Consider the following 48,259-nt stretch of genomic DNA (forward strand, 5'->3'; position numbering starts at 1 on the left):
GACGAGCTCAAGGCCTCCGACCGGCTGTACTACGCGATCGCTGCCCTCCGCGGCTGGGATGAAGCGGCGGACGAGGCTCGCGGCTACGGCGGCAGCTACGCGGTGCGGTTCGGACGGATCGTGTCGTCAATCCTGATCGCGGCAGACGACGACCGCGAGCCGGTAGCAATCACGGGAGCGCTCGACGACCAGAGGATCGGTAACCTCGCGGTCGTCTATGACCGGTTCGTCGTCGTTGTTGACATCGTTGAACTGACAGCACATAGCGGCGAGCTCACCGTCACGGTCCATGGGTTGGATGCCATCGAGGATGTCCGGGTCAGCACAACGCATAACTACTTCGAGGGGACGGACAGCAAGCCCGCGAGCACGGGATGGAGCTGCAGATCGGACTCGCCGGTCAACGGTTCACCTTCCCACCGACGAAGTGGGGGCAGAGTCCGCTGCTCCACGGTGACGCCGCTCTCAAGGCGTACACTACCATCCGCGACTATCGGACCGGCCGCTGGATGACGGAGTGTAGCAGCATCGCGTAGGGCGTTGGCATCCTCGCCCGATGCCGTCCCCGTGTAGCTGCCGCTACGAGGGGCGGTGGCCTTGCAGCAGGTCGAGCGGCTCGACGCCGAGCTGATCCGCCAGTTTCGCCAGCGGCGACGAATCCGGAGCTTTCCACCGGTTCCGCGTCAGCGGTCGTGTGCGAAACTCAAGGAGTGACGATCGTGGAACCTATGGCACCGACGGGCCCAGCCGCGCCCGAGGTATCCCGCCTGGTCTTCGGGAACAGTCACATGTTCGGCGTCATGGTCGAGATCGCTTCACTGCGCGGCCGGACGTTCTCGTCGAAGCAGATCAGTGATGCGACTCAGCTCTCACCCGGCATCGTGCACCCGCTGATTCAGAAGCTTCGTCGCGCGCGGTTCATCGAGTTCGTGGAACAGGTCCACGGGGAGCGCACCCTGCTGTATCGGGTGGTCGCCAATCACGTTTGGGAAGCTGCGAGTCGCTATGCGGACGAACGGGACGAAGCCGGCGCACGCTGGGCCTCGTAGATCCGATCAGAACGCACAACTCTGGCATCAGATTCTCGGCGCAGTGAGCCGAGAATCTCGACCGTCCACGACAAGTGGCGGAACCGCCAACTGCCCGTCATCTGCCCGTGGAAACCGCCATCCTCACGCGGAACCTACAATTACGCAAAGTCCCCACCCGGAGCCATGTCCATGAACCGCGAGTAGTGGCCCTGGAAGGCGACGGTAAGGGTCGCGGTGGGGCCGTTACGGTGCTTGGCAACGATCAGGTCGGCTTCGCCGGGGCGCACGTCCTTGTCGTAGGCGGCCTCGCGGTGCAGCAAGATGACCATGTCGGCGTCCTGCTCGATCGAGCCCGACTCACGCAGGTCGCTGATCGCGGGCTTCTTGTCTGAGCGCTGCTCGGCACCACGGTTCAGCTGCGACAGGGCGATCACCGGCACCTGAAGCTCCTTCGCAAGCAGCTTCAGCGCACGCGAAAACTCCGACACCTCCTGCTGACGAGACTCGACGCGCTTACCGCTCGTCATCAGCTGCAGATAGTCGATCACGACGAGACGCAGACCCGCGCGCTGCTTGAGCCGGCGACACTTGGCGCGAATCTCGACGAGCGTCATGTTGGGGCTGTCGTCGATGTAAAGGGGCGCATCGTTGATGCGGCCACGCGTCGCGGCGACGGTCGTCCAGTCACGCGGGTCGAGCGTTCCCTTGCGCATGTTCTGCAGCGGGATGGCTCCCTCGGCGCTGAGCAGACGCATAGCGATCTCGCTCTTGCCCATTTCGAGCGAGAAGAAGATCGACGGCTCGTTGTGGCCAATCGACGCCGCTCGCGCAAAATCCAGAGCCAGCGTCGACTTACCCATAGCGGGCCTCGCCGCGACGACGATCATCTGGCCGCCGTGCAGGCCGTTGGTGAGCTCGTCGAGTTCGCGGAACCCGGTGGGGATGCCCGTCATCGTGCCGTCGCGACCGTTCGCGGCCTCGATCTCTTCGACGGCCGCGTCGACGGCGACGGTCAGCGGCACGTAGTCTTCGGCCGCCTCGGCACCGGTGACCGAGTAGATCTCAGCCTGCGCGTTGTTGACCAGGTCGGTCGCGTCGCCCTCACCCGCGTAGCCGAGCTGCACGATGCGCGTTCCGGCGTCGACCAGACGGCGCAGGATCGACCGCTCGGCGACAATACCGGCGTAGTAACCCGCGTTGGCTGCCGTCGGCACGATCGACGTCAGCGTGTGCAGGTAGTCGGCACCGCCGGCCCGACCCAGCTCACCGGTCTTGATCAGCTCGTCGGTAACGGCGACGACGTCGGTGGGCTCACCCTGCGAGTACAGCGACAGGATCGCCTCGAAGATCAGCTCATGCTTGGGGATGTAGAAGTCGGCGCCCTTGAGCGTCTCGATCACATCGGCAACGGCGTCCTTCGACAGCAGCATGCCGCCCAGTGCGCTCTGCTCTGCCAGCAGGTCGTGCGGAGGGGTCCGCTCGGGTGCGCGCGAAGCGCCCAGTCGCTCATCTGAGATGTCTGCGATCGACACCGTTCCCCCTCCTGGCAGAGGCGGTGTGAACTGCACCGCCGACCCGCTGAACCGAATGGATGTCCGGCCGCTATCGACAGCGAAACATGAACCACAGACACCCTGGCTTCCCCCACGGTAAGAGCAGAGTTATCCCCATGCAAGCGCCCCTGTGGATAACTCTGTGGAGAGTGTGCGAACAACTCCGGAGTGTCTGTGCAGAACCCCTGTGGAAAACCCGGTGGACAGTTGTCAAGGTTGACGCCTTTATTAGCCCTGAACAGGTTTTTACAGTTTCCCCACCCTGTGGATGACAATCGGGTTCAAGCAAACGTTGAAGGTTGCCCGGGTTACGCACCGATGTGTACAACCTGGGGAAAGTCAAGTCGACGCGTCATCCCGGGTGTTGCGTTCTGGTCAAGTCCGCGCGGCTGTATGGACACGCATAACAAGTCGGGGTATCTTCACACGATCGAGTTTTTCTCGCGCGCCCGCGAGAGGCTCACCCTGGGGAGGGGCCGTGCGACTTGCGTCAGCAGATCGCCGCAGCATCGTGAAGTGGCTGTGGGCTGCGTTCGGCGTGCTCGCGTGGGTGGTTCTCGCCTCGATCTTCGGCGCCTCACAGGCATCGGCGGAGGAACCTTCGGATGCTGCCGCCTCGGCGCCCGCAACGACGAGCGCCGACGACACCCGCGGCGCAACGCCCGCCAACACGCCCGCCGTCAAGCCGAACAACGCAACGCCGAACAACGCCAAGCCGAACGCGCAGCCAGCGCCGAGCGCGAAGCCCGCAGCCGCGAAGCCCGCCGCCGCAACGTCGTCCAGCAAGCCGGACAACGCGACCACCAAGCCGAGCAAGACCACCAGCACTCCGAGCAGCTCCGCCACGCCGAACACACCGCAGCACGCGGGAAAGCCCGGCGAGAACGCCTCCTCGGCAAGCCCGGCCAAGCCCGACACCGCGGCCAAGCCCGACACCGAGGCCAAGCCCAGCACCCCGGCCAAGCCCAGCACCCCGGCCACGCCCGTTGCGCCCAAGCCGACGCCTCAGCCCGACACCCCGAAGACCACCCCGGACTGGGCAGGCGTCCCCGGGGCGTCGGCGCCGGCATCCGACGCATCGGCAGCCGAGAAGCCCAAGCCCACCAATCCCCCGGGCCACGCGAACAAGCCCGATGCATCCACGCCGCACACGCCAGGCAACACCGACCACCCCGGCAACGGCAACGGCAACGGCAACGCGTACGGCCATGACCGCATCGACGACGAAAACAGCGCGTCCGCGAGCGCCGAGGCGCGCACGTCCGTAGCATCCGCCTCGCACGGCATCCGCTTCGCACCCACTGCGCACCCGCTTGCGCGTGCCACGCACACCAGCCCTGCCGAAGTCGTACCCGAATCAGCCGCAGCCGCCCACCTCGCACCGGCCCACGCCCCGCAACCGCTCGACGTGCCGGGCATCGACGCCGCTCCGGCGACATCCGGCGCCGGAGCCTCTGGTGCCACTCCGCTTCAGGTCACCGGCGATGCCGCCGCTGGCCACTCCGCGCTCACGCGCATCCTGCTCGGCGTCCGCGCGCACGCGGATGACCGCGCCCCGTCCGGGCCCGCGGGCTCGACGGACTGCTCCCCCGACTGATCTCCGGTCCGGTCGACTCACCTCGACACGCGGGCGCGCTCACCGCGCCACCGACCCGACCTGATCAGGAGCACTCCCATGCGCATCTTCGCGCCTCTCGCCCACCCGGGCATTCACGCACCCTCCGCGTAACGACTTCCGTCGACGCCCGTCCCATCCAGCGCAGATGGTGACCGCCGTCGACGATCCAGAAGTCGATGCGGCGGGGTGATTCTCCCCGGTCTCACCTCGTCGTGTCGACCTCGCAGACACCGTTCACGGACCCCCTCTCCGTACGGTTGCTGCGCGGCGGTCGGCCCCACACCACCGCCAGGCGGGTGCCTCGACTCCCTTCACGAGGCACCCGTCACCCCGACCGCGGTCCGGAACCCCTACTTCCGGATCGTGGGCGCGGCCGGCGCGTCACCGCCGGTCGCAGAGTCCACCACCGCCCCACATGTTCAATGGCGAATCTTCGACGGTGGTGGACTCCCCCTCAGCGATCCGGTAACGTCTCGCGCAATGAGCTGAGTCGAAGGGCGATGAGGCATGAGCGTCGAGGCTTCCAGGCGCCGCGTTCCCGCGGTGATCCTCTGGGGTGGCCTCGTCGTGCTCGCCTGGGCCGCGTTAACCGTGCTGGTCGGCGGCGGCGATGCACACGCCGACGATGACGATTCCACCCCACTGTCGGGCCTGTCGTCACTGGTCACCGGTGCGGTCACCGAGGTCGTCGATCCGGTCGTTGAGAAGGCCGCCGAGGCGGTCGTCGCGGTCACCGAACCCGTGGTCGAGTCGGCGCAGCAGGTGGTCACGAAGACGGCGAAGACCGTTGCGTCAGTGCCGGTGGTCGGTTCCACCGCGTCGGATGCCCTCGGCACGGTCGGTCAGACCGTCTCATCGACCACGGATGCCGTCGCTGACGTCGTATCCGATGCGCCGGTGTCGTCGGTCGTGCGCCCCGTCACCGACACGGTGCGCGAGGTGCCGGTGGTCGGCGAGGTGCTCGACGACCTGGGCGCCACGGATCTGCTCGACGACTCCGCCGGCGCCGTTGACGGTGTGGTCGACAACCTCGCCCCAGTCGTGGACGGCACCCTGCCGCCCGTGGTCGATGCGCTCGACCCGCAGCATCCCACCGGCCCCACGCCCGACGTCGGCGAGCCCGCGCTCCCCACCGGTCCGGATGCCGTCCTTCCGCACGACACGACGGCGGATGCCACCGCAAACGCCACGCCCGCCATCACCCTCCCGACGACCGACACGCACCGCACGCCGTGGTCCGGTGGCCCGAACCCACGAGCGTCCTCCGGCGACGCCACGATTACCACCGCGGTCGGCATCGAGCATCCGAGGCAGACTTCCGCTCCACCACCGGGCCTTGTCCCGGCGAGCGCGGCAGCAGGACCGGGTGGTTCTGTCGGTGGCGGGCACGCCGCGGTGCACCTTTCGGCGTCGCATCTGCATGACTCCGGGGTCTCGGCCGGCCCACCGGCCGACTCCGCTCTTCCGCCGTCTCCGATCGGCGACACCGACGTCTCTCCTGACTGACGAGGGGCAGGCCGATGCCCGCATCGGCACGCTCGGGCGCACATCCGTGCCACCCTCACCTCGTACAGATCAGGAGAAACACTCATGCGCACTTTCGCTAAGCACGCCCTGTGGGGCGCGCTCATCGCCGGCGGCATCACGCTGCTCGGCGCATCCGCCGCCGGCGCGGCCGAGACCAACGGTGATGACAGCCTTCTCGGCGGCACCCAGATCCTGGCGCCGGTGACGGCACCGCTGCAGGTCGTCGGCAACGCCGTCTCGGTGCTCGGCACCAGCGTCGTCGAGACCGTCGTCCCCGTGACGTCGGAATCGGATGCCACCGACCCGGCGCCCGCACAGGAATCCGCCCCGGCCGAGTCCGCACCCGCTGAATCCGCCCCTGCTGACCCCACGCCGTCCGCTCAGACCAGCGGTGCGGCGGGAGTAGGTTCGGGCAGCCAAGCCGTGGTCGACGTCGACGTACCGGTGACGGTGGTCGACAACGCGGTGAGCGTGCTCGGCACGTCAACCGTGACGACCGATCCGGCGCCGCAGCCGGCACCGGCGGAGATGCCGTCGGAGCCGGCATCCGCCGTGCAGACCTCGGGGCTGGGCGGTGTGCTCTCGGGCACGCAGGCACTCGTGTCGGTGAGCGCACCGATCACCGTGTCGGGCAATGCGATCTCGGTGCTCGGCCACAGCAGCGTCACGCAGTCGCACGACTCGGCTGACATGGCGACGCCTTCCGAAACCACCGGGGATCCGGTCGCACCGGGCCTCGGAGCGGTCACGGATGGCACCGACAGCATCCTCGGCGGCACGCAGATCATCGCTCCGATCACGGCCCCGGTGACGGTGGTCGGCAATGCGATCTCGGTACTCGGCCACAGCAGCATCACCGGTGTGAGTGCGGGTCAGCCGAGCGGTACGGCACCGATCGGGGCGGTCACATCCGGACTCGGGTCGTTGCTCGGCGGTACCCAGGTGCTGTTGCCCATCACAGCGCCGATCACGATCGGCGGCAACGCCATCTCGGTGCTGGGCGAGAGCACGGTAACGGTGCCGGGAACGTCGACCGATCCGGGAACCGACCCCGGCACCGACCCCGGAACAGACCCGGGCACCGACCCCAATACGGACCCGGGAACTGACCCCGGCACCGACCCAGGAACTGACCCCGGCACCGAGCCGGGCGCCGTCGCATCCCCCGGCACGTCCCTGCCGACGGTGCTGGGCACCACGACCGGCGGCGAGACGCTGGCGGCGACGGGCGGTTCGGCCGTCGCCCCGGCCCTGGTGCTGCTGGCCCTGTCGCTGCTGCTGATGGGTAGCACCCTGATGCGCCGCGCACAGCGCGCCTGATCGCCCCTGTCGTGCGGGTTCGGGCGTTCCCCACCCGAACCCGCACGATGTGGCACCCCCAGAGATCAGACGCAGAAAGGGCGAGGTTCCGAAGAACCCCGCCCTTTCGAACAGCTGTCGCTTACTTAGCGGCGATCACCTGAAGGGTGATCACGGCGGTGACGTCGTCGTGCAGACGGACGGTCGCCTCGTGCTCACCGATGACTTTGATCGGCGCCGGGATGTGAACCTTGCGCTTGTCGATCGAGCCAAGGCCCTCAGCGGCAACGGCGTCGGCCACGTCGGCCGGCTTGACCGAACCGAACAGACGGCCCTCGCCACCGGCCTTGACGGCCAGGCGCACCTTGCCGGCCTCGAGCTTCGCCTTGAGGTGGTTCGCCTCGTCGAGGTCGTGGATCGCACGGGCCTTGCGGGCCGCCTGGATCGACTCGACCTGCTTGGCGCCGCCACGGGTCCACGCCACGGCGTAGCCCTGCGGGATGAGGTAGTTACGGGCGTACCCGTTCTTGACCTCGATGACGTCTCCGGCGCTTCCGAGCCCGGCGACCTCGTTCGTGAGAATCAGCTTTGCCATTGTCGGTACCCCTTAGCGGCCAGCGCCGGCGTAAGGCAGGAGCGCCATCTCGCGTGCGTTCTTGATCGCCTTGGCGATCAGACGCTGCTCCTGCACCGAGACACCGGTGATACGACGGGCGCGGATCTTGCCACGCTCCGAGATGAACTTGCGAAGCGTTGCGACGTCCTTGTAGTCAATGACGCCCACGCGGATCGACTTCGCGGGAGCGGTGGGCTTGCCACCCTTCCGCGGCTTGCGGCGGTCGCCGCTCGACTTTCCAGCCATGAGTTTTCCTTAAGAGATGAGAATCGGATGCCGCCCTGTGGGCCGACTATCCAGAAGTTAGAACGGGGTGTCGTCGCCGAAGCTGCCCGGAGTGCTCCACGCGTCAGCGCTCGACGAACCGGGCGTCGACCACGGCTCCTCCGAGACCTGCTGCTGCGGCTGCTGCGGACGCGACTGTCCACCGCCCGATGATGCGGCCCGCGTGACCTGTGCCGTCGCGTATCGCAGCGACGGACCGATCTCGTCAACCTCCAGCTCGATGGCCGTGCGGTTGTTGCCGTCGCGATCCTGGTAGGAACGCTGACGCAGGCGGCCCTGCGCGACAACACGCATGCCCTTCGTCAGCGAGCCCGCCACGTGCTCGGCGAAGTCGCGCCAGACCGACGCGCGGAGGAACAGCGCTTCGCCGTCCTTCCACTCGTTGGCCTGACGATCGAACGTACGCGGCGTCGAGGCGATGGTGAAGTTCGCCACCGGCAGGCCGTTCTGCGTGTAACGCAGTTCGGGGTCTGCGGTGAGGTTGCCCACCACGGTGATGACGGTTTCGCCGGCCATGAGACTTAAGCCTTCGCGACCTTGGGCTTACGGGCTGCCTTCTCGGCGGCGCGCTTGGCCTCGGCGGCGACCATGGCCTGTGCCTCTTCGGCACGCAGGACCTTGGTGCGGAACACGAGCTCGCTCAGCTTCAGCTGGCGGTCGAGCTCCTGGGTGGCCTCGCTCGTGGCGGTGAAGTTGACGACGGCGTAGATGCCCTCGTTCTTCTTGTTGATCTCGTAGGCGAAACGGCGCTTGCCCCAGACGTCGACCTTGTCAATCGAGCCACCATCGTTGGTGATGACCTTCAGGAACTTGTCGAGGTTGGGGGCAACCTGGCGCTCGTCCAGCTCAGGGGTCAGAATGACCATGAGCTCGTACTGGTGCGTCACTTACCCACCTCCTTCGGACTAGAACGGCTCCCGGGACTTTCCCGGCAGCAGGAGGGTGTGTTGCACGTCGCCCGCCCGCGCATCCCGAATGGATGCCACAAGGCAGACAACCACAACAGTCTACCGGATACGCGGCGATGCTGCCGTCCGCCGCCGGATCGGCTCCACCAGCGGGCTCGGCGCCAGCGTGACGTCATCCATGACGGCATCCGCCCCTCCCGCGCGGCGACGCCGCACCCGCGCCAGCGCGGCAAGCAACGGAGTGACGGCGATCGACGCGACCCACCCCGAGAACGTCGTGTCCTCTGCGCCGAGCACCTGGCGGCGGTGCCAGGCGGCGTGCAGAGCGCCGCCGCGCTCGGCGGGCACGACCCGGGCGGGTAAGTCTCCGCGACGGCGCTGCGCGACCAGCATCCGCACCTGCGCCCACCACCCCGAGTCGCGAGGATCGTGGAAGTAGTTCGTCGCAGCCCAGGCAGGATCCGGATGCCGGAAGCGGCGCGCCACGACGTCATCGGCGCCACCCAGCAGGCCGCTGCCGGTGAAGACGTGGTTGAGCATCGCCGGTTGCACGCCGAACTCATCGAGCGCGATCACCGGCACGCCGGCCGCCATCGCCTCGATCGCCGCGGTCGAGCTGACCGTGACCAGCCCCTCGGCGGTGTCGAGTGCCTCACGCATCGGCGCGAACGAGAAGATGAGGTTCTCGGGGGCGTTGTCGAGCAGGTCGGTGTAGCCGTCGCGCTCCTGGTGCGCCTCGACCTCACCGGGGCGGGAGCGCAGCTTGACCACGACCCGCCTGGTCGGGTCGGCGACCGCCGCCAGGCGCAGGATCTCAGCGATGCGACGACGATCCTCGCGCTGGGCGGGCACCAGCGCCTGTGCGGCGAAGACCAGATCGGTGCCGCCGCTGCGGGCATGCCTGCGCCCCGCGAACGGCAGCGTCGCCAGCGCGATCGGCACGTTCACGCCGAGCGCACGACCCAGTCGTTCGAACGCGTCAACCTCACGGTGCGAGTGCACGACCATCAGATCGCAGTGCCGGCGGTACTCCAACGCACCGCGCAACGCCGGGATCGACATGCCCGGCAGGCCCGACACGACGACCGGGCGTCGACGCAGTCGGTCGATCTCGCGACCCATCAGCCGCACGAACGGCGCCCGCCCGGCGAGCACCACCACGTCCGGTGCGTCCTTCGCGAGCCACGAGGTCACCTCGGAGAAGCGGATGCGGGTCACCGACCGCGGATGCCGCGCGAACCGGGTGCCCGCCAGCGCGGCGTCGCGCTGCGCGTCGCTGACGACCAAGGGTGTCTGCACCAGCAGAAGATGCTGGCTGATGTCATCGACCTGGTCGACGAGGTGGGCGGCCCACTTCACGAACGAGTCGGCGTCGCCGATCGCCACGACCCGCAGACGGGGCGGCGTGCTGCCGGGAAAGCTCATGCGCTGACGCGTCGCAGCTTGGCCATCGGGGCGAGCTCGCCCTGATAGACCCGCTTGACGCCGTCACCGAGTGCCTGCTCGATCACCCGAATGTCGCGCACCAGGCGTGTCAGTCCGCCCGGTTCGAGCGACGCGGCGTGGTCGGATCCCCACATCGCACGGTCGAGGGTGATGTGCCGCTCGACGGCGACCGCACCGAGCGCCACCGCGGCCAGCGAGATCTGCAGACCACGCTCGTGGCCCGAGTACCCGATCGGCACTCCGGCATAGCGGTCGCGCAGCGTCGGGATCATCTTGAGGTTCGCTTCGCCCGGCTCCATCGGGTACGTCGACGTGGCGTGCAGCAGGATGGTGCGGTCGGTCCCGAGGGTCTCCAGAGCGCGGTCGATCTGCTCGATGGTCGACATGCCGGTGGAGAGGATCACCGGCTTGCCGGTCGCACGCAGCGCCTGCAGCAGCTCGGTGTCGGTGAGGCTCGCGGACGCAACCTTGTGCGCGACGACATTGAGGTCTTCGAGAAAGCCAACGCTGGGCACATCCCAGGGCGACGCGAACCAGTGCAATCCCGACATCGTCGCGTAGTCGCCGATCTCAATGTACTGATCGCGGTCGAACTCCACCCGACGGCGGTAGTCGAGGTAGCTCATCGTGCCCCACGGCGTCTCACGCGGCACGTCGCGCATGTGCTCGGGCGTCGCGATCTCGGGGGTGCGCTTCTGGAACTTCACCGCGTCGGCACCGGCCTCGCGCGCGACATCGATCAGCCGCTTGGCGATTTCGACGTCGCCGTTGTGATTCAGTCCGATCTCGGCGATGACGTACGTGGGGTGTCCCCCACCGATCACGCGGCCCTCGATGCTCACGGTCATGACAACTCCATTCCCCCCGAGGCTGGGTGCTCCAGCCGGTTCATCCCGGTCTACGCAGGCGAGGTGAACCCGAGGCGGCGGCAGGGTGACGTTCGGCAGAAGCGTGGCGGTCGGACAGGTCGTCAGCGCGGCAGCATCCGCTCGATCACCTCGCGCACGGCACCGCGTCCGCCGCCGCGACTGAGCACGACGCGCGCCACCGCCTTCACGGCAGGGTGCGCGTCGGCGACCGCGATCGGCCAGCCGACGAGGCCCAGCGGGCCGAGGTCGTTGACGTCGTTGCCGACATAGGCGATATCGGCCAGGGCGATGCCGTTCTCGTCCGCCCACGCGGCGAGCGCCGACGCCTTGTCGTCGACGCCGTGCAGCACCGGCACCTGCAACTTCTCGGCGCGGCGTGCGACCACCGGATTCTGCTCGGTGGACAGGATGAGCATCGGGATGCCCGCGCGCCGTAGCCGCGAGACCCCCATGCCGTCCTCCCGGCTGACGCGCACGGTCTCGCGGCCCTCGCTGTCGACGAAGGCGGTGTCGTCGGTATGCACGCCGTCGAAGTCGGTCACGAGAGCGGATGCCGGAATGCGGGCAGATGCGGCGATGCCGGCAGGTGCTGGGTTTGTGGCATCCGCCCGGTATCCGGCATCCGCCCGCTCGGAATTCTGCGCAGTTTCGGAACCATCCGCCGGGATCGTTCCGAGATTGTGCAGATCTCCGATGTTGTGCGGCGCGAGTGCATCGCCCGCCGCCCGCGCGAGCGCGTCGGCAAGGGCGAGCTGCTGCTCGTCGTCGATCTCGATCGCCGTCGACGCGGGCACCTCGACGATGCCGATGCGTCCGAAGAAGCGGTGCCCAGCAGCGCGGAACCCCTCGGCGTCGAACGCGTAGAACGCCCCCGTCTCGAGGTAGTGCGGCTCGCGATCCTGTCGCCGCGGCCGGTGCGCGGCGACGTGGTTGATCGCGACCGCGTTCCCGTCGCCGTCGCGGCGCCAGAGGAACCCGTAGGTCTCGTGAGCCGAGAACACGCTGTCGAAGCGCCCGGCGGCGATGTGCGCGGCGGCCTCGGCGATCCCAGCGCTGGGAAGGAACGGCGAAGTCGCCTGCACGAACACGACCGTGGCGACGCGGATGCCGTCCGCCTCGAGCACGTCGAGGGCATGCAGCAGGGCGCTCTCCGATGATGCGGTGTCACCCGACAACTCGGCAGGGCGGGCGATCGTGCGCGCGCCGGCGGCGTGGGCGACCGCGGCGATCCGTTCATCGTCGGTGCTGACCACGACCAGATCGATACCGTCGGCGGTGGCGGCCGCACGCACGGCGCGCTCGACCAGGGGCACCCCGCCGACACGGCGCAGGTTCTTGCCCGGAACCCCCTTCGATCCGCCCCGCGCCGGGATGATCGCCACTGTGATGCCCGTCGTCGTCCCCGTCATCGTCCGCTCGCTGCCTTCCATACGCGCCCGGCGCGGCGCTTCGCGCCCACGACCGTCAGCCTCAGTTCTTCGATCCGGCCCACTCCCCCGCGCGGCAGCAGACGTTGCAGCCGCGTGCGTTCTGGCGCCCCCGGCAGGTCAAGGGTGCGCAGTCGCGCGGCGGGCACGTAACGTTCGCGCTCGCTCGGCGGCAGAGCGGCGAGCGTCCGCACAGCCCGCGGCCGCAGGTGTGCGACGATCTCGGGCTGCATGGCGTATCCGACCGCGTCGACGAGCTGTTGCAGGCGACCGTCCCACTCGGGTCGGTTCATCGCGTCGACGATGGTCGCGGGCATCCGATTGCTGTTCTCGTAGGGGGTGAGGCCGGCAAGTACCTCGGCGGTCCCGACAGCGTGCACGGCCGTGCCGGCGATCGCCCGGATTGTGGGCAACGCCGTCGAGAACCCGGCGATGACGTCGGTGGCCCCCAGCCGCAGGGCGACGAACTCGGCCGGCTGGTCTCCGGTGTACGCATCGAACCGCAGGCCGCGGGCCGTGGCTCGGGCGGCGAGGTCGCCCACCAGCGATGGTGGCGCGGAGGGGTGCGGTTTGACGACGACCCGCTCGGCTCCGGCATCCGCGGCGCGGTCGATCATCCGTGCCTGCATCTCGGCTTCCTCGGCCGGGGTGACGAGCCCGAGCGCGGCCACGTACTGGCCGATGACCAGGGCCGTGCGTTCCGACCCCGCGGCGAGCGCGTCGAGCGCCGGGTCGGACCGCGCCTCCCCCACCTCGCGTAACACGGTTCCGAAGGCGGCGGCGGGTACGGGCACGCGTCCGGCCCCGGTCTCGACGAACACCAGCGGTGAGACGCCCGCGACCACGTCGGGGTACACGACGCGCGTCACGCGTTCGGTGATCTGCCGCGGCAGCAGGCTGCGGATCGGCGCATAGGTCATCAGTCCGTCACCGATGACGCCGAGGCGGGCATCGGCGAACAAGGCCATCAGCGTGCGGGCGGGCGCCACCTGCGGCGATTGCACGAACAGTTCGACCGGGGCGTCGCCGAGGTTCCATGCGCGGCGCAGCATCCGCTCGATCATCGGCAGGTCCTGCGGGTCGGGATCCCAGGTCGTCGGATGCCGCGGATCGACCAGCGGGTTCAACGGTTCGACCGTGTCGAATCGTGCGCGCAGGCGCGCGAACCGGGGCGCGGTGGCGAGGTCGATCGCCGTCTCGGGCACGTGCGCGGTGTTCATCGGCACCAGGATGCGCCGCTCGGCGTCGCCGAGCAGGCCCGCTTCGAGCGCGGCGACGGCGGCCATCAGACCGTAGGGGCTGTGCAGGGCGAAGATCTGGATGCTGCTCATCGGGCCCCTCGCAGTGTGCGGGCGAGCACCCGTCGGCGCGGCCCGTCGAACCGGGCGATCGCGGCATCGGTCTGGTCTCGGGGCAGGCGGGCGAGCAGGTCGCCGATGCCGCGGCGCATCTCGCGGCGCACGGTGGCGGGCATCCGCCGTGACCGCACGAGGTGGTGCGCGCTGAGCGCGAGCACCGTGGTGACGGCTTTGGGCAGCATCCGCTCGGCCTCGCGATCCGACGTGACGATGTCGAGTACCTCGCCCATGGCGCGGGTGAAATGCAGCTGGCGTGCATCGGGGGCCTGAGACAGCGACTCGGGCAGGCCGCGCCGGTAGAGCAAGTGCGGGGCGTCGACGACGGCGAACCGTTGCGCGTGCAGGTGCAGCCGCCAGATCCAGGGGCGGTCCTCAGCCGTGAACAGGCCGTCGCTGAAATCGGCGAGGCCCTCGTCGATTACGCGTCGATGCAGCAGCCCCGCCCACGCGTAGGGGTAGTCGACCATGCTGCGGTCCTCGACCGGCAGCACCGCCGCGCGGGGGTCGGTGACGACGCCGCGATGGGTGATCGGCGCCCGCACCAGGCGGCGGTCGGCGCCGGTGACGGTGACGTGATCGGTGCGCACGAAGTCGCAGCCGAGGCCGTGCAGTGCGCTGGCGAGCACGGGCAGGCGGCCGGGCTGCATCCAGTCGTCGCCGTCGATGAAGCAGAAGGCGTCGCCTTCGACGTGCGCCAGCCCCTGGTTGCGGGCGGTGGCAAGGCCCCGAGGCACCTCGTTGCGAAGGACCTCGGCGTGCGCGAAGCGCTCGGCGTACTGCCGCATGATCTCGCCCGTGCGGTCGCGGGAGCCGTCGTCGATCGCGACGAGCTTGAGTGCCCGGTCGTCGTCGAACTGCCGGGTGAGCGTCTCGAGTGTCGTGCCGATCATCGCGCCGGCGTCCTTGGCCGGCACGATCACGGTCATCGACGCGCCACGCACCGCCCCATCGTGCGACGCCGTCGTTACGCGTGTGCATCCGGCGGGTGAACGGGTGGTTGAGGGGTGAGCGGCGTGCACGCCACCCGCATCTCGAGTTAGGTTAGCCTTTGCTAATTTCTCAGGTGCTGCCGTTCGCCTCGCACTACCTCGACAGGCAGCACCGATCCCGACTGAAAGGTCTCGTTGTGAAGCGATACGCCCTGCCCGCAGTCCTGTCCGTCAGCATCCTCGCACTGAGCGGGTGCGGTTCCAGCCCCGCCTCGTCGGATGCGTCCGACGAGGCCGCCGACGAGATCGTGCTGACGCATCCGACCGAGGCGGGCCTGTCGATCACGTTCGACGCGCAGCCCGAGACGCTGGTCATGGACTGCTATGCCTACAGTTCGCTGCACGAGTACGGCGTCGAGCCGGTGGCGCTGTTCGGCTACGACTGCGACAACCCGTTCGTCATGGGTGACATCGACATCAGCGACATCGAGCGCGTCGGGCAGGACGGCGAGATCGATGTCGAGAAGCTCGCCGCGCTGCGCCCCGATGCGATCCTGGGCCACGGCGGTGCCGACGGCTGGTCGTGGTTCGATGACGACGTCAACGCTCAGCTGACGCGGGTCGCGCCGTTCGTTCCGGTGCAGTACACCGACTCGGTGGATGCCGGGATCGCCGCCGTCCGCGACCTCGCCGCGTTCTTCGGCGCCGACGTCGAAGCCGATCACATCGTCGCCGCGGACGCCGACTATGAAGAGGCCAAGAAGACGTTCAGCGCCGCGGTCGCCGACAACGACCTCGGCATCATGTTCACCAGCCCCGGAAAGGAGATGCTCTACACGGCCGTGGGCTTCGCCCCGTCGGATCTGCTCGCCGAGCTGGGTGCCACGGTGATCGGACCCGACAAGCCCGAGAGCGGCAACCCGTGGGGGCAGGTCGCCTGGGAAGAGGCATCGACCCACCCCGCCGACATCATCCTCGTCGAGGGGTACTCGGACGACTTCGCGTTCACGGCCGAGCTGTGGCAGAGCCTGCCGGCGGTGTCGGCCGGCCAGCTGGGGCCCTGGGGTTCGAAGGGCGCGATGACCAGCAGTGCGTATGCCGCGTGGCTGAACGCCATGGCCGAGCTGGTCACGGCGTCCGAGGACGTCGCCTGACACGTCGGTGAGAACCACGGATGCCACGGCGCAGCCACCTGTGACCACCGCGCCGACGCTGCGCGGCGTGGGGCTCATCCCCCTCGCGGCCCTGTGCCTCGCTGCTCTCGCCTTGAGCATGCTGGTCGGGTCGCGAGGGGTGTCCCCCGCCGAGATCACCCAGTTCCTGTTCGCTCCCGACCCAGCCGACCCGCTGTCGCACGTGGTCTGGCAGTCGCGTGTTCCGCGCACGCTGCTGGTGCTGCTGGCCGGCGCTGCTCTGGGCGTCGCCGGTGCGGTGATGCAGGCGGTCACCCGCAACCCGCTCGCCGACCCCGGCATTCTCGGCGTCAACGCCGGAGCCTCGCTCGCCGTCGTGTTCGGGCTCGCGTTTCTCGGCCTCACCGACGTCGCCGACTACATGTGGTGGTCGTTTGCCGGGGCCCTGATCACCTCGGTGCTCGTCTTCGCCATCGGCAACAGCGGCCCGGTGCGGTCAAGCCCCGTGCGCATGACTCTCGCCGGGGTCGCCCTCGGCGCCGTGCTGTCGGGGTTCGCCTCGGCCGTGCTGCTGTCGAACTCCGATGTACTCCGGCGCATGCGCGGGTGGTCGGCCGGCACCACGGCGTCGCAGTCCCTCGACGCCGTGCTGTCCATCGCCCCGTTCATCGTCATCGGGCTGGTCATCGCGCTGCTGAGCAGCCGCTCTCTCGACGTGCTCGCCCTCGGCGAGGCATCGGCGATCGCCATGGGCGCCAAGCCCCAGCGCATCCGCCTGATCTCACTCGTCTCGATCGCGCTCCTCGCCGGCGGTGCCACGGCCGTCGCGGGCCCCATCGGATTCATCGGGCTGATGGCTCCGCATCTCGCTCGGATGCTCGTGGGTCCGCATCAGGGGTGGATCATGGCCTACTCGATCGTGCTGGCGCCCACGGTGCTCGGCTTCGCCGACGTGCTCGGGCGGGTGCTTGTCGCCGGTGAGGTTCCCGTCGGTGTGGTCACCGCCTTCATCGGCGCCCCGGTGCTGATCGCCATGGTGCGCCGCGCACGAGTCCCGGAGGTCTGAACGATGACACAGCTCGATTTCGGTCGCACGGTCTATCGGGTCGGAAAGCCCGAGCGCCCCGTGCTGATGCTCGACGCCCGCTCGGTGGTCGTCTGCTCGGTGCTCTGGGTTGCCACGTTCGCCCTCGCCTGTTTCGCAATGGCCACCGGTTCGGCGCAGATCACCCTCGGCGAGGTACTGCAGGTGATCGCGGGGGCGGGCGATGACTACACGAACATGGTCGTCGCCGAGTGGCGCGCCCCGCGCATTCTGCTGGCGATCCTGTTGGGCGCCTGTCTCGCGATCAGTGGCGCGATCTTTCAGAACCTCACCGGCAACCCGCTCGGTTCGCCCGACGTGATCGGCTTTCAGACCGGCTCGTTCACGGGTGCGCTGATCGTGATGCTGGTGCTGCGCGGCGGCTCGGTCGAGACGATGATCGCCGCGCTGATCGGAGGCATGGCGACCGCGCTGGTGGTGTTCTCGCTCTCGATCACGCGCGGCGCTGTGCGCGGCGTGCGCCTGATCATCGTCGGCATCGGCGTCAGCGCGATGCTGGCCTCGTTCAACGTCTGGCTCATGCTGACCGCCACCGTCGAGGACGCCCTGATGGCGGGCCTGTGGGGTGCGGGCAGCCTGGCGGGCGTCACGTGGTGGCACGTCGCGCTGGCCGGTGCGGCCGCCGCTGTGTTCCTCGTGGCGGCCGGTCTGCTCTCACGCCCGATGCGGCTGATGCGCATCGGCGCGCCGTTCGCCACGGCGCTGGGCCAGCGGGTGCGCTCGGTTCAGGTCGCGGCGGTCATCGTGGGTGTCGCGCTCACGGCGATCGCGACGGCGACGATCGGGCCGGTGTCGTTCATCGCCCTCGCCGCGCCGCAGATCGCGCGGCGGCTCGTGCCGAGCGACGGGCTCGCCCTCGCACCCACCGCCGCCGTGGGGGCGTTCCTGCTGTTGCTGGCCGACGTCGTGGCGCAGCGCATCCACCCCCATTCCCCGCTTCCCGTCGGCATCGTCACGGTGTGCATCGGCGGGCTCTACTTCTTGTGGTTGCTGATGAGAGAAGGCAAGACCCGATGACCCGACTGCTCGTAGAAGAGGCAACCCTCGGCTACGCCGACCGCACGATCTGCACAGACGTCTCGGTCGACATCCCCGACGGCCGGTTCACCGTGATCATCGGCCCGAACGCCTGCGGCAAGTCCACGCTGCTGAAGAGCCTGACCCGCCTGCTCACGCCCACCAGCGGGCGGGTGATGCTCGACGGCCATGCCCTGCACGCCCAGCCCACCAAGCAGATCGCGCGCACGGTGGGTCTGTTGCCGCAGGGTCCCGTGGCGCCCGATGGCATCCGCGTGGTCGATCTCGTGCAGCGCGGTCGGTATCCGCATCAGCGGCTGTTCTCGCCGTGGTCACCCGAGGACGAGCGGATTGTCGCCGACGCCATGGACGCCACCGGTGTGCGGCACCTGTCGGGCCGGATGGTCGACGAGCTCTCGGGTGGGCAGCGGCAGCGGGTGTGGATGGCCGTGGCCCTCGCCCAGAGCACGCCGATCCTGCTGCTCGACGAGCCGACCACCTATCTCGACCTCAGCCACCAGTTGGAGCTGCTCGAGCTGTGCCGCGACCTGAATCGGAGTCACGGTCACACGCTCGTGGCGGTGCTGCACGACCTCAATCAGGCGGCCCGCTACGCCGATCACATCATCGCGATGCACGACGGCAGCGTCGTCGCCACCGGAGCCCCCGATGAGGTGATCACCGAGAGCCTGCTCGCTGAGGTCTTCGGTCTGGATGCCCGGGTGCTCACCGACCCAGAATCTGGCAGCCCGCTCGTGGTGCCCCGGTGGCACCACTGAGCGGGACCCGCGGGGTGGTGAGGGCGATCCGACACTGTCGGATCGCCCTCACCGTCCGACGTGGAATCGTCGCGGGATAGCGCTCAGCGCGCGACCGCGGGCACGTCGGCCCACAGCGCCCGCTCGGCGGCCTCCGGTGCGGCCGGAATCCGCCCCGCGCCGTCGGGCTCGGGGATGGCTGCCAGCAGCGCCTGCGTGTACGGATGCTGCGGATCGCCCCACAGCTGATCGGTCGGGCCCGACTCGAGCACGCGCCCGGAGAACATCACGAACGTGCGGTCGGCGATACGGCGCACCACGGCGAGGTCGTGCGAGATGAACAGCATTCCCGCGCCGGCTTCCGAGACGAGGTCGCGCATGAGCGCCGCGACGCTGGTCTGCGTCGATGCGTCCAGTGCCGAGATCGGCTCGTCGGCGACGAGCAGCTGCGGACGCGCGGCGAGTGCCCGCGCGATGGCGATGCGCTGCTTCTGCCCGCCCGAGAACTGGTGCGGGAACTTCGTGGCGGATGCCGTCGGCAGGCCGACACGCTCCAGCCACTCCTCCACACGCGAGCCTTCGGCTCCGCGGGCCAATGCGGTGGCGACGCCGTCCTGGATCTGATCGCCCACGCGGCGGCGCGGGTTCAGCGACGTCGACGGGTCCTGGAAGACCATCTGGATGCCCGTCAGGCGCTTCGGACGACGGCGCATGCGCAGCGGGGTGATCTCCTCACCACGAAAGCGCGCGCTACCGCCGGCGAGGCGCTCGATGCCGACGGCCGCGCGGGCCAGGCTCGACTTGCCACTGCCGGACTCGCCGACCAGGGCGACCGTCTCACCGGCGTGCACCTGGATCGAGACGTCGTTGACGGCGACGACGGGCGGGTGGCCCGGGTAGCTCACGACGATGTTCTGCGCGTCGAGAACGACGGTGTCGGAGGTGGCCTTCGCGTCAGGCATCCTGATCGTCTCCTTCGATGCTCGATCCGGGCAAGGCGGCCAGCAGCTGTCGGGTGTACTCGTGCTGCGGCGACCGGAAGAGGGTCTCGCGGTCGGCGCGCTCGACCAGACGACCGTCCTTCATCACGGCCACCTCGTCGGCGATCGCACTCATCACGCCGAGATCGTGGGTGACCAGCAGCACCGCGATCTGCCGTTCGTCGGCGAGTTCGCGCAGCAGGGTGAGGATGCCCGCCTGCACGGTCACGTCGAGCGCGGTGGTCGGCTCGTCGGCCAGCAGCACGTCGGGGTCGCACGCGAGTGCGCAGGCGATCGCGATGCGCTGACGCTGCCCGCCCGAGAACTGGTGCGGGTAGCGCTTGAGCGCCGCCTCGGGGGCAGGCACCTGCACGCGTTCGAGCAGTTCAATCGCCCGGGCGCGAGCGGCGTCCTTCTTGAGCCCGAGGTGCACCTTCATGTGGTCGGTGAGCTGACGGCCCACCGGGATCTGCGGGTGCAGCGACGCGGACGGGTCCTGGAACACCATGGCGATGCGACGGCCGCGCACCGTGTTCAGGGCGCGCCGACGCATGCCGATCAGCTCGGTGTCGCCGAGACGGATCGAGCCGCCCGTGCGCGCGTGACGGGGCAGCAGACCGAGCACGGCCATCGCCGTGAGGGTCTTGCCCGAACCGGATTCGCCGGCCAGGCCGTGGATGCGTCCGGCTTCCAGCGTCAGCGTCAGGCCCTTGACCAGCGGCCGGCCGATGTCGACGGTGAGATCACGGATGTCGAGGATGCTCATGCGCTGCCTCCGCTCGATGCGGCCAGGTCGCTCTGCTTCTCGTGCGTGACCTCGGCGGTCGGGTCGAGCACGTCGCGCATCGCGTCGCCGATGAAGTTGAAGGCGAGCACCACGGTGAGGATCGCCAGACCCGGGAAGACACCGAGCCACCAGGCGTCGAAGTTCTGCATGGCCGCCGAGATCATCGATCCCCATTCGGCCATCGGCGGCTGCGCGCCGAGGCCCAGGAACGACAGTCCCGACAGCAGCAGGATCGCCGTGCCGATGTCGAGGGTGGCCAGCACCAGCAGGGGGCCGGCGGTGTTGGGCAGAATGTCGACGAGCAGGGTGCGCGCCGGCGAGTGGCCGAGCAGTCGCCCGGCGATGACGTAGTTCTGGCCGCGCAACGACAACACGATGCTGCGCATCACGCGGGAGTACTGCGGCCATGACACCACGACCGCGGCGATCACGGCGTTGAACAGCGACGGTCCGAGCGAGGCGGTAACGACCATCGCGAGGATCACGGTCGGGAACGCCATGAACAGGTCGGTGATGCGCATGAGGGTCTCATCGACCCAGCCGCCGAAGTACCCGGCCAAGGCGCCGATGGTGGCACCGATCACCAGGGCGGCGATCACCAGTGTCAGGGCGAGGGGGATGGTGACGGTCGCGCCGGTCATCAGACGCGAGAAGATGTCGCGGCCGTTGCCGTCGGTGCCCAGCAGCGTGTCGATGCCCGGCTCCTGCAGGCGCGGCAGCACCTGAGCGTTGGGCGGGTAGGGCACCCACCACTGGGCGGTGAAGGCGACGATCACCCAGGCGATGGCGATGACCGAGCCGATGACGCCGAGCGGCGTGCGCCAGGCCCGGGGCCAGCGCAGCTTCAGACGCCGCGGCATGCGGGGTTGTTCAAGGGTGCTCACGCGATCCTCACTCTCGGATCCAGCACTCCGTAGAGCAGGTCGACGATGAAGTTGATCAACAGGTAGATGATGCCGACGACCAGACCGACGCCCATGATGCCGGGCAGATCGAGGTTGGCCGCCGAGTTGTAGGCGTAGGTGCCCAGGCCCGGCCAGGCGAAGACGGACTCGACGAGGACGGTGCCCGACAGCAGCGCCCCGAAGGCGACACCGACGACGGTCAGCACCGGCAGTGCCGCGCCGCGCAGCACGTAGTCGACGATCACGCGCATCGCGGGCAGGCCCTTGGCGCGGGCGGCGCGCACGTAGTCGCTGGCCAGCACTTCGAGCACCGAGGTGCGGATGAAGCGGGTGAGCAGGCCGATGGTCACCAGCGAGAGCACCATCACCGGCAGCGCCAGGTGTGCCATCGCGTCGGCCCAGCCCACGGCGTCGCCGTTGAGCAGATAGTCGATGGTGTACAGCCCGGTCACGCGGGGCGGCGGGATGATCGACGGTGAGATGCGTCCCGAGCCCGGAGCGATGCCGAGGTTCAGGAAGAAGAAGTAGAAGCTGACCAGGGCCAGCCAGAACGTGGGGACGCTCAGCCCGATCAGGGTGACCACCCGCACGACCTGGTCGGTGACCAGGCCGCGCCGGTAGGCCGCCAGGGTTCCGAGCACCAGGCTGACGGCAAGGCTGAGGATGATCGCGCAGATCGCGATCTCGATGGTCGCCGGTACGGCCTTGGCCAGGTCGGCCGTGACCGGCTGCCCGGTGACCAGGGAGGTACCCAGGTCACCGCGCAGCAGGTTGCCCATGTAGATGAAGTACTGCACGAACAGAGGCTGGTCGAGACCGTGTGCCTTGATGAAGGCCTCACGCGTCTCGGGGTTCTGCGACGCCCCCTCACCCAGTGCCGCGGAGACAGGGTCTCCGGGCACCAGGTTGGTGAGGAGGAACGTCACGATCGTGACGCCGAGCAGCAGCAGCAGAGACGTGCCGCCCCGGCGCAGCAGGTACCCCGCGAGGGGAGATTTCTTACGCTGCGCCTGAGTCTGCACAGCCACTGTCGTCATCACAGGGGGTCCTGTCAGCCCGCGGGCGTGATCTCGGCGATGTCCATCTCCCACACGGAGTTGTAGACAGCGCCCTCGACCTGGTCGGAGGAGGCGATGTTGCGACCGGGCACGATCATCGGAACGAACGGACCCTCGGCCTGCATGGCCTCGGCGAACTCGGTGAACGCGTTGGTGCGCAGCGCGGGGTCGGTTGCGGTGGCAGCGCCTGCGGCGAGACCGGCGATCTCGGGGTTGGCGTCAGCGGTCCAGCCCGAACGCAGGCCCACCTTCAGGCCCGGTGCGAACGGCAGGAAGTTGGCCGAGTCGGCGTAGTCGGGACCCCAGAACCACAGTCCGAAGCCCTCCTTGCCGTTGACGTAGGCGTCGAGCTCGGTGGCGAACGGCGCGGGCGCCAGTTCGACGTTCACACCGGCATCCTTCAGCTGTGCCTGGATGCGCTCGGCGAGCGGGGTGAACTCCACGCCACCGACCGGGTAGTCGTTCGGGAACTGCAGGGTGAGGGTCTGGCCGGTGTAGCCGGCGGCCTCGAAGGCCGCGGCGGCCTTGTCGAGATCCTGCGTGATGCCCTCGTCCAGGGCGCCCTCGAATCCGGGCGGGATGACGCCGGTTGCCTGCACGGAGCCCGCACCGGCGAGTTCGAGCAGAGCCGGGTAGTCGAGTGCGTAGCGGATGCCCTCGGCGAGCTTCACGTTCGCCAGGTCGCCGTTGATGTCGGCCGACTGGTTCAGCAGCAGGAAGATCGTCTGACCCGAGGGAACCGAGTCGACCGTGATGCCCTCGCCGAGGCCGGCGACCTGGTCACCGTTGAGGTCCATCGCGACGGTCGAGTCGCCACCCTTGAGGTTGGCGAGCTGCGTGGCGCTCTCGCTGACGTTGCGGATGACGACGCGGTCGTACGCGGGCTCTTCGTCGCCGTTGTACTCCTCGTTCGCCTTCAGCACGATCTGCGAGCTGAGGTCGAGGGTGTCGAGCACGAACGGGCCGGAACCGGCCGACGCGCCGTCAAGGAAAGCCTGCGCGCTGTCGGTGCCATCGGTGGCACCGCCGTTCTCGATCACGACATCGGCGTTGACGATGCCCAGTGCGGGGTTGGCGAGGATGGCCGGCAGCTGCAGCAGCGGCGTCTCGGTGGTGAAGCTGATCGTCTTGGCGTCGACCTCTTCGATGGTGACCCCGCCGAGCAGGAAGTTCGGCTTGGCGTCGGTCATGCCCTGGATGCGCTGCAGCGAGAACACGACGTCCTTCGCCTCGATCGGCGAGCCGTCCGAGAAGACGCGACCGTCTTCGAGCGTGAAGGTGAACTCGGTGGCGCCGTCGTTGGCCTCCCACGATGCGAGTCCGGGGACCGGGGTCGAGACGTCGGAGCCCTCGAAGTCGACCAGGGTCTCGTAGATCGCCTTGGCGACCATGTTGCCGGTCGGGTCGTAGGTGTGCCCCGGGTCGGCGGTCTCGACCGAGAACGCGGTGTCGATGACAAGCGAGCCACCGGCGGAGTTCGAGCCGCCCGTGTTGCCGCTGTTGGCGGAGTTTCCTCCCGAGCAGCCGGTGATAGCGAGGAGCGACACCGCTCCGAGGGCAATCGCCGACTTGCGCAGCGTCGACAGCATGGATACCTCCATTGGCAGGGATGTGGGGTGCGGTCGACTCGGGTGTGGACGACCGTGTTCACATTCGCATGATGTGCGACGATCTGTCCAATGACTAACGTCATACAGACGAAACTTGTCGAACCAATGAAGGTGGGAATGCAGAATGTCCAGCACTGATGCGGAACGGGCGCGCGATTCTGGACGAAGTGCCACTCCCTTGGATGCTGTCTCATACCGAATCCTCGAACTTCTGCGCGAGAACGGACGGATTTCGATCGCAGCTCTCGCCGAGAAGGTGGGCATCTCGCGGGCGAACGCCTACGCCCGCGTCGAGGCACTCGTCAACGACGGGGTGATCAGCGGATTCAGCGCGCGCGTCGACCCGGCCCGCGCCGGGCTGTCGATCGGAGCCATGATCTTCGTCACGGTGCATCCGCAGGCCTGGGCGTCGTTCCGTGCGCAGATCGCCGAGATGCCCGATATCGAGTACTGCGCGGTGACGACCGGTGAGCACGATGCGATGCTGCTCATTCGCGCCACCGATGTCAGCGGTGTGCACGAGTTCTCGACCGGGGTGATCGCCCAGCTGCCCGAGGTGCGCACGGTGGTCAGCGTCGTGGTTCTGGACGAAGTGATCCGCCGGCCCTACCTGCTGCCGACGGATCTGCCCGAGCGAAGCCTCGAGGTTCCGCTGGGGATGACGCGGTGGACGCCGGCGAGCGCCGGCCGCAACACGCTGCCACCGCGCTGAAGAGATGATCCCCCGCGCCGAGGCGCGGGGGACGGGAATGTCAGGCGGCGGTCTCGACGCAGACGCTCAGCTGAGGTGCGCCGTGCATCTCGTAGTGCTCGATCAGCTTCAGCATCCCGTCGTCGTCGACCTCGATGTCGCTCTCACCGTCTCCGGTGACGACCGAGCCGTCGGCGACGAGCACGTGCACGAACGAGACCCAGATGCGGTCACCGGTGCGGGTTCCGACGAACTTGCCGATCGTGACCGTGTCACCGGTGTAGTCGCCCCAGATGACCCCGTCCTGTTCGAAGTAGCGGAAGACGCTGGGCGCCTCGGGGTTCACGGCCGAGGTGGTCGACGAGACCATCTTGAAGATGCGGCCGTCGAGCGAAGGAAGGGTCTGAGTAACAGTCACCTCTCGATTATCACCGGCCCGCGAAGGTGCCGCGTACGCGGGGTCTGGGGTCGACTGGAGAAAAGCCCGCACCGAGAGGATGCTGGGATCAGTTGCGGCGTCGGTGTGCGGCGCCGCGGGTAGAGGGATTCACAGCCCCTCGGAGAGGAACAGGCATGAAGGCCATCCAGTACCGCGAGATCGGCAAGGGCCCCGAGCTCGTCGAGATCCCGACGCCCGAACCGGGTCCGGGTCAGATCCGATTGAAGGTGACCGCCGCCGGCCTGTGCCACTCGGACTGGTTCCTGATGGATCTGCCCGCTGACCAGTACATCTATCCGCTGCCGCTCACGCTCGGGCATGAAGGCGCCGGCGTCGTCGACAAGCTCGGTGATGGCGTCGAGGGCATCGAACTCGGCGGCTCGTACGCGATCTACGGACCGTGGGGCTGCGGGCAGTGCCACGCGTGCACGCAGGGCAAGGAGAACTACTGCACCCGTGCGGCAGAACTCGGTATCGCCCCTCCTGGGCTTGGTGCCCCGGGTGCGATGGCCGAGTACGTGATCGTCGATGACGCCCGCCACCTCGTGCCGCTGGGTGAGCTCGATCCCGTCGAAACGGTGTCGCTGACCGATGCCGGTCTCACTCCGTACCACGCGATCATGTCGTCGGCGTCGAAGCTGCGCGCCGGTGCGACGGCCGTCGTCATCGGCGCGGGCGGCCTGGGTCACGTGGGCATCCAGGTGCTGCGCGCGGTCTCGCCCGCCACGGTCATCGCGCTCGACATCAACGATGAGAAGCTGTCGTTGGCGCGCGAGGTGGGTGCTCACCACACGCTGATGTCGGACGAATCGGCGGTCGCGAAGATCCGCGAGCTGACCGGCGGAGTGGGCGCCGAGGCGGTGTTCGACTTCACGGGCATGCAGGCGACGCTCGACATCGCGCGGCAGGTCGTCGCGGTCGATGGAGACATCCAGATCGTCGGCATCGGCGGCGGGCTGCTGCCGACCGGGTTCTTCTCGACGCCGTTCGGCGCGTCGGTGCGGGCTCCCTACTGGGGCAGCCGCAGCGAGCTGGTCGACGTGCTCGACCTCGCCCGCACGGGCTCGGTGGGCGTGCACGTCGAGCGCTACACGCTCGATTCCGCCGTCGAGGCGTACGGCAAGCTGCACAGCGGCGCGGTGCGCGGCCGCGCGGTCGTCGTTCCCTGAGACCGAGTTCTCTGACGCTGATCGGATGCCCCGGGCTCGCGGCCGTCGTGCCGCGGGCCTGGGTGCGTCCTGGCGAGAACGCGGCCGCGCGCACCGCTCACGCCACGGTGCCCCGCGGCACGATCCAGCGGTGCGCGAACTCGGGATGCACCCGCGCGATGTTCTCGAAGTCGGCGTCGTAGTGCACGACGGCGACCTGCTGTTGGGAGTTCGTGTGGCGAATCGCCGTGGCCGCGATCTGCAGGTCACTGACGCCGACAGATCGGCCGATCCCCTCAGCGAACAGCCCCGCCTGCAGGTCGACGGCGAGCTCGGCGACCCGGGCATCGGGCGGCAGGAAGATCTTGGCCGCGTGATTCGCCCGCACGAGCGTGGCATGCACATGCGCCGAGCGCGCCGAGTATCCCTCTTCCAGCAGCTGCGGCAGACAACTGCCGAGGTCACCGGTGTCGAGGAGCGCCCCCAGCGCCGCCGCGACCTCAGTCGAGCGGTGCACGCGTTGCACCACAGAGTTGTCAACCAGGTGGATGACCTTCACCGTTGGGCGCCCTCGGTCACCTCTGTTCGGTCGAGTTCGATGGCCGCTCCCCCGCGAAGCAGGTCGATATAGCCGAGCGCTGCACCTCGGCGTGCGGCCTGCGCCAGTGCTTCGTTCACCGCGGCTTTCTTCGTCGTCGCGCCGGTCAGTTCCATGACGCGAGCGAGCAGGTCGTCGTCGACATCGATGAGCGTCTTGGTCATGGCATCATCCTTTGGCTTATATCCGAATAGCTTTCAGTATATATCCGCGGGTCACCGTCAAGGTCGTCCCACCCGGGTACCGTGGGTGCCATGGATTGGATCGCCGATGTCTCGCAGGGTGACTGGCTGCGCCCGCTGCTCGATGAGGGCTACGGCACCATGCACGGGGTCGTGCCGCGCGGCTACGGCGCCTACGCGCGCGTCTTCCACCCCGCTGTCGTGCGGTCGCTGCCCGGTCGCGCGGTTCCCACGCAAGCGGAGTACGAGCGGATGCCCGCTGCCGAGGCTCGGGCGCTGATCGACCAGTACGTCGATCGGCCGGCCACGTGGGCCGACGCGGCGGACGCGTTCGGCTCCGTCATGCACCCGCTCGCGCAGTGGCAGCGCATCGTGCGCACCCCACCCGAGGGGGACTGGAACACGCGCGTCGCGCCGGACGGGCGTGAGTTCTCCGCACCCATGGAGGGCGAGATGGAGCCGGCGCAGCTCGCCCGGATCGCCGCGCACCTCGCCACGCACACCGAGACTCCGGATGCTGGTGTCGCCGCCGTCTGGGCGGGATACGGCGGGCTTCTCGGGTACTACGGTCACGCGCCGTCGCCCGCTATCGGGTCGTCCTCGTCCGAGGACGACCCCTCCGGCACACCCGACGCGCAGGCGCTCGCGCATCAGGAGATGCTGGCGCGCAGCATCCACGATCCCTTCAACAATGTGTTCCGCAAGCCGACTTGGCAGCCCGGCATTCTCTCGGATGAGATCTCGAAGGGCCCGCAGCTCGAGTTACCCGACCGGGAGTACGTGCTGTTCTCGGCGCCACCGGCGGCGTTCGTCAACCCGGCGTGGATTCTCGACGCGACCTGGCGCGACCGGCCCGGCGAAGAGCACGGGTTCGCGCCGTCGGCGCAGCATCCGAACATCCTGTGGCCGACCGATCGCGCCTGGGTGATGGTCAGCGAGATCGACTTCGACTCGACGATCGTGGCCGGTTCGGCCGAGCTGATCGCGGCGCTGTGCGCCGATCCGCTGCTCGAGGCCGCACCGATCCCGGTCAACGCCGACCTGAGTTGGCAGGCCGATCTCATCAACCGGTGACGACGACGCCTACGCCGACGCCGCCAAACCGAAGTGCTGCAGTTCGGGCTCTGTCAGCATCCGCGATCGGATCAGGAACCGTTTGCCGGTCGGTCCTTCCACACTGAACCCGGCACCGCGCCCCTCGACGGCGTCGATGGTGAGGTGCGTGTACTTCCAATACTCGAACTGCGACTCCGACATGTAGACCTCGATGGGGTCGAGCCCGTCGACGTCGAGGGTGCCGAGCAGCACGTCGCTCGGACCGGTCACGAACATGCCGATCGGGTAGCACATGGGCGACGACCCGTCGCAGCATCCGCCCGACTGATGGAACATCAGCGGGCCGTGCTGCGCCGTCAGCTGCCGCAGCAGGGCCGCCGCGTCGTCAGACACGGCGACCCTGCTCACCTGATCGGGCATCAGAAGAATCCCATCGGACCTTCGGCGTACGACACCAGCAGGTTCTTCGTCTGCTGGTAGTGGTCGAGCATCATCTTGTGGTTCTCGCGGCCGATGCCCGACTGCTTGTACCCGCCGAACGCGGCGTGCGCCGGGTACTGGTGATACGTGTTGGTCCACACACGGCCCGCCTCGATGGCCCGGCCCGCACGGTAGGCGGTGTCACCGCTGCGGCTCCAGACGCCGGCACCCAGACCGTACAGGGTGTCGTTGGCGATCGAGATCGCGTCGTCGTAGTCCTTGAAGCTGGTCACCGACAGCACCGGGCCGAAGATCTCCTCCTGGAAGATGCGCATGTCGTTGGTGCCCTCGAAGACGGTCGGGGCGACATAGTAGCCCTCGCTCAGGTCGCCACCGAGGTCGACCCGCTCGCCACCGGTGAGCAGGCGTGCACCACCCTGCTTGCCGATGTCGATGTAGCTGAGGATCTTCTCGAGCTGGTCGTTCGAGGCCTGAGCGCCGATCATGGTGTTCTTGTCGAGCGGGTTGCCCTGAATGACCTTGCCGACGCGCTCGAGGCCGTCCGAGATGAAGCCGTCGTAGATCGACGCCTGGATGAGCGCACGCGACGGGCACGTGCAGACCTCGCCCTGGTTGAGGGCGAACATCGTGAAGCCCTCGAGCGCCTTCTGGTAGTACGGGTCGCTGGTCGAGCTGGCCACGTCTTCGAAGAACACGTTGGGCGACTTGCCCCCGAGCTCGAGCGTGACCGGGATGAGGTTCTGCGAGGCGTACTGCATGATCAGGCGGCCCGTGGTGGTCTCGCCGGTGAAGGCGACCTTGCGGATGCGCTTGTGCTGGGCGAGCGGGGCGCCGGCCTCGATGCCGAAGCCGTTGACGATGTTGACGACGCCGGCCGGCAGCAGGTCACCGATGATCTCGAACAGGAAGAGGATGGATGCCGGGGTCTGCTCGGCAGGCTTGATGACGATGCAGTTGCCGGCGGCAAGGGCGGGAGCCAGCTTCCACACGGCCATCAGGATCGGGAAGTTCCACGGGATGATCTGGCCGACGACGCCGAGCGGCTCGTGGAAGTGGTACGCGACGGTGTTCTCGTCGAGCTGGCTGATGCCGCCCTCCTGCGCGCGAAGCACGCCGGCGAAGTAACGGAAGTGGTCGATCGCGAGGGGGATGTCGGCGGCGAGCGTCTCGCGCACGGGCTTGCCGTTCTCCCAGGTCTCGGCGACGGCGATCTTCTCGAGATGCTGCTCCATGCGGTCGGCGATCTTGTTCAGCACCACAGCGCGCTGGGCGGGGCTGGTCTTGCCCCAGCTCGCGAATGCCTGCCAGGCCACGTCGACCGCACGGTCGACGTCTTCGGCGGTTCCGCGGGCGACCTCGGTGAACGGCTTGCCGTTGACGGGGCTGATGTTCTCGAAGTACTGCCCCTTGAGCGGCTCGACGAACTCTCCGCCGATGTAGTGCCCGTAGCGGGCGCGATAGTTCGCGATGGCCCCGGCCTGCCCGGGTGCGGCATAGGTCGATGAGGTCTCTTCGACGATGGTCATGGTGTCTCCTTCGACAAGGCGGCGTCAGCGCCGCGGGTCCCTGTGCGAAGAAACCTACGCCCGGCCACGTTGCACGCCGATGCGCTACGTTGCATCGGGTTGCATGCGTCGGATGCCCGCGGCGGGCGCTACGCCCGGTCGAGCTTCTCGATGCGGGCGACCAGCCCGGGACGGCGCGGCGACCTCGCCGGCAGCATCTCCAGGCACAGGCGCAGCACGGCGGCATCCGATGCGCCTTCGGGGATCTCGGCGTACGCGAGCAGCACCTCGACGCTGGCCTCGGTGAGCATCGTCTCGCGCAGCACGCCCCGCAGGCTCTCGCGCAGTTCGATCACTCCCGGCGCCTCGGAGTCGGGTAGCACCGGGCCGCGGTAGGCCGACAGTGCTACCCGGTGGGCGCCACGATCGAGCAGTGAGAGCACGTTCTGCGCATCGGTGTCGAGGGCGATCGGCAGGCGGTACGGGCGCGACTGCGGCACGAGCTGGGGCGAGATGCGTTCGAGCACCTTGCGCAGGCGCACCATCTCGGGGCGCAGGGTGTCGGCGGTCGACCCCTCGCCGTAGACGAGCTCGGCGAGCCTGTCGGCCGACAGTCCCTGCCGGTGAGTGGCGAGCATGAGCAGGATCTCGGCGTGGCGCGCGCTGAGGTCGATGACGATCTCGGTGTCGGCGCCGCTCACGTCGAGGCGCGCCCGGTCGCGGCCCAGCACGTGCAGTTGCACGCGCTGCGGCGTCTCGCGCACGGTGCGGCGAGGGCGCACCGATGCTGGCTTCTTGCCTCGGGAGTCGCCTCCCTGGGCCCGCGCCCGCAGGCGCGACACCATCAGCTCAGACTCCACGGCCCGAGCGGTGGCATCCACCAGCATCCGTGCCTGCGGGGTGACCGCCTCGTCACCGCCGGTGACGTCGATGACCCCGAGCACGCGACGCGTCTCGGGGTCGAACACGGGCGCAGCGGTGCAGGACCACGGCTGCACGAGCCGGTTGTAGTGCTCGGCCTGTCGGATCTGCACGGATTCTCCGAGCGTCAGCGCGGTGCCGGGGGCCGAGGTACCCACGGCCGCCTCTGACCAGTTCGCCCCTTCGACGAAACCCATCTCGCCCGACAGCATCCGCTGCTGAAGGTCTCCCTCGACCCACAGCAGCCGTCCGGCGTGGTCGCCGACGGCGACCACCACGCCCGAATCGTCGGGGGCGCCGGGCAGCAGCAGGGTGCGGATCAGTTCGATCGCGCCGGCGAGCGGATGCCCGGTGCGGTAGGTCTCGAGCGCTTCGGGCGTGAACTCCAACGGCGGCAGACCTTCGGCGCCCACGCGGTCCTGCCAGGCGCGTTGCCATGAGGCCCGCACGAACGGGCGTACCTGTTCGAGACGGCGGTCGTCGAGATTACCGGCGACGAGCTCTTCATGGGCTCGCTCGATGATCAACCGGGAGGTCTCCGGCGGGTTCTCACGCGATGACGACCAAGGTGAGGGCACTGAACTCCGATCAACGCTGACGGTGTGCTCAAGTGTAGGTCGGAAAGCGGCTTCGCGGCCGGTGAATGCGCCGTGAGCGGATCAGTCGCGCGCGGCCCACCAGTCGCGCAGGCGCTGCTCGGCGACATCGGCGCCGAGAGGGCCCTCATCGAGGCGGATGTCCATCAGGAACCGGTACGCCTCGCCGACCTCGCGGCCCGGCTTGATGCCGAGGATCTGCTGGATCTGGTTTCCGTCGAGGTCGGGGCGGATGCTGTCGAGCTCCTCCTGCTCGCGGAGTTCGACGATGCGTCGCTCGATGTCGTCGTAGGCCGAAGCGAGCCGTGCCGCCTTGCGACGGTTGCGGGTCGTGACATCCGCGCGCACCAGGATGTGCAGGCGCTCGACGAGGTCACCCGCGTCGCGCACGTACCGGCGCACGGCGCTGTCGGTCCAGGCCCCTTCGGCGTAGCCGAAGAAGCGCAGGTGCAGCTCGACCAGCTTGGCGACAGCATCCGTCGTGTCACCGTCGAAGCGCAGCGCCTGCAGACGCTTGCGCGCCATGCGCGCGCCGACCACATCGTGGTGGTGGAAGGTGACTCCCCCACCGGCCTCGAGCTTGCGCGTGCGGGGCTTGCCGATGTCGTGCAGCAGCGCCGCCAGGCGCAGCGGCACGTCGGGGGCGGCGTCGGGGTTGCGGCTCTTCTCGAGCGCGATCGCCTGCCGCACCACGGTCAGCGAGTGCTCGTAGACGTCTTTGTGATGGTGGTGCTCATCGACCTCGAGGCGCAGCGCGCTGACCTCGGGCAGGAACTGCTCGATCAGGCCGGTATCGACGAGAACGCGGATGCCGCGCACGGGGTCGTCGGTCTGCATGAGCCGCACGATCTCGCCCTGGATCCGCTCGGGGCTGACGATGCTCAGCGTGCCGCGCAGACGCTCGATCGCGGCGAAAGTGGCCTCGTCGAGGGCGAAGTCGAGCTGCGCGCTGAAGCGCGCCGCGCGCAGCATCCGCAACGGATCGTCACCGAAGCTCACGTCGGGATCGATCGGAGTGCGCAGGATGCCGCCGATCAGGTCTTCGACGCCGCCGGTCGGGTCAACCAGTCGCGGTCCCGGCGCGACCTCGGTGCCCTCAGCGGTCGGGGTGACCTGCAGGGCCATCGCGTTGACGGTGAAGTCGCGACGCTGCAGGTCGCCGTCGATGCTGTTGCCGAACTCGACGACCGGCTTGCGAGTGGTGCCGTCGTAGCTGTCGGCGCGGTACGTGGTGATCTCGACCTGCTCGGCGGGACCGCCGGGGTTCTGCACGCGCGCACCGATGGTTCCGAAGGCACGGCCGATGTCCCACTGGGTGGTCGAGATGGGCGTGACGATCCGCAGGATCTCGTCGGGCTGCGCGTCGGTCGTGAAGTCGAGGTCGTTGGTCGCGCGCCCCAGCAGGGCGTCGCGCACCGGACCACCGACGACGGAGAGCTCGTAGCCCGCTTCGGCGAACGCCGTCGACAGGGTGGCGACGACGGGATGCGCGGCAAGCGCGCCGAGTCGGGACAGTCCCTCGGCCATATTGAGCATGGGTTCCAGATTACCGGCTGGTGTCCTCAGGCCCCGGCGGGCCGCTGAGGGCGCCCCAGCATTCCGCGCAACAACAGGCCCGGTGCGGTGGCGTGATCCAGAGCGGTTGGCGGTGCCTGCGGCTCTCCCGCGCCGAGCGCCCACTCGTCCAGGCCTCGCAGCATGCCGAAGGTCGCCGCGGCAAGGGCGTCGACGGGCACGTCTTCACGAACCGCTCCGGTGCGCACGCCCATCCGCAGCACCTCGGCGACCCAGGAGTGCACGGCGTCGAGCAGAGCGGTGCGCGCATCGACGGCCCCGGCCGCGGGCAGGTAGAAGATGCGCCCGAGCAGTCCGAGCGCGGGATCGGCCGCGGCCAGCTCGCCGAGATCGGTGAGCACGGCGTCGAGGCGGGGCCAGAAGTCGGCACCCGAGAACAGTTCGGGCGCCGGTGGGACCCAGTGCGTGCGCACGTCGGCGATCAGGGTCTCGACGACGGCGTCGAGCAGCTCTGCCTTCGAGCCGACCGCGTGGTAGAAGGAGCTCTTGCTGATGCCGGCCGCCTGGATGATCCGGTTCAGCGACGCCCCCTCGTAGCCGACCGAGGCGAACTCGGCGACGGTCGCCTCGATGAGGCGGTCGCGGTGGTGTCCGGTGAGCGTTGCCATGCGGTCAGCCTACTGGACCAGTCAGTCCAGAGAGCGTACAGTGAACACTGGACCAGGTGGTCCAGAGGAGGAACATGCTCACCGATACCCCGCTCGACGCCCAGATCACGGCGCAACGGAACGATCGCTTGAGAGTGCTCATCGTGGGCGCCGGCGTCGCCGGCATCACGCTCGCGCAACTGCTGCGCCGGGATGGGCTGCACCCGGTGCTCGTCGATCGGATGCCCGAGATGAACCACCCCGGTTACATGCTCGCCCTCATGCCGACGGTCGATCAGGCCTTCGTCGACCTCGGCGTGCACGACGACTATCTCGCCGCGGGCACCCCCATGGAGCGCTACGCGTTCCGTTCCCACCGCGGCACGATGTTGCGCTCCGATTCGATGAGCGACCTGCTGCGCGTCTACGGCTCCTACAACGGGATCTCACGGGGAGCCCTGATCGACGTGCTGACCGAAAGCGGATGCCCGGTGACGTTCGGCACCACCGTGCAGCAGGTGATCGATCGCACGGCCCGTTTCGTCGACCGCGACGGGGCTTCCACCGGTGAGGCGGAGTTCGATCTGATCGTGGGTGCCGATGGCATCCGCTCGCACATGCGGTCTGTGCTGGGTTCACCCGCGCCGCAGGTGGTCAGGACGGGCTGGTCGGGCTGGGTCGGGTGGGCGGAGGATCTCAGCGACCCGACGCTCGGTGAAGAGATCTGGGGCAACGGGTTCTTCCTCGGCGCCTACCCCGTGAAGGGTCGACTGGGCGTGTTCCTCGGCGGCCCGGACGCCGATCTCTCCGACGGACCGGCGGCGTTCGCCGCCTCCATCCGGCGGCGGGTCGATACCCTCGGGCCCCGTCTGGAGGCATCGTTGCGAGCGATCGAGGCGGCTCCGGATCCGTATCTGTGGCGGCTCGACGACGCCCGCGCCGCGCGATGGGTGTTGCCCGACGGGGTGCTGCTCGGCGATGCGGCCGCGGGCTTCCTGCCCACGGCCGGGATCGGCGCCGGGATGGCGATCGAGGCGGCTTGGATGCTGGGCAGGATGCTCGCGCACGCCGACCGCGAGTCGCTGCTGGCACTGCTCGAAGCATGGGAGCGGGTGGAGCGGCCGCGCGTCGAGGCGGCACAGTCGAATTCGCGGATGCTCGCGAGGCTCATGTTCCGGCGCGGACGAATACTCGCCTGGCTGCGTGAGACCACGCTTCGACGACTGAGCGTGCGGGCCGTGCTGGGACCGATCGTCAAGCTCGTCGCCGGACGGCCCGATCCCGACGCCGTCGCCCACCAGGCGTTGCGAGGAACTCGGTCATAGCGGCCGGCACACGCCCCTCCCCGCGACGGCGCTTGCTGGGGGTGTCGGCGAAGATCGCCGTCACCTGATGGTGTCTCCCTGCACAGGCCCTTCCGTGTTGGGCTGCCATCCCAGCGCGGGCGCGACATGTGTTGCGAACGCCTCCAGCACGTGCAGGTTGTACTCCGGGCCGAGCTGGTTGGGGATCGTGAGCATCAGGGTGTCAGCCGCCATCACGGCCTCGTCGGCCTTGAGCTGCTCGATGAGAACGTCGGGCTCGGCCGCGTAGGTCTTGCCGAAGGTCGATCGCAAGCCGTCGATCACACCGACCTGGTCGCCGTTCTCGGCACTGCGCAGACCGAAGTACGCGCGGTCGCGGTCGTCGATCAGAGGGAACACGCTGCGGCTCACCGACACCCGGGGCGCACCGGTGTGGCCGGCCTGGCGGTAGGCGGCACGGAACTGATCGATCTGCTCGCGCTGCAACTCGTGAAATGGTTGCCCGGTCGCCTCGGTGACCAGCGTCGAGCTCATCATGTTCAGCCCCATGCGGCCGGTCGTCTCGGCGGTGGCGCGTGACCCCGACCCCCACCAGATGTGGTCGCGCAGGGTCGGCGACTGCGGCTCGATCGCCAGGTAGTGCCCGGCCCCGACGGTGCGCGGGTCACCGGGTGCGATCCGCTCGCCCTCGATCGCCCGCAGAAACTGGTCGAACTTCTCGCGGGCCAGCACGCTGCCGCGCTCGCTGTCTTCAGCATCCACGTAGCCGAACGACTCGTAGCCGCGCAGCGCCGTCTCGGGTGACCCGCGGCTGATGCCCAGCGCGATCCGCCCGTCCGCGATGAGGTCCAATGCGGCCGCCTCCTCGGCGAGCTGCAGGGGGTTCTCGTACCGCATGTCGATCACCCCCGTACCCACCTCGATGCGCTGGGTGCGTGCAGCCATCGCCGTCAGCAGAGGCATGGGCGAGGCCGCCTGCCGCGCCCAGTGGTGCACGCGCACGTAGGCACCGTTGACACCGATCTCGTCCGCACCCTGCGCGATCTCGATGGTCTGCCGAAGCATGTCGCCCGCAGTGCGCGTGGCCGAGCCCGGCACTGCGCCGTAGTGCCCGAACGAGAGAAATCCGAACGCCTTCATGATTCATGCAAACGCATGATCATCGGATGCTATTCCGCCGGCAGCAGCAAACCGTCGAGCACCAACTCGCGAAGACGCGGCTCGAGATCAGCCCACAGGTCGGCCAAGGGCACCTCGAACAGGTCGGCGAGCGCCGCGACGATCTGCGCGACGGTGAGCTCGCCGTCGCACGCGCCGACGAGCCCCGCGAGCGCCGGATCGACCCGCACCGTGCGACCGAAACCGCCACCCTGCCGCAGTTCGATCACGCTCGGGTCATCCTCGCCGGGCATGAAGTGCCGCGCCTCGGTGACATCGGGGGCGACGAGCAGTCGCTCGGGAACACCGTGCGCGAGGGCGTCGTGCGCCTGAAGGCCCCGGCCGAGCGCCCGACCGAGATCGGTGACCGGCTGCGCCGCCGTCTCGAACCGGCGCAGCACCGCCGCCCCCGCCGACGGGCGGCGAAGCACGATGTATCCGAACCCGACGGCGGTCACGCCGCGGTGGTCGAAGTCGTCCAACCACGCGGTGAGCAGGCGGGTGAACTCGTCGTCGCGCGGCAGCGTGCCGCCGTCACGGATCCACAGTTCGGCGTAGCCGAGGGGACTCAGCTCTTCGCGCTGGATCACCCAGGCATCCAGATCATCGTCGACCCACGAACGCACCCGGTCCAGGCCCGTCACGTCAGCGGAGGACTCCCAGTTGCCCAGCAGCTGCGCCACCCCACCGGGAGAGAGATGCGTCGGCACCTCGCGCAGGAAGCGCTCGACCAGGGCGTCGCCGATGAGTCCGCCATCGCGGTACTCATAGGCGGGAACACCCGCGACGCGCGGCGTGATCACGAACGGCGGGTTCGAGACGATCAGATCGAACGACTCGCCCGCGACGGGCTCGAACAGGCTCCCCAGCCGGAACTCGATGTTGCGCACACCATTGAGGTAGGCGTTGAGTTCGGCGTAGGCCAGTGCGCGCTCCGAGATGTCGGTGGCGACAACCGCGCCGGCATGACGAGAGACCAGCAGGGCCTGGATGCCACAGCCCGTGCCGAGATCAAGCGCGCGCTCCACGGGCGTCGGGATGACGAGTTCGGCCAGCGTGCGCGACGCACCGCCCACGCCGAGCACGTGATCGGCGGGCAGTGCCCCTCCGAGCGCGCCCTCATCGAGATCGCTGGCGATCCACCATTCGCCCACGCCGTCGGCATCCACGAACGACTGCGGAGTGATCAACGCCAGTGGCGCGACCCGATCGTCTTCCCGCGCGGCCAGCCCCATCGCCACAAGTCCGTCGATCCCCGTGCGCGGCAGCGCGCGCTCGACGACGGGAAGCGCCTGCGGCATCCCGAGCACCCAGAACCGGCCCAGCGTTGACAGCGGATCATCCCGGTCGGCCAGTGCCCGCAGGATCGGTGCGCGTAGCCCCCGGGCGAGCGCGTCGTCGGCCTCGCTCCCCCACAAGGTGCGCAAAGCATCCGAGCGGAAGTCGGCGGCATCCAGATCGGCGGCGAGGGCCTGCGCGAGAACGAGATCAGGGCGGGGGCGGGAGTGGTCCGGCACGGGCGTCACTCTACGCGCCTTCAGGGTTTCGCACGGCTTCCCGCCTAGACTCGGGGGCGTCGTCCTCGCCGCTTCCTTGGCGTCGACGGCCCCGATCATGACCACGACGCACCCTCGCGAAGCCTCACGCCCGCGCGCGCGCCGGCTGTTGAGCCGCCTCGCCGCGGCGATCGTCGTCGGCACCCTCGCCTTCGGTGGCGCGTCCGCGGCATCCGCCGACGACGAGACGGATGCTCCCACACCGGCCGACCCCATCGTGCACTTCTCGGTGTCGACCGGATCGGGCACGCCCATTGAACCCGATGGCCCGTTGGTGAGCACGATCACCCTCGCGAATGACACCGGTTCGACACTCACCGCGGGCTCGGTGGCCCTACAGATCGGCCGCGACGCCCTCACCAACCGTGAGGCCCTGGATCACTGGCTGGACGAGGGCACCACCAGTGGCACGTTCCATACGCTGGCGACCGAGCCGACCCCGGTCATCGACCGGGAAACGACCGACACGATGACCGTCGTCGTGGATGCCGTCGAACTCGGCGACCTCGACGAGGGCGTGTATCCGATCCGGGCGCGGCTCTCGGGCGCTTCAACGGCGGTGGCCGGCGGAGAATCCCTACAGTGGAACCTCACCGCGAGCACCGTGCTGGTGATCGCCGAATCGGGTGGGCGCGACAGTGCCGTCCTCGTCCCGATCACGGCGACTCCCGAGAACGGTTCGCTGCTCACTGCCGACGAGCTCTCGGCGCTCACCGCCGAGGGTGGCGCCCTCGCCGGCCAGCTCGATGCGGTCTCAGGCACGACCGCCGTGCTGGCGATCGACCCGGCGATCCCGGCCGCGATCCGGATTCTCGGAACCCGGGCCCCCGACACCGCGACACGCTGGCTGAGCGAGCTCGAAGCGCTGCCGAACGAAGTGTTCGCCCTGCAGTTCGGTGACGCGGATGCCACGGTGCAGGCTCACGCCGGGTTGCCCGAGCCCCTCGCCACCCCTGACCTGACTCCACTGCTGCTGGCCGATGACTTCCCGCCGGCGGAACAGCTCGTCGACGCCACCCCCGCGCCCACGTCCACGGCGGATGCCGAAGCGACCTTGCCCGACAACGAGCAGCTCACGACCCTCATCGGCGCCGAACAGGGCCTGCTCTGGCCGCGGTCAGACGTCACCACGGCCGACCTGGCGGTGTTCGGCGACTACTTCGGCGAGGACGTCACAACGATCCTGCCCTCGACGTCGTTCATCGGTGCGTCAGCAGGACGCATGACCGTCGACGGTCACGACGCTCTGGTCGCCGATGCGACAGCATCCGCTCGTCTCTCAGCCGCCGTCGAGGCGACCGATCCCGCCGTGCTCGATCGGGAGCTCACCGCCGCGGCCGGCCACCTGTTCTTCGCGGCCGGCGGTGCGACCCCCACGATCCTGACTCTCGACCGTTCCGAGACGCGATCGCCCTCTGCCGTGCGCGCGGCTCTCAGCGCTTTCGCCTCGCCCGCTGTCACGCTCGATGAGCTGCGGGCAGCGCCGCCGTCATCCGCGACGCCGACGCGGGCCGATTCCATCGACCGCGTCCCCGGGCTGAACGCGATGCTCGCCGATGAGGAGCGACTCACCGAGTTCGCCACCATTCTCACCGAGCCCGCGCAACTGCTCAGTCCCACCCGCATCCGCGTTCTGCGCGCAATCGGGGTCGGACTGGACGACGCCGCGTTCACGGCCGCCGTCGCTGCTCAGGAAGAGCGGGCGCGCACCACCCTCGATGCGGTGGGCATCCAGCAGCCCAAGCCCGTGCAGCTGTTCACGTCTGCGGCGCCCCTGCCGGTGTGGGTGCGCAACGATCTGCCATGGGACGTGAACCTCTCACTGCTCGGCACGCCGTCAGACCTGCGCCTCGACATCCAACCGGTCACCGAGGTAACGGCACCCCCGGCGGGCAGCACCCGTGTCGACATCCCGATCGAGGCCCGCGTCGCCAGCGGCGACGTGCAGGTGACCTTCCGTCTCACCAGCCCCACTGGTGTCCCGATCGGCCAGGCGGCGACCGCCGACGTCACGCTGCGCGCCGACTGGGAGGGCATCGGCCTTGGCATTCTCGGCGGCGTGATCGCGCTGCTGCTCGTGCTCGGAACGATCCGCACCGTGCGCCGACGGCGCACACAATCGGATGCTACCGACGAAGCCGAACCCGCAACCGACGACGCAGGAGAACGATGACCAGTCTCGGCCGCGCCAGCGCCATCCTCGGAGCCGGCACCCTGATCTCACGCGTCACCGGCCTGATCCGGACCATCGTCCTCGTCGCGGCGATCGGCAGTATCGGTCAGGCCAGCGACGCGTTCGCTGTCGCGAACCAGCTGCCGAACAACGTCTTCACGATCATCCAGACCGGCATCCTCACCGCCGTGATCATCCCGCAGATCGTGCGATCGGCCAGCCACAAAGACGGCGGCAGCGCCTACATCTCGAAGCTGTTCACGCTCGGCACCGTCGTCTTTCTCATCGTCACCGCCCTGGCGATGGTCATCGCTCCGTGGCTGGTCGCGCTGTACGTCGAATCCTGGTCGCCAGAGCAGCTGGCACTGGGCACCGCGTTCGCGTACTGGTGCCTCCCGCAGATCTTCTTCTACGGCCTGTACGCGCTGATCGGCGAGACCCTCAACGCCAAACGGGTGTTCGGTCCGTACACGTGGACCCCGGTCGCCAACAACATCATCTCGATCGCCGGGTTCCTGATCTTCATCGCACTCTTCGGCGGCAACCAGAACACCGTCGGCGCGTGGGATCCGACGATGATCGCCGTGCTCGGCGGCACAGCCACGCTCGGCATTGCTCTACAGGCAGGACTGCTGCTGTTCGCCTGGCGGCGCACGGGTCTCAGCCTGCGCCCCGACTTCCGCTGGCGCGGTGTGGGCCTGCGACAGGTCGGGGGGCTCGCGGGCTGGACCTTTCTGATGGTCATCGCCGGTCAGATCGCGGGCCTGATCCAGACGCGGGTCGTCTCGGACGCGTCCGGCGAGCACCCGTCGACGGCGTTGATGATGGCCGCCTGGTTGGTGTTCATGCTGCCCTACTCGATCTTCGCGATCTCGATCGGCACCCCGTACTTCACCCAGATCGCTGAGCACGCCGCCGAGGGGCGCAACGACGAGGTGCGCAGCGACGTCGCCCAGTGCATCCGTGCCGTGTCGCTGTTCGTCGTCGGTTCGGGAGTGTCCCTGGCCGTCGCTGCCGTCCCCGCCACCCGGATATTCACCGACAGCGCTGAGCAGGCCGTACAAGCCGCGCCCGTGCTGGTCTGCTACCTGGTCGGGCTGCTGCCGTTGTCGGTGCTGTTCATCGTGCAGCGCGCGTTCTACGCCTACGGCGACACTCGCACACCGTTCCTGTTCACCCTCGTGCAGGTCGCACTGATCATCGGCTTCTCGTACATCGCCGCCGCCGTCGCCCCACTCAGCCAGCTCGCCGCCGCTGTCGCCCTGGGGCAGTCGCTGGCCGGACTCGTGCAGACGATCATTGCCATCTGGATCCTGCGCAAACGCCTCGGCGGACTTCAGCTGCCGCAGACCCTGCTGTCGCTCGGACGCTTCTTCATCGCCGCGATCCCGGCCGGCTTCGCCGGGTGGGGCCTGTACGTGCTGATGGGTGCCGGCGAGGGCTGGACCGCCGGGCAGACCGGTAACACCCTTGTCGACAAGCTCTTGGGTGCCGTCGGCACCGGCGTGGTCGGACTGGCCGCCGTCATCGTCTACGGCATCGTCCTGCTGTTGCTGCGCGCCCCCGAGCTGTCAGCGGTGACGCGCCTCGCCCGCCGCTTCCTGCCCTCGCGCTGATCCGAAGCTGCTCTCCCCGTACCCAGCGGGCGGGAATGTCGCGCGGTTACGATTGGTTCTATCCAGTCGGTGCGGATATTCCAGCATCCGCGATCAAGGAGAGCACATGCGTCAGGTCATCATCATCGGCTCCGGTCCCGCTGGGTTCAGCGCGGCCATCTACGCGGCGCGCGCAAATCTGCAGCCGCTTCTGATCGCGAGCAGCGTGCAGGTCGGCGGTGAGCTGATGAACACCACCGATGTCGAGAACTTCCCCGGCTTCCCCGAGGGCATCCTCGGCCCCGACCTGATGACCAAGATGCAGGAGCAGGCCGAGAAGTTCGGCACCGAGATCGTGTACGACGACGTCGTCGAGCTCGACGTCGACGGCCCCGTCAAGAAGGTCACGCTCGGCGGTGGCGCCGTGCATGAAGCATCCACCATCATCTACGCGACAGGCTCGGCCTACCGCAAGCTCGGCATCGAGGGCGAAGAGCGCCTCTCGGGCTACGGCGTCTCATGGTGCGCGACCTGCGACGGCTTCTTCTTCCGCGAGAAGACCATCGCCGTGGTCGGCGGCGGCGACTCCGCCATGGAAGAGGCGACGTTCCTGACCCGTTTCGCGTCGAAGGTGTACGTCATCCACCGCAAGGACACCCTGCGCGCCTCGAAGATCATGCAGGAACGCGCGTTCGCGAACGACAAGATCGAGTTCATCTGGAACACCGAGGTCGCCGAGGTGCTCGGTGGCGACGCCGTCTCGGGCGTGCAGCTGCGCTCGACCGTCGACGGATCGCTGCGCGACCTCGAGCTCGACGGACTGTTCATCGCGATCGGCAACGACCCGCGCACCCACCTGGTGCACGACAAACTGAAACTCACCGAAGACGGCACGATCTGGGTCGACGGTCGCTCGTCGCGCACCTCAGTGCCGGGCATCTTCGCCGCCGGCGATGTCATCGACCCCACCTACCGTCAGGCGGCAACCGCCGCCGGCTCGGGTGTCGTCGCCGCCCTAGATGCTGAGCACTTCATCGCCGACCTCGAAGACGCTGCGGCAGCCACGCCGTCCGCCGCTGAGGTCCTCGCCGGCTGAGGCCGGGAACATTCCGTCCACGCCCGGCGTTCGACCGGGTGACACCGAACAAGGAGATGCAATGACTGCCAAGGCAACCACGCAGGCCACCTGGGAACAGGACGTGCTGCAGGCCGATGGTCCGGTGCTGGTCGACTTCTGGGCGGCATGGTGCGGTCCGTGCCGCATGGTCGCACCGGTGCTCGACGAGATCCAGTCCGAGAACCCCGAGAAGATCACCATTCTCAAGCTCAACGTCGACGAGAACCCCGACCTCGCGATGAAGTACCAGATCACCTCGATCCCCGCGATGAAGGTGTTCCAGGGCGGCGAGGTGAAGGCGACCATCATCGGCGCCAAGCCCAAGCCCGCACTCCTGCAGGATCTCGCGCCGTTCATCGGCTGATCCTCCCCTGATCGACGAAAGCCCGCCACCTCTCGAGGTGGCGGGCTTTCGTGTTCTCGGATGCTGTCGTTCGGCGTTCAGTGGCGCAGTCCGTGTTCAGTGGCGCAGGCCGTACCGCGGCTCAGGCGGCGAGCATCCGCCACACGGTGGGACTGAGCTCGGGGTACTCCAACGCGATGCGGCGCAGGACGCCGTCGTTCCATCCGCGGTCCGCGATCGTGCCGCCCTGATCGGCTGCGACGTCGGCGCGCAGTAACAACACGACCAGTTCGTCGGTCGTGGGAAGCTCGCTCATGAAGTCCCACGGGTCCTCACCGAAGCGCAGACGCTCGTGCACGAGCACCGACCGCTCATCGGCGGCCTCGGCGCGCAGCACCTCTAGGCTGGCTCGGCGCGGAAAGTCATCACTCACCCATCAAGCCTACGCGCGATGACGAGCACCCCGGCGTTGCACGATCACTTCCTCGGTCATCGATTCGAGCTCGCGCCCCTTGGTCTCGGCGACCTTGAAGTACACGAAGAAGAACGACAGCAACGCGAAGAACGCGTAGAAGCCATACGCAAACGTCAGACCGATCTCAGCGAAGGCCGGGAACGTGGTCGAGATGAAGAAGTTCGCCACCCACTGAGCGGCCGCAGCGACCGCGAGAGCCCCCGCGCGGATCGAGTTCGGGAACATCTCCCCCAGAAGCACCCAGACCAGCGGCCCCCACGTCGCCCCGAAGAAGACCACAAAGGCGTTCGCCGAGACCAGCGCGATCGTCGACCACGGCTCGGCCAGCGCGACCTCGCCTGCAGCATCCACCGTCCCGAACGAGAACGCCACGGCCATCAAACCCAGGGTCGCCGCCATGCCGATCGATCCGACCATCAGCATGAGGCGACGACCGACGCGATCGACGAGCAGGATCGCCACGATCGTCACGACGATGTTCGTCACCGACGTGATCACGGTGATCGTCAGGGCATCGGACTCATCGAAGCCAACCGATCGCCACAGCGTCGTCGAGTAGTAGAAGATCACGTTGATGCCGACGAACTGCTGGAACACACTCAGCAGGATGCCGACCCACACGATCGGCTTGAGTCCGAAACGGTGGCCCCGCAGGTCGCGCAGCGACTCCTGCCGCTCGGTGTTGATCGTGCCGGTGATCTCGTCGATCTTCGCGCCGACGTCGATCTCACCGGTGACATCCGTGAGCACCTGCCCGGCGCGCTCGAGATGGCCACGCGCGACCAGATAGCGCGGCGACTCGGGCAACCGCAGGGCCATGAGTCCGTAGACGAGAGCCGGGATCGCCTCGGCCATGAACATCCATCGCCACGCCTGCAGGCCCCACAACGAACCGGCCGCTCCCCCGGCGAAGTTGGCGAGCATGGCATCCGACAGCAGTGCGACGAAGATGCCCGTCACGATCGCGAGCTGCTGCAGCGAGCCGAGGCGGCCGCGCACCCGCGCCGGTGACACCTCGGCGATGTACGCCGGCGCGATCACCGACGCCGCGCCCACACCCAGGCCGCCGATCACACGCCAGACGATCAGATCGATCACACCGAACGCCAGGCCGGAACCGATGGCCGAGATGAAGAACAGCACCGCTGCGGTGACCATCGTCGGCACGCGGCCGAACCTGTTTGCGAGGGGTCCTGCAAACCAGGCACCCAGTGCGCAACCGATCAACGCCGACGAGACGGCGAAGCCCTTCAGCGCGACACCGAGATCGAAGGCGTCAGACAGGGCATCCACGGCGCCGTTGATCACGGCCGTGTCGAATCCGAATAGGAATCCACCGAGCGCGGCGGCGATACTGACGCCGATCACACGGCCGTGGATCGCGCCCGGTTGCCTTGCGTGAGGTTGCCTTGCGTCAGCCATCATTCCCCCCGGTGCGATCGACAGTGTGCAGGTGCCCGGATACTATCCGAGCCGACCCGCTCACGGAAGAGCGTTCTCGGGGGGCGATGCGTCAGCGGCTGCCGTACTCCTCTTCGCCGAGCTCGGCGAGAATCCGGTTCAGGTCCTGGATCGAGGCGAACTCGATCTTGACCTGGCCCTTGCGCGCGCCCAGCGCGATCTGCACGCGGGTGTTCAGACGGTCACCGAGCTTGGTCGACACCTCGTCGAGGTATGCACGGCGGGCGCCGGCCTTCGGCTTGACGGAGCGCGACGAATCGGCCGGAAGGCTCTTCGCCGCCGCCTCGGTGGCACGCACCGAGAGATCCTCGTTCACAACCTTGTCGGCCAGACGCTGCATCTGCTCAGGGTCGTCGACCGAGAGAATCGCGCGTGCGTGGCCGGCCGAGAGCACACCGGCAGCAACACGCTGCTGCACCGGAACGGGAAGACGCAGCAGACGGATGGTGTTGCTGATCTGCGGGCGCGACCGACCGATGCGAGTGGCCAGCTCTTCCTGCGTGATCCCGAAGTCCTCGAGCAGCTGCTGGTAGGCGGAGGCCTCTTCTAGCGGGTTGAGCTCCGAACGGTGCAGGTTCTCGAGCAGTGCGTCGCGCAGCAGATCCTCATCGGCGGTCTCGCGCACGATTGCGGGGATCGCCTCGAGGCCGGCCTCGCGTGCGGCGCGCGTGCGCCGCTCCCCCATGATCAGCTCGTACTCGCCACCGCTGTTGCGGCGAACGACGACGGGCTGCAGAACGCCGAACTCCTTGACGCTGTGCACGAGCTCAGCGAGGTGGTCCTCGTCGAAGTGGGTGCGCGGCTGGCGGGGGTTGGGGACGATGAGCTTCGGGTCGACCTGGATCAGGCGGATGCCCGGGATCTCTGCGAGGGCGGCGTCGGCGTCTGTGGCGGTCTCGTCTGTAGCATCCGAGGTCTTGGCCGGACGCGCGGTCTTTGCCTTGGTCTTGGCATCCGCGGCGTCGGGAGCGACCGTCTCGGTCGCGATTTTGACGTTGCCGGGGAAGAACACGTCGACCGGGCGTTCGGTCTGATCTGCTGTCGGAATGAGCGCGCCGATGCCCCGTCCGAGTCCAGTGCGTTTGGCCATCATGCTCCCTTGTTCTGAGCGGATTGCTGACCCCGCTGAGCGATTTCCACTGCTGCCTCCCGATACGCGACCGCGCCGGCAGATGTGCCGTCGTACGCGATGACGGTCTGTCCGAAGCTGGGAGCTTCCGAGACGCGCACTGACCGTGGGATCACGGCGTCGAGAATCTGCTGCGGGAAGTGAGCGCGTACCTCGTCGGAGACCTGCTGCGCCAGACGCGTGCGGGCGTCATACATCGTCAGGAGGATCGTCGAGAGGGTGAGGTCGGGGTTGAGGTGCTTCTGGATCATCTGGATGTTCCCGAGCAGCTGGCTCAGGCCCTCGAGCGCGTAGTACTCGCACTGGATCGGGATGAGCACCTCGGTCGCCGCGGTGAAGGCGTTGATCGTGAGGAGTCCGAGCGAAGGCGGGCAGTCGATGATCACGACGTCCTTCGGGTTCTCACGCAGGTAGATCTCGAGCGCGCGCCGCAGGCGGAACTCACGCGCGACCTGCGACACCAGTTCGATCTCAGCGCCGGCGAGATGAATGGTGCTCGGTGCGCAGAACAGGTTCGGCGACTCGGGGCTCGGCTGGACGATCTCGCCGAATGGCTGGTCGTTGATCAGCACGTCGTAGATGCTGGCGGTCTCGGCGGTGTGCGTCACACTCAGTGCCGTGGAGGCGTTGCCCTGCGGGTCAAGGTCGATCACGAGGACTCTTGCGCCGAGCTCGGCAAGTGCGGATGCCAGGTTGACGGTCGTCGTCGTCTTTCCGACTCCGCCCTTCTGGTTCGACACCGTGAAGATTCGGGTGTCACCGTCGAAGGAGACCTTGACCTTGCTGAGGGCTTTGCGTCGGGAGGCCAGATCAGCCAGCTCCCGCGCGAGCGGGGTATCCATCCCGAGATCGGTGTTCGGCGATGCGTTGTCGGATGGTTTCACGTGAAACATCGACTCCTTTCGGGACCGTCATCCACTCTAACCGAGGCAGCTGTCTGCTTCGGTCATTTGAGCGCGGCTCCGACCCGGTCATTGAGCGAGGAGCGAAGCACCGAGACGAAATGAGCCTGCGCCCTCGAGGGATACTCGTCTCGAATCGCTTCGCTCGCTCAACGTCCGAGTCCTCTCGCCCGGTCATTGAGCGAGGAGCGAAGCGACGAGACGAAATGCCCGACTTCCGTTGCGATGCGTTTCGACTCGCTTCGCTCGCTCAACGACCGTGACCACCGCGCGTTTCACGTGAAACACCACCCGGTCATTGAGCGAGGCGCGAAGCGACGAGACGAGACGAGACGAACTGAGCCTGCGCCCTCGAGGGATACTCGTTTCGACTCGCTTCGCTCGCTCAACGTCCGAGTCCTCTCGCCCGGTCATTGAGCGAGGAGCGCAGCGACGAGACGAAATGCCCGACGCCCGCTGCAATGCGTTCCGATTCGCGCAGCTCGCTCAACGACCGTGCGTGCGGTCATTGAGCGAGGAGCGAAGCGACGAGACGAAATGCCCGCCTCCACAGGGCGCACGTTTCGACTCGCTCCGCTCGCTCAACGACCGAGTCCCCTCCCCTGTCAAACCTCCCCGCAGGCGCCCGGCGATGGCTGCCGTTTCACGTGAAACACCACCGGTCATTGAGCGAGGAGCGCAGCGACGAGACGAAATGAGCCTGCGCCCTCGAGGGATACTCGTTTCGACTCGCTTCGCTCGCTCAACGTCCGAGTCCTCTCGCCCGGTCATTGAGCGAGGAGCGCAGCGACGAGACGAAATGCCCGCCTCCACAGGGCGCACGTTTCGACTCCCTTCGCTCGCTCAACGACCGTGACCACCGCGCGTTTCACGTGAAACACCACCCGGTCATTGAGCGAGGAGCGCAGCACCGAGACGAAATGAGCCTGCGCCCTCGAGGGATACTCGTTTCGACTCGCTTCGCTCGCTCAACGCCCGAGTCCTCTCGCCCGGTCATTGAGCGAGGAGCGAAGCGACGAGACGAAATGCCCGCCTCCACAGGGCGCACGTTTCGACTCCCTTCGCTCGCTCAACGACCGTGACCACCG

The 48,259-nt window shown here is 68.3% G+C and carries 46 protein-coding genes (1 of these 46 only partly in view); 17 read left to right on the forward strand and 29 right to left on the reverse strand.

Annotated features, from left to right (window positions below; translation table 11 throughout):
- Nucleotides 1-513: the 3' portion of a hypothetical protein gene (locus ACLD0U_RS08685; RefSeq protein WP_410340382.1), read on the forward strand. It extends 9 nt beyond the left edge of the window; only the last 513 of its 522 coding nucleotides appear in the window; its start codon lies beyond the left edge, outside the window; it ends in the stop codon at nucleotides 511-513.
- Between the two features lie 197 nt (nucleotides 514-710).
- Nucleotides 711-1,049 (forward strand): hypothetical protein, encoded by a 339-nt coding sequence (locus ACLD0U_RS08690; RefSeq protein WP_410340383.1) that lies wholly within the window; start codon nucleotides 711-713, stop codon nucleotides 1,047-1,049.
- Between the two features lie 140 nt (nucleotides 1,050-1,189).
- On the opposite strand, the gene dnaB is transcribed toward ACLD0U_RS08690, so the two are convergent.
- Entirely contained in the window at nucleotides 1,190-2,563 is a 1,374-nt protein-coding gene (dnaB, locus tag ACLD0U_RS08695; protein WP_179409618.1) for a replicative DNA helicase, read from the reverse strand.
- A 499-nt stretch (nucleotides 2,564-3,062) separates the two neighbouring features.
- Between dnaB and ACLD0U_RS08700 the strand changes: the two genes are divergently transcribed.
- From ACLD0U_RS08700 to ACLD0U_RS08710, 3 genes are all read left to right on the forward strand, one after another.
- Nucleotides 3,063-4,181, forward strand: coding sequence for a hypothetical protein (locus tag ACLD0U_RS08700; protein ID WP_410340384.1), 1,119 nt, complete (start codon nucleotides 3,063-3,065; stop codon nucleotides 4,179-4,181).
- A 528-nt stretch (nucleotides 4,182-4,709) separates the two neighbouring features.
- On the forward strand, nucleotides 4,710-5,708 hold the full coding sequence (locus ACLD0U_RS08705; protein WP_410340385.1) for a hypothetical protein: 999 nt from the start codon (nucleotides 4,710-4,712) through the stop codon (nucleotides 5,706-5,708).
- An 84-nt stretch (nucleotides 5,709-5,792) separates the two neighbouring features.
- A complete protein-coding gene (locus ACLD0U_RS08710) occupies nucleotides 5,793-7,049 on the forward strand; it encodes a hypothetical protein (RefSeq protein ID WP_410340386.1) in 1,257 nt (418 codons plus the stop codon).
- A gap of 121 nt (nucleotides 7,050-7,170) precedes the next feature.
- On the opposite strand, the gene rplI is transcribed toward ACLD0U_RS08710, so the two are convergent.
- The 9 genes from rplI to ACLD0U_RS08755 form a co-directional block, all read right to left on the reverse strand.
- Nucleotides 7,171-7,623, reverse strand: coding sequence for a 50S ribosomal protein L9 (gene rplI / locus ACLD0U_RS08715; RefSeq protein ID WP_179409614.1), 453 nt, complete (start codon nucleotides 7,621-7,623; stop codon nucleotides 7,171-7,173).
- Nucleotides 7,624-7,635: 12 nt separating this feature from the next.
- Nucleotides 7,636-7,890 (reverse strand): 30S ribosomal protein S18, encoded by a 255-nt coding sequence (gene rpsR, locus ACLD0U_RS08720; protein WP_071641238.1) that lies wholly within the window; start codon nucleotides 7,888-7,890, stop codon nucleotides 7,636-7,638.
- Between the two features lie 57 nt (nucleotides 7,891-7,947).
- A complete protein-coding gene (locus tag ACLD0U_RS08725) occupies nucleotides 7,948-8,445 on the reverse strand; it encodes a single-stranded DNA-binding protein (RefSeq protein WP_179409613.1) in 498 nt (165 codons plus the stop codon).
- A gap of 5 nt (nucleotides 8,446-8,450) precedes the next feature.
- Complete coding sequence (rpsF, locus tag ACLD0U_RS08730; protein ID WP_179409612.1) at nucleotides 8,451-8,816, reverse strand: 30S ribosomal protein S6; 366 nt, start codon at nucleotides 8,814-8,816, stop codon at nucleotides 8,451-8,453.
- 120 nt (nucleotides 8,817-8,936) lie between these two features.
- Nucleotides 8,937-10,262 carry a DUF6716 putative glycosyltransferase gene (locus ACLD0U_RS08735; protein ID WP_410340387.1) on the reverse strand — a complete coding sequence of 442 codons (1,326 nt, stop codon included), beginning with the start codon at nucleotides 10,260-10,262 and terminating at the stop codon, nucleotides 8,937-8,939.
- Nucleotides 10,259-11,131 (reverse strand): N-acetylneuraminate synthase family protein, encoded by an 873-nt coding sequence (locus tag ACLD0U_RS08740; RefSeq protein ID WP_206821422.1) that lies wholly within the window; start codon nucleotides 11,129-11,131, stop codon nucleotides 10,259-10,261. Before ACLD0U_RS08740 ends, ACLD0U_RS08735 begins: the two co-directional genes overlap by 4 nt.
- A gap of 122 nt (nucleotides 11,132-11,253) precedes the next feature.
- Complete coding sequence (locus ACLD0U_RS08745; protein WP_410340388.1) at nucleotides 11,254-12,561, reverse strand: cytidylyltransferase domain-containing protein; 1,308 nt, start codon at nucleotides 12,559-12,561, stop codon at nucleotides 11,254-11,256.
- Entirely contained in the window at nucleotides 12,558-13,910 is a 1,353-nt protein-coding gene (locus ACLD0U_RS08750; protein WP_410340389.1) for a polysialyltransferase family glycosyltransferase, read from the reverse strand. Before ACLD0U_RS08750 ends, ACLD0U_RS08745 begins: the two co-directional genes overlap by 4 nt.
- On the reverse strand, nucleotides 13,907-14,878 hold the full coding sequence (locus ACLD0U_RS08755; protein ID WP_410340390.1) for a glycosyltransferase family 2 protein: 972 nt from the start codon (nucleotides 14,876-14,878) through the stop codon (nucleotides 13,907-13,909). Before ACLD0U_RS08755 ends, ACLD0U_RS08750 begins: the two co-directional genes overlap by 4 nt.
- Nucleotides 14,879-15,063: 185 nt before the next feature.
- Between ACLD0U_RS08755 and ACLD0U_RS08760 the strand changes: the two genes are divergently transcribed.
- The 4 genes from ACLD0U_RS08760 to ACLD0U_RS08775 are packed head-to-tail and all read left to right on the forward strand — an operon-like array spanning nucleotide 15,064 to nucleotide 18,900.
- A complete protein-coding gene (locus ACLD0U_RS08760; protein ID WP_222446535.1) occupies nucleotides 15,064-16,020 on the forward strand; it encodes an ABC transporter substrate-binding protein in 957 nt (318 codons plus the stop codon).
- 40 nt (nucleotides 16,021-16,060) lie between these two features.
- Complete coding sequence (locus ACLD0U_RS08765) at nucleotides 16,061-17,065, forward strand: FecCD family ABC transporter permease (protein ID WP_410340391.1); 1,005 nt, start codon at nucleotides 16,061-16,063, stop codon at nucleotides 17,063-17,065.
- A 3-nt stretch (nucleotides 17,066-17,068) separates the two neighbouring features.
- The gene (locus ACLD0U_RS08770) at nucleotides 17,069-18,121 is read left to right on the forward strand and encodes a FecCD family ABC transporter permease (RefSeq protein WP_206822551.1); all 1,053 of its coding nucleotides are present in this window, start codon (nucleotides 17,069-17,071) and stop codon (nucleotides 18,119-18,121) included.
- Nucleotides 18,118-18,900 carry an ABC transporter ATP-binding protein gene (locus ACLD0U_RS08775; RefSeq protein ID WP_206822552.1) on the forward strand — a complete coding sequence of 261 codons (783 nt, stop codon included), beginning with the start codon at nucleotides 18,118-18,120 and terminating at the stop codon, nucleotides 18,898-18,900. Before ACLD0U_RS08770 ends, ACLD0U_RS08775 begins: the two co-directional genes overlap by 4 nt.
- 83 nt (nucleotides 18,901-18,983) lie before the next feature.
- Here ACLD0U_RS08775 and ACLD0U_RS08780 read toward each other — a convergent pair whose 3' ends face one another.
- Genes ACLD0U_RS08780 through ACLD0U_RS08800 form a run of 5 tightly spaced genes read right to left on the reverse strand, consistent with a single transcriptional unit; the run spans nucleotide 18,984 to nucleotide 24,198 of the window.
- Nucleotides 18,984-19,841: an ABC transporter ATP-binding protein gene (locus ACLD0U_RS08780; protein ID WP_410340392.1), complete on the reverse strand. Its 858-nt coding sequence runs from the start codon at nucleotides 19,839-19,841 to the stop codon at nucleotides 18,984-18,986.
- A complete protein-coding gene (locus ACLD0U_RS08785) occupies nucleotides 19,834-20,625 on the reverse strand; it encodes an ABC transporter ATP-binding protein (protein WP_179409602.1) in 792 nt (263 codons plus the stop codon). Before ACLD0U_RS08785 ends, ACLD0U_RS08780 begins: the two co-directional genes overlap by 8 nt.
- On the reverse strand, nucleotides 20,622-21,530 hold the full coding sequence (locus ACLD0U_RS08790; RefSeq protein ID WP_224818416.1) for an ABC transporter permease: 909 nt from the start codon (nucleotides 21,528-21,530) through the stop codon (nucleotides 20,622-20,624). Before ACLD0U_RS08790 ends, ACLD0U_RS08785 begins: the two co-directional genes overlap by 4 nt.
- The gene (locus ACLD0U_RS08795) at nucleotides 21,527-22,588 is read right to left on the reverse strand and encodes an ABC transporter permease (RefSeq protein WP_179409601.1); all 1,062 of its coding nucleotides are present in this window, start codon (nucleotides 22,586-22,588) and stop codon (nucleotides 21,527-21,529) included. The genes ACLD0U_RS08790 and ACLD0U_RS08795 overlap by 4 nt, the downstream gene beginning before the upstream one ends.
- 14 nt (nucleotides 22,589-22,602) lie before the next feature.
- Nucleotides 22,603-24,198, reverse strand: a complete 1,596-nt coding sequence (locus tag ACLD0U_RS08800) for an ABC transporter substrate-binding protein (protein WP_206550900.1) — start codon at nucleotides 24,196-24,198, stop codon at nucleotides 22,603-22,605.
- Between the two features lie 145 nt (nucleotides 24,199-24,343).
- On the opposite strand from ACLD0U_RS08800, the gene ACLD0U_RS08805 reads away from it, so the two are divergent.
- Nucleotides 24,344-24,931, forward strand: coding sequence for an Lrp/AsnC family transcriptional regulator (locus ACLD0U_RS08805; RefSeq protein ID WP_410340393.1), 588 nt, complete (start codon nucleotides 24,344-24,346; stop codon nucleotides 24,929-24,931).
- Between the two features lie 40 nt (nucleotides 24,932-24,971).
- On the opposite strand, the gene ACLD0U_RS08810 is transcribed toward ACLD0U_RS08805, so the two are convergent.
- Nucleotides 24,972-25,328 carry a hypothetical protein gene (locus ACLD0U_RS08810; RefSeq protein ID WP_274367950.1) on the reverse strand — a complete coding sequence of 119 codons (357 nt, stop codon included), beginning with the start codon at nucleotides 25,326-25,328 and terminating at the stop codon, nucleotides 24,972-24,974.
- A gap of 155 nt (nucleotides 25,329-25,483) precedes the next feature.
- Between ACLD0U_RS08810 and ACLD0U_RS08815 the strand changes: the two genes are divergently transcribed.
- Nucleotides 25,484-26,518 carry an NAD(P)-dependent alcohol dehydrogenase gene (locus ACLD0U_RS08815; protein WP_206821413.1) on the forward strand — a complete coding sequence of 345 codons (1,035 nt, stop codon included), beginning with the start codon at nucleotides 25,484-25,486 and terminating at the stop codon, nucleotides 26,516-26,518.
- Between the two features lie 97 nt (nucleotides 26,519-26,615).
- Here the strand turns inward: ACLD0U_RS08815 and ACLD0U_RS08820 are convergent, their stop codons facing one another.
- Both ACLD0U_RS08820 and ACLD0U_RS08825 read right to left on the reverse strand, forming a co-directional pair.
- On the reverse strand, nucleotides 26,616-27,056 hold the full coding sequence (locus tag ACLD0U_RS08820) for a PIN domain-containing protein (protein ID WP_410340394.1): 441 nt from the start codon (nucleotides 27,054-27,056) through the stop codon (nucleotides 26,616-26,618).
- Nucleotides 27,053-27,259 (reverse strand): type II toxin-antitoxin system VapB family antitoxin, encoded by a 207-nt coding sequence (locus tag ACLD0U_RS08825; RefSeq protein WP_410340395.1) that lies wholly within the window; start codon nucleotides 27,257-27,259, stop codon nucleotides 27,053-27,055. The genes ACLD0U_RS08820 and ACLD0U_RS08825 overlap by 4 nt, the downstream gene beginning before the upstream one ends.
- 90 nt (nucleotides 27,260-27,349) lie before the next feature.
- Between ACLD0U_RS08825 and ACLD0U_RS08830 the strand changes: the two genes are divergently transcribed.
- Complete coding sequence (locus ACLD0U_RS08830) at nucleotides 27,350-28,351, forward strand: hypothetical protein (RefSeq protein WP_410340396.1); 1,002 nt, start codon at nucleotides 27,350-27,352, stop codon at nucleotides 28,349-28,351.
- Between the two features lie 9 nt (nucleotides 28,352-28,360).
- On the opposite strand, the gene ACLD0U_RS08835 is transcribed toward ACLD0U_RS08830, so the two are convergent.
- The 5 genes from ACLD0U_RS08835 to ACLD0U_RS08855 all read right to left on the reverse strand — a co-directional run bounded on the left by ACLD0U_RS08835 (nucleotide 28,361) and on the right by ACLD0U_RS08855 (nucleotide 33,979).
- Nucleotides 28,361-28,753: a DUF779 domain-containing protein gene (locus tag ACLD0U_RS08835; protein WP_410340397.1), complete on the reverse strand. Its 393-nt coding sequence runs from the start codon at nucleotides 28,751-28,753 to the stop codon at nucleotides 28,361-28,363.
- Complete coding sequence (locus tag ACLD0U_RS08840) at nucleotides 28,753-30,300, reverse strand: aldehyde dehydrogenase family protein (RefSeq protein ID WP_206550896.1); 1,548 nt, start codon at nucleotides 30,298-30,300, stop codon at nucleotides 28,753-28,755. The genes ACLD0U_RS08835 and ACLD0U_RS08840 overlap by 1 nt, the downstream gene beginning before the upstream one ends.
- 128 nt (nucleotides 30,301-30,428) lie before the next feature.
- Nucleotides 30,429-31,778, reverse strand: a complete 1,350-nt coding sequence (locus ACLD0U_RS08845; protein ID WP_206821410.1) for a helix-turn-helix domain-containing protein — start codon at nucleotides 31,776-31,778, stop codon at nucleotides 30,429-30,431.
- 81 nt (nucleotides 31,779-31,859) lie between these two features.
- A complete protein-coding gene (locus ACLD0U_RS08850; protein WP_410340398.1) occupies nucleotides 31,860-33,332 on the reverse strand; it encodes a CCA tRNA nucleotidyltransferase in 1,473 nt (490 codons plus the stop codon).
- Nucleotides 33,333-33,358: 26 nt separating this feature from the next.
- Entirely contained in the window at nucleotides 33,359-33,979 is a 621-nt protein-coding gene (locus tag ACLD0U_RS08855) for a TetR/AcrR family transcriptional regulator (RefSeq protein WP_410340399.1), read from the reverse strand.
- 74 nt (nucleotides 33,980-34,053) lie between these two features.
- Between ACLD0U_RS08855 and ACLD0U_RS08860 the strand changes: the two genes are divergently transcribed.
- Nucleotides 34,054-35,283, forward strand: a complete 1,230-nt coding sequence (locus tag ACLD0U_RS08860) for an FAD-dependent oxidoreductase (RefSeq protein WP_410340400.1) — start codon at nucleotides 34,054-34,056, stop codon at nucleotides 35,281-35,283.
- Between the two features lie 60 nt (nucleotides 35,284-35,343).
- Here the strand turns inward: ACLD0U_RS08860 and ACLD0U_RS08865 are convergent, their stop codons facing one another.
- Entirely contained in the window at nucleotides 35,344-36,402 is a 1,059-nt protein-coding gene (locus tag ACLD0U_RS08865) for an LLM class flavin-dependent oxidoreductase (protein WP_410340401.1), read from the reverse strand.
- A 29-nt stretch (nucleotides 36,403-36,431) separates the two neighbouring features.
- Complete coding sequence (locus ACLD0U_RS08870) at nucleotides 36,432-37,946, reverse strand: methyltransferase (RefSeq protein WP_410340402.1); 1,515 nt, start codon at nucleotides 37,944-37,946, stop codon at nucleotides 36,432-36,434.
- A gap of 88 nt (nucleotides 37,947-38,034) precedes the next feature.
- On the opposite strand from ACLD0U_RS08870, the gene ACLD0U_RS08875 reads away from it, so the two are divergent.
- From ACLD0U_RS08875 to trxA, 4 genes are all read left to right on the forward strand, one after another.
- Nucleotides 38,035-40,149, forward strand: a complete 2,115-nt coding sequence (locus tag ACLD0U_RS08875; protein ID WP_410340403.1) for a DUF6049 family protein — start codon at nucleotides 38,035-38,037, stop codon at nucleotides 40,147-40,149.
- Nucleotides 40,146-41,765, forward strand: coding sequence for a murein biosynthesis integral membrane protein MurJ (gene murJ, locus ACLD0U_RS08880; RefSeq protein ID WP_410340404.1), 1,620 nt, complete (start codon nucleotides 40,146-40,148; stop codon nucleotides 41,763-41,765). Before ACLD0U_RS08875 ends, murJ begins: the two co-directional genes overlap by 4 nt.
- Before the next feature lie 106 nt (nucleotides 41,766-41,871).
- The gene (trxB, locus tag ACLD0U_RS08885) at nucleotides 41,872-42,840 is read left to right on the forward strand and encodes a thioredoxin-disulfide reductase (protein WP_274367961.1); all 969 of its coding nucleotides are present in this window, start codon (nucleotides 41,872-41,874) and stop codon (nucleotides 42,838-42,840) included.
- Between the two features lie 61 nt (nucleotides 42,841-42,901).
- Nucleotides 42,902-43,225: a thioredoxin gene (trxA, locus tag ACLD0U_RS08890; protein WP_410340405.1), complete on the forward strand. Its 324-nt coding sequence runs from the start codon at nucleotides 42,902-42,904 to the stop codon at nucleotides 43,223-43,225.
- A 121-nt stretch (nucleotides 43,226-43,346) separates the two neighbouring features.
- Here the strand turns inward: trxA and ACLD0U_RS08895 are convergent, their stop codons facing one another.
- From ACLD0U_RS08895 to ACLD0U_RS08910, 4 genes are all read right to left on the reverse strand, one after another.
- Nucleotides 43,347-43,637 carry a tryptophan synthase subunit alpha gene (locus ACLD0U_RS08895; protein ID WP_179409584.1) on the reverse strand — a complete coding sequence of 97 codons (291 nt, stop codon included), beginning with the start codon at nucleotides 43,635-43,637 and terminating at the stop codon, nucleotides 43,347-43,349.
- Nucleotides 43,638-43,646: 9 nt separating this feature from the next.
- Nucleotides 43,647-45,101 (reverse strand): sugar porter family MFS transporter, encoded by a 1,455-nt coding sequence (locus ACLD0U_RS08900; protein WP_410340406.1) that lies wholly within the window; start codon nucleotides 45,099-45,101, stop codon nucleotides 43,647-43,649.
- 91 nt (nucleotides 45,102-45,192) lie between these two features.
- On the reverse strand, nucleotides 45,193-46,230 hold the full coding sequence (locus ACLD0U_RS08905; RefSeq protein WP_410340407.1) for a ParB/RepB/Spo0J family partition protein: 1,038 nt from the start codon (nucleotides 46,228-46,230) through the stop codon (nucleotides 45,193-45,195).
- Entirely contained in the window at nucleotides 46,230-47,111 is an 882-nt protein-coding gene (locus ACLD0U_RS08910) for a ParA family protein (protein ID WP_410340408.1), read from the reverse strand. Before ACLD0U_RS08910 ends, ACLD0U_RS08905 begins: the two co-directional genes overlap by 1 nt.
- Between the last annotated feature and the right edge of the window lie 1,148 nt (nucleotides 47,112-48,259).

It is taken from the genome of Microbacterium sp. 2216-1, from assembly GCF_046507855.1.
GTDB classification, from domain to species: domain Bacteria; phylum Actinomycetota; class Actinomycetes; order Actinomycetales; family Microbacteriaceae; genus Microbacterium; species Microbacterium esteraromaticum_C.

Coding starts and splice junctions, on each gene's coding strand:
- ACLD0U_RS08875 (WP_410340403.1), top strand. CDS start 38,035: ATGACCACGACGCACCCTCGCGAAGCCTCACGCCCGCGCGCGCGCCGG.
- ACLD0U_RS08745 (WP_410340388.1), bottom strand. CDS start 12,561: ATGACGGGGACGACGACGGGCATCACAGTGGCGATCATCCCGGCGCGG.
- ACLD0U_RS08850 (WP_410340398.1), bottom strand. CDS start 33,332: ATGCTCAATATGGCCGAGGGACTGTCCCGACTCGGCGCGCTTGCCGCG.
- ACLD0U_RS08785 (WP_179409602.1), bottom strand. CDS start 20,625: ATGAGCATCCTCGACATCCGTGATCTCACCGTCGACATCGGCCGGCCG.
- ACLD0U_RS08710 (WP_410340386.1), top strand. CDS start 5,793: ATGCGCACTTTCGCTAAGCACGCCCTGTGGGGCGCGCTCATCGCCGGC.
- ACLD0U_RS08705 (WP_410340385.1), top strand. CDS start 4,710: ATGAGCGTCGAGGCTTCCAGGCGCCGCGTTCCCGCGGTGATCCTCTGG.
- ACLD0U_RS08825 (WP_410340395.1), bottom strand. CDS start 27,259: ATGACCAAGACGCTCATCGATGTCGACGACGACCTGCTCGCTCGCGTC.
- ACLD0U_RS08740 (WP_206821422.1), bottom strand. CDS start 11,131: ATGACCGTGAGCATCGAGGGCCGCGTGATCGGTGGGGGACACCCCACG.
- ACLD0U_RS08860 (WP_410340400.1), top strand. CDS start 34,054: ATGCTCACCGATACCCCGCTCGACGCCCAGATCACGGCGCAACGGAAC.
- ACLD0U_RS08865 (WP_410340401.1), bottom strand. CDS start 36,402: ATGAAGGCGTTCGGATTTCTCTCGTTCGGGCACTACGGCGCAGTGCCG.
- ACLD0U_RS08900 (WP_410340406.1), bottom strand. CDS start 45,101: ATGGCTGACGCAAGGCAACCTCACGCAAGGCAACCGGGCGCGATCCAC.
- ACLD0U_RS08770 (WP_206822551.1), top strand. CDS start 17,069: ATGACACAGCTCGATTTCGGTCGCACGGTCTATCGGGTCGGAAAGCCC.
- ACLD0U_RS08795 (WP_179409601.1), bottom strand. CDS start 22,588: ATGACGACAGTGGCTGTGCAGACTCAGGCGCAGCGTAAGAAATCTCCC.
- ACLD0U_RS08905 (WP_410340407.1), bottom strand. CDS start 46,230: ATGGCCAAACGCACTGGACTCGGACGGGGCATCGGCGCGCTCATTCCG.
- ACLD0U_RS08840 (WP_206550896.1), bottom strand. CDS start 30,300: ATGACCATCGTCGAAGAGACCTCATCGACCTATGCCGCACCCGGGCAG.
- trxB (WP_274367961.1), top strand. CDS start 41,872: ATGCGTCAGGTCATCATCATCGGCTCCGGTCCCGCTGGGTTCAGCGCG.
- rplI (WP_179409614.1), bottom strand. CDS start 7,623: ATGGCAAAGCTGATTCTCACGAACGAGGTCGCCGGGCTCGGAAGCGCC.
- trxA (WP_410340405.1), top strand. CDS start 42,902: ATGACTGCCAAGGCAACCACGCAGGCCACCTGGGAACAGGACGTGCTG.
- ACLD0U_RS08830 (WP_410340396.1), top strand. CDS start 27,350: ATGGATTGGATCGCCGATGTCTCGCAGGGTGACTGGCTGCGCCCGCTG.
- ACLD0U_RS08800 (WP_206550900.1), bottom strand. CDS start 24,198: ATGCTGTCGACGCTGCGCAAGTCGGCGATTGCCCTCGGAGCGGTGTCG.
- ACLD0U_RS08855 (WP_410340399.1), bottom strand. CDS start 33,979: ATGGCAACGCTCACCGGACACCACCGCGACCGCCTCATCGAGGCGACC.
- ACLD0U_RS08775 (WP_206822552.1), top strand. CDS start 18,118: ATGACCCGACTGCTCGTAGAAGAGGCAACCCTCGGCTACGCCGACCGC.
- ACLD0U_RS08815 (WP_206821413.1), top strand. CDS start 25,484: ATGAAGGCCATCCAGTACCGCGAGATCGGCAAGGGCCCCGAGCTCGTC.
- rpsR (WP_071641238.1), bottom strand. CDS start 7,890: ATGGCTGGAAAGTCGAGCGGCGACCGCCGCAAGCCGCGGAAGGGTGGC.
- ACLD0U_RS08750 (WP_410340389.1), bottom strand. CDS start 13,910: ATGAGCAGCATCCAGATCTTCGCCCTGCACAGCCCCTACGGTCTGATG.
- ACLD0U_RS08805 (WP_410340393.1), top strand. CDS start 24,344: ATGTCCAGCACTGATGCGGAACGGGCGCGCGATTCTGGACGAAGTGCC.
- ACLD0U_RS08725 (WP_179409613.1), bottom strand. CDS start 8,445: ATGGCCGGCGAAACCGTCATCACCGTGGTGGGCAACCTCACCGCAGAC.
- ACLD0U_RS08910 (WP_410340408.1), bottom strand. CDS start 47,111: ATGGATACCCCGCTCGCGCGGGAGCTGGCTGATCTGGCCTCCCGACGC.
- ACLD0U_RS08835 (WP_410340397.1), bottom strand. CDS start 28,753: ATGCCCGATCAGGTGAGCAGGGTCGCCGTGTCTGACGACGCGGCGGCC.
- murJ (WP_410340404.1), top strand. CDS start 40,146: ATGACCAGTCTCGGCCGCGCCAGCGCCATCCTCGGAGCCGGCACCCTG.
- ACLD0U_RS08735 (WP_410340387.1), bottom strand. CDS start 10,262: ATGAGCTTTCCCGGCAGCACGCCGCCCCGTCTGCGGGTCGTGGCGATC.
- ACLD0U_RS08780 (WP_410340392.1), bottom strand. CDS start 19,841: ATGCCTGACGCGAAGGCCACCTCCGACACCGTCGTTCTCGACGCGCAG.